We start from the raw sequence: 56,777 nt of genomic DNA, 5'->3' as shown, positions 1-56,777 counted from the left end.
ACGCCTCACGCCGCCCGTACGCCTCACGCCGCCCGTACGCCTCCCTCCTCAGCCACCGCACGACTCCCCTGCCCCCCCTCGGCCGTTTCCCCCACCTCAGCCGTCTCCCCCATCTCAGCCGCTGATTCCCTTCCGCGAGCCGAAGGCCGCACTCCGGACGATGAACTCCTTCACCCGCGCCCCCGTCCTGCCCCCGAGGTGCGCGTCCCGCAGCGAGTCGTCGCGGCGCGTGAACTGCATGACGGCGTCGCGGCGCCCGAGACTCACGCAACGGCCCACGTACCGCAGCGGATACGGCTCCGGCTCGCGGTCCGCGAGGAGCCGGGCGAGGACGTCCACGGCATGCGCGGCCTGGGGGCCCGCCGTCTGGCAGCCGAAGCGCGTGCCGGGCACCGCGGCACAGTCGCCCACGGCGAAGATCCGCCCGTCGGTGACACTGCGGAGGTACGGGTCGACGACGACCCGGCCCGCCGCGTCCACCTCCAGACCGCTGTCGGCGGCGAGGGACGGCACCCCCGAGACGACCGCCCACAACGCGAGATCCGTGGGCAGGGACCCGCCCGAGCGCAGCCGTATCTCCCCGTTCGCCGCTCCGGCGCCGGTCACGACGTCCTCGACGAGGTCGACGCGCAGCCGGTTCAGCGCGGCGAGCGCGCGGTCCCTGGCCCGCCCCGAGAGGCTGTCGGCGAGCCGTTCGCCCACGAGCCGTACCCGCAGGTCCCGGCGGCGCTCGGCGACTTCGGTCGCGGTCTCGACGCCGGTCGCGCCGCCGCCGACGACGGTGACCTGCGCCCCGGCGGGCAGGGCGGCCAGGGCGGCGCGCGCCCGCCCGGCGCCCTCCCACGTACCGACGGGAACGGTCCCCGGCAGGGGCCGCACGCTGCTCCCGACGGCGAGGAAGAGGTGGTCGTAACGGAGCGTGTCACCACCGGCGAGCAAGAGCGTCCCCTCGCTCGCCTTCTCGACCTCCCCCACCCTGATCCCGATGCCGTCGCGCAGCATCGACCGCAAGGGCCTGGCGGCCTCCGCGCTCCCGGCGACGCGCTGGTGCAACCGGACCCGTTCGACGAACTCCGGGCGTGGATTGACGACCGTGACCTCGGCCCCCTTCACCTTCTTGACCAGCCGATTCGCCGCCAGCGTCCCGGCGTAGCCGGCCCCCACCACAAGCACCTTCATCGGGGTCCCCTTCCGCACGGTTCGGTCGTGTTCCCACCTGCTTGACGGATGAGCGCGGTGATTCGTGACAGCTCCCGGGCAGCTCCACTCGTACGAGTGATCTATTCGCTGCGACGAGCACGCTCCGCATTCACTCGATTACTCTGCACGACATACGTTCGATCCGTCTCGCTGGGAAGGAGGGAGCCGTGGGCGGGCTTGTGCTGTGGGCGGCGCCGTGCGTGCCACCGCTGGTGCCCCTCGTGATCGGTATCGGCGCGGTACTCCTGGCCGGTCGGCTCACGGAGTCGCGGGCGGCGCCTCGTCGCGGGCGAGGGCGCGTTCCTCCGGGAAGGGAACGGGCCGCCGCCCCTCACGCCGAGCGCGTACGCGATGCCGCTCGTCGCAGCGCTCGCCGCGCCGTCGGCGGTACGGGGGCACCTGACCCCGGAACAACCGCACGGAGACCGAGCCGCCCCCGCACGGACCAGCCACCTCCGGCCTCCGCGCCCCGGCCCTGGCCCCCTCAGACCCGCCGCTTGCGCCACAACCAGGCGCACCCGGCGGCGACGACGAGGAAGAGAGCGACGACGAGCGACCAGCGCACCGCCTCGGGCGCCGCGACGTCGTCGGGGCTGACGAAGTACGTGTACCAGGCGAGGTGCGCGAGGACCGGGACGATGAGGGTGGCCGTGAGGCCGACCCACTTCTGGCCCCTGTCCCAGTGCCGCGAACGGCAGACCATGACAAGAGCGGTGATGAGGAGAGCGACGGAGATCAGCGACAAGAGCTGCGTACTGCCCACGTACGGCAGCACGTCGGCGAGGAGCAGCAGCGCGATCGGCACCTCGGCGGGCGACCGCCGCCGCCCCCGCGCCGCCGCCTCGGGAGCGCCGCCCCACGCACCCCCGTTCCACGCCGCACCACCCGGCCCGGCACCCCCCGGCGCCCCTGCGCCGAACCCCGCCCCCGCGCCGAACCCCGGCCCCGGGCCGCCCGCCGAGCCCGGCGCCCCGGCCCCCACTCCCGCCGCGCCCCCGAGTTCCTGCATCGCCGTGGCGGCGATGGTCCGAGGATCGCCCACCTCGGCGAGGATCTCGCGCACGCTGCCTGGACGCTGGGCGAGGGCCACCTCGATGTGCTCGCCGAGGTCGGCTATCAACTCCTGGCGGGCGGACGCCGGCAGCAGCGCGCTCTCGCGCGCGACGGCCGCGAGGTAGTCACGCACGAGAGTGTCATCGGTCTTCAAGAGAGTCCCTTTCGGTGTCCGGGTGCAGGCCGCCCGGGGTGAGGAGGTTGTCGACGGCGTCGCGGAAGCGGGGCCAGATCGCGGCGAAGTCCGCGAGGGCGCGGTGGCCGGTGGCGGTGAGTTCGTAGTACCGCCGGGGCGGCCCCGACGTGGACTCCTGCCAGGTCGTGGCGACGAGTTCGTCGCGCCGCAGCCGCGAGAGCAGCGGGTAGACGGTGCCCTGGCTGGTCGCCAGCGCGCCCGTCTCCCGCAAGGCGCCGAGGAGTTCCACCCCGTACTTCGGTCCGTCCCGCAGCAACGCGAGCACGCAGTACTCCAGGATTCCCTTCCGGAGCTGGCTCTCCGCCTTCCCCGGGGCAGGCTCTCCCGCCCTGCCCGGTCCGCTACTTGCCGTGCCAGGTTCCATGCATCGCAAGGTACCAGCCACGGCAAGGTCGCAGCAGCCCGCCGCCGCTCGGCGGCGCGCAACCGGCCCCCCTCCTCGCGCCGCTCCGCCCTTCCCCAAGCCCCGCACGGAGGACGTCCCGCACCTCATCGGCGGCCCGCCACAGGGCGGCCGAGAGCAAGCCGGGGAAGCGGGCGGCGTTTTCGCGACGGACCCCGGCCGGGGTTCCCGCGCCGAGGACCTGTACGCCTTCACGGGCGGCATCGACGATCCGGTCGTTGGAGCGGATACCGGCGAGGAGCGACTCCTACCAGACGCCGTTGTCGATCACGTAGCGCTCACACCTGCCCACGGTCTCGCGACAGACGAGGCCCAGGGCCTCGCGATGCTGGGCCACCTCTGGGCGACCGCGAAATTCCACAACGCCGCGAAGCGACGGAAGGCGCAGGGGCGGTACGGGCACGGGCACGGGCACGGGCACGGGCACCGGCACCGGCACCGGCACCGGGTACGCGGACGGTCGGCGCGCCCGTACGAGCCCCCACCCACGCGCGCCGCCCCCGCGCCACGTCTCCTCGCTCGCCCGCCCCGGCCCCCTCGCCCCCGCATCTCCGCGCCCTCGCGTCCCCGCGCCCTCACGTCCCCGCGCCCCCGAAGGAAGCGCCCGCCCCCTCAGTCCTCCCGCTCCGGGCCGACCCTCACCGAGTCCAGCGGCACCGACCAGTCCCGGTCCTCGGGCCCCGTCTCGACGCTCCAGTGCCCGCCGCCCTCCGGCTTGAGCTTGACGGAGACGACGGTGCCCTTTGCCGCGACGGCCTTCGCTGCGGCGGCCGCGTCCGTGGCCCCGCCCTTGAGCAGCCGCTTTCCGCGTGCCAGGTCGTCATCCTCCCCGCGCTCCCGGTGCGAGGCGAGGACCGCGCCCCCGGCCGGGTTCACGTCGACGGCCTGAAGCGTGCCGTCCTCGGCGAGGATCTCGAACTCCCAGACGAGCCGGTCGTCGGCGTTGTCGTCGATCTCGGCGGAGACGACCTTGCCGGGTGTGTGCGCGAGGGCCCTCCCGATCGCCTCGGGGGCGGGGAGCAGCGCGGCGGCCTTGGCCTCGGCACGGTGCTCGTCCGCGTCGGACCCGGCCCCCTTCCGGGGCGGCAGGGTGGACGCATCCCCGGACGTCGCAGGCGCTCGCGTACCGGCCTCGGAGGAAGAGGCACCCCGCGCGGAGGCATCCCCGGACGCAGGCGAAGGCGCGGACGAAGACGAGGACCCCCCGTCACCGCACCCCGCAACGACCCCACCGGCAAGCACGACGACAGCAACCGCACCAAGAACGGACGACATACGCCCCATAAGAGACACCTCCAAAGGAAGAAGACAAGCCCCGTATCGCCCACCGACACGGACAACCCCCATCCTCCCCACGCACCCTGAAGCAGCCCTGAAGCGACCTGAAGCGACCTTCAGGCCACGGGCCCGCACCCGCGCGCCCCAGGCCCCCACCCCCTCACCCCTCCCCCATGCCCGCCCTCACAGGCACCCAGGGCCGCAACCGTGACGCGTGCGCGACCCGCGCGATGCGCAATCCCCGCGATGCACAGCCCTCACGATCGGGGCCGCCCGTCCCGCCGCACCTCATGACGCCGAGGCAGTACGCACCCACCCGCACGCCGCTCCCCGCCGGAGCCCGTCCCCGCCGGAGCCCCGTACCGCCCCCCCGTGACGCACGTCACGGGAACCCGCTTCGGCGCGCCGGACAGTACCCAGGAGTGACCACTGACGTGAGAACCCGCATCCGGGACGGCGATCCCGATGCTTTCGCCGAGTTGTACGAGACGTACGCGCGCTCCGTGTACAACCACGCCTTTTGCCTGACGGCCGACTGGTCGCTGGCCGAGGACGTGATGGCCGAGACCTTCGCCCTGGCCTGGCGGCTGCGCGCGAAGGTCAGCCCCGAAGGGGGTTCGCTGCGGCCCTGGCTCCTCGGCATCGCGACGAACGCGTCCCGCAACCACCGCCGGACGAACCGCCGTTACCGCGCCGCCGCGTCGGCAGCAGCGGCGGTGGGACCGGCGGCGCTCACCGTCGCCGACCACGCCGAGCACATCGCGGGGCAGGTCGACGACCGCCACCGCATCGCCGCGATGCTCACCGCGCTCGGCGCGCTCAGGCGCGCGGAACGCGAAGTCCTCGTGCTGTGCCTGTGGGAAAACCTGAGCTATACGGAGGCAGCCACCGCACTCGGCATCCCACTGGGCACCGTCCGCTCCCGGCTGGCGCGCGCCCGTAAGCGCCTCGCCGCCCTCACCGACGCCGAACTCGCCTCCCGTACGAGGGAACCCGACCCCCGTACGCGGGAACTCGCGTCGCCCGCCCGACAGACAAGAAGCGACCACACACCCGGGCTCGCACGGAGAGGAACCCGATGAACGCCAGCCCAGATCGGCACCCCGCCCAGTGGCCCCACATCGCGGACCTGTTGCCCCCCGTGGAAAAAGAACTCCCGCCGGGCCGACACGAGTTCCACAAGGAGCGCCTCATGGCCCAGATCCACGCCGACACGAAGCACACCGCCCGGCCCGCGACGCGGACACCCGGGCCCAAGCGCCCGCGCGGCCCCTGGTGGCGCCGCCCGGCGCTCGTACTGCCCCTGGGCGCCTGCGCGTTGGCCGGAGCCCTGGCGGCTGGCGGCACGCTCGCGGGCGGCGACAAGCCGCCGGGACTCGCCACCGGCCCCCTCCTGACCACCCCGGTCGGCGCCGCCACCGCGCACGGCACCGGCTCCCTCCTCCGGCGCGTCTCGCTCGCCGCCGAGCAGGCCCCGGCCCCGGCCCCGCGCCCGGACCAGTACATCTACATCGAGTCGGTCACAGCGACCACGTACGTCCGTACCAGGGACCACCGGAGCGAGGTCGTCAGCGACAAGCCGCACAGGCGGAGGGTCTGGACGTCCCCGGACGGCCACAAGGGGTGGCTCGTCGAGCCGGGCACCACGCCGAAGGACGGGACGACGCTGGACACGGACGTGGACAGCGTCTCGGCCTACGCCGCGCTCGACGCCCTGCCCAGGGACCCCAATGCCCTGCTCCGCCGGATCTACGCGCTGAGCGAGGGCCGGGGCAACAGCCGCGACCAGGCGGCCTTCACGACGATCGGCGACCTCGTCGGCGAGTCCTACCCGCCCGCGGGCCTCGAAGCGGCCCTCTACCGGGCGGCCGCGAAGATCCCCGGGGTCGTCACAGTGGACGACGCGGTGGACGCTGCGGGGCGCCACGGGGTCGCCGTCGCCCGCCTCGACGAGACGTCCGGCGACCGCGAGGAGTGGATCTTCGACCGTGAGTCCCACACGTTCCTCGGTGAACGCACGGTCCACGTCAAGGAGGCGAAGAACGCGAACGCGGAAGACCGCCTCATCAAGCCGGGCACGGTCACCTTCACGAGCGCGGTCACGAGCCGCACCCTGGTGGGCGGGATCAAAGAGACGCCATCACGCAGGAGTTGAGGATACGGGGCGGGGACGGTGCTTCCGCCGTCCCCGCCCGGGACGCCACGGACCGGCCGCGCGCCACCACGGCGTGCCGCGGTCCTCCGCGGCAGGCTTCGGCGTCATGCGTCTCCCAGCGGTTTTTCGATGAACTCCCTTGTTCCGGCGGGCCCGAGAGCCTGCGCCCGCAGGATGCCGTACCGCCGGGAGAGGGCCTGGACCTCTTTCGGGTCCGGGACGACGCGACGCATCATCTGCCCTTCGGCGTACCCGAGCGTCCTGCCGTCCTCAAGGCGCAGGCTCTGCAACTCGCTTCCCAGACAGCCGTGTTCCTCCGACAGGGCCGACATGAGCCGCAATTCGACGTTGGGGCGCTCGCCGACCGTCGGCAAGTGCTCCGGTTGCCGCCGCGGCACAGCCCTGCCGCCGATGGGCCGCTGCGACATGGCCTCTTCCTGAATGAAGGTGGCCGTCGTCATCGGCCGTCGGTCAAAGATCTCCTGGCGTGCATCCGCGCGGCGGCCAGCCGCTCGGGGTGCTCCTCCGGCCCGACCCGCGCATCGCCGTGGCGTACTGCCTGGCCCGGAGGAGGCCGTGGGTGCGGGTGCCGCAATAGGAGTTCACCTCCACCGATTGCCGCTCCAGCTTCGTCAGATGCCACAGCTTCTTCGGATACTGACCTCGGCCACGTCCCGTTTGCATGCCGCGCGTCTCCCGCCCGCCCTCAGGACCTCGCCGGCCTTGCCGAGGAAATCGGGCCTCGGAATATGCTTTCCCGCCTCGACCTTGCAGACCTGCGCCTCGCCGTACCCGATCACGGCCCCGAATGCGGGCTGCGAAAGACCCGCGGCCCTGGCACCGGAGTCTGGTCCGACGGCCCACGGCCTCAAGGACGGCGGCGGATTCCTCCTGCTCGTCGATCCCGTTACCGGAACCCCGCCCGGTCCCGATTCCCCGAACGTCGATCTCTCCATGCACCACGCGTGCCTCTCTCCCGCACGGAGCCGCACAAGGCCGTACACGGCCCGGACCCCACCCGCACGGTCGCCGCCCCGGAAGCACTGCGCCGTTTCTTCCGCGTGCAGTTGCTGAGTACGCGCCGGGGCGCACGCCTGGCGCGCCTCCTGGCGGCCGAGCAACTGCGGGAGCAGGGCAGGGGACTGACAGAACCGCGGCAGATCACGGCGGACCTGGCATCGAACGCGGTACTGCACGGACACACGGACGGGACTTCGCTCTGCCGCTCGGCCTGTCGCCGCGGACGCCGCGTATCGAGCTGGTGGACACACGGGGGGGCAAGGATCAAGAGCCTGCGTCCCCACCGTGGCTATCGGGGCCGGGGCGGAGGCTGCTCCTCATGACGTCGTTCGCGGACGACCGGGGACAGGGGAATGAAATGGGGCCCCGCGCCGAAGAAGACGGTGCGGACGACGGAGGTACGGCTGAGGAGGCGGACCCAGCAGGGCCGGCCCCGGTCGCCCGCGACGTCCCCCCGCGGCGTCGACGGCGTTCCGGCTCAAGGGCCTTCGTGAGGAGGCATGTGGGGCGGTCGCCCTGAGCCGCGCCCTGCGCCCGGTTGCTGTCCTGTACGGCCTCTCCCTGGCGCATCCGAGAAGCACTTGCTCCTCAGCGCCGCGCCCCCGCCTCCGCCCCGTCCTCGCCCTCCGTCCCCGCCCCCGCCCCCGCCTTCACACCTGCCGTACGAGCGGCACCGTCTCGGTCCCGCGACGGGCCGCGTCCTTGCGGGCGGACCCGGCGCTCGGGCCCGTGCCGACGATCTCGCCGTCCACCAGGGCGACCCAGTCTCCCGGCTGTGGCCGCTCGTGGCGGTCGCCCGGGGGCTCGGGCGTGCCGAGGGCGGCGAGCAGGACGGGGGACGGCGCCGTCACCGGCACCGTGGCGACCGCCGCGGCCCGCCACTCCGCCGTCGTGCGTTCGCGCCCCGTACGGCGTATCCAGTAGAGATGCTGGGCCACGATCACCGGGCCCAGCACCACCATCAGCGGGAAGGCCCCCGTCAGGGTGCCGGTCGCGAAGAGGACGCTGATCGCACTGGAGGCGAGGACACCCACCGTGCCTGCGAGCAGGGCGGCCGCGCGCCCATACGCCTTCGCCGCGACGAGCGGAAAGAGCACGATCAGCAGGAGGTCGCCGAGGCCGAGGGCCACGGGCGGGTCGCCGCGCGTGACGGCGAGGAGCGGGGCGAAGGGCAGGCCCATGACCTGCGCGGCGAAGCGGTCCATGACCGGGGTGAGTCCTGTGGCCACGAGGTCGTACACGGCGAGCAGCCCCGCGAACCACGCCGTGTGCACCGACCGGAAACCGCTCTGTGCCCACATCGTCGCGACCCCGACGACCGCGACGGCAAGCAGCACATCGGTCAGAACGAGCACGGCGAGCGTCCGGCCGGCGAGGGCAAGCCCGCCTGTCACAGCGACGGCGAGCACCGCGAGGAACGCTGCCTTGAGACCGCCACCACCGCCACCGCCACCGCCACCGCCACCGCCACCACCGCCACCACCGCCACCACCGCCACCACCGCCACCACCGCCACCGCTACCACTGCCACCGCCACCGCCACCACCGCCGCCGCTACCACCGCCACCGCCACCGCCACCGCCACCGCCACCGCCACCGAACAGTGGCGCCAGCGTGAACTGGAGCGCCGCGCACAGGACGAGGCCGAAGACAACAGCCACGGCGGTACGGGGCAGCTCCAGGTAGAGGAGCGGGGCCGCCATCACCACGGCCATCACCACCAGCACGTCCGGCGCCTCGTACCTCCCGACCGGCGGCCTCGGCATCCGCACCCGCGCGACGTACCCGAGGCCGAGCAGCGTGATCGCGGCCACGCAGACGTTGAGGCCGATCAGCGCGGCGGTCATGCCGGGCTCACGACGCGGTCGGCCGCCGGGCGGACGGTGGCGGGGCGGATCGTCTCGAAGGTGTGCTCGCGCAGGTCGGCGCGGACAGGACCGGTCGGCGGCATGCCGCCAGGGTCGTCGTGCAACACGATGCTCTCCAGCGGGAGGCGCGCCGCGGTCGCCCGGTCCTCCAGCCGCCCGAGCAGGGCGTGCGCGGGCAGAGCGGCGACACGGAGGTGGAGTTCGGGCCCGCGCGGGCCCTCGACGAGCGCGTACCTCGCGGGCAGCGGCACCTCGGGCTCGGCCTCGATCAGGTCCAGCAGGTCTCGTGTCGTGACGGTCCGGCTCAGTTCACCCGACCAGCGCCCGAGAACGGGACTCGTCGCGGGCAGGTGCGCCAGCTCGCAGCCGGGCCGTTCCTCGGGCACGCGTACCAGGTCCCCGGTCGCGTACCGCAGCAGCAGCGTGCACTCGCGGTAGGGGACGTACGGGGTGTGGACGAGAACTCCCACGCCGCCGGGCGGAGTCGGCTCGTACGTCACCGGGTCGCGTATCTCGGTCCAGCCGAACTCCGTGCTGTGGTGGAGGTGTCCGGCCGTGCAGGGCGTGCCGCCCGATGGCAGGGTCTCCGTCATCATGTACCCGGCGGAAATGCGCGCGCCGAAAGCCGCCTCGGCGCGCTCGCGCAGCGGTGCGGAGAGCACTTCGCCGCCCACGGCGAGGTGTTCGAGGCCGAAGTCGCCGGGTCGCCAGCCGTCCCGCTCGGCGATCCTGACGAGGGCGCCGAGGTAGGAGGCGGACACGTTGAGATGGGTGATCTGCGGGGCCTTTCCCGGCAGATTGAGCGGGGCCGCGAGGCGGTCGAGCGCGAGGGCCGGGTCGACGGTGCCGATCTGCACGAAGGCCGCGCCGACCCGGGTCACCGACTCCTCGGTGCTGAGCAGCGGAAGCGTGGCCCGCGAGCAGCCGCCGTACGCCATCGTGTGGTGCGGGCGCAGACCGACGCCGAGCACGGCGGAGACGGTGCTGAGCGCCACCACGATCTCGGTCTCGGCACGCGAGTACCACACGGCGGTGGGGGTGCCGCTCGTGCCCGTGGTGAGCGCCATCAGCGCGGGACGGGCCTTGGCGGAGACGAAGGCCGCGGGCAGCGCGCGCAGCGCGGTCTTCTCCGTGACCGGCACGCTGTCCCACGTCTCGGGAGTCAATGTCCCTGGATCGATGCCGTGCTCGGCGAAGAGGCGGTGGTAGTACGCGGTGTGCCGGGCCGCGGCGCGGGCCGTGGCCCGCAGGCCCCGCATCGCGACGGTGCGGCGCACCTCGGGATCGGACTGCCCCGCCTGCCCGGGCAGGAGTGCCGAGTCCTCGCCCGGCTCGCCGAACTCGGCCAGCGTCGCGACGAGATCCCGGGCGATGCGCTCCAGGTCCCGGGGCCTGATGGGCCGGTTACCGAGGATTGCCGAGGTGTAACGGAGCTGGCTGAACGCGGTGCCGAACACGGAGCCTCCCTGAAAGCCTGGACCGGGTCTTCGTCCCGGTCCAGGCCGGGCCCCGGTCCGCTCAGGCCATGCTGGCGAACATCGCGGCGGCGAGGGTGCTGTAGGCGTACTTGAGGTAGTGCTTGACCATGACGGTTCTCCCTTGCTCGGGCCGTCGCTCAGGACGGCAGGGGCTACCTGTAAACGCGTCGGCACACCCGCTTCCCGTGGGTACACAAGGTCCGGCGCGCGCTCAGATTAAGGGAGTCGGGGCCGGGGCGACACAGGGCGAAGCACTTTCCCCGCCCCCCGAAGCACTTTCCCCACCCGCACGCACCGGCCGGGCGGTCCCACCTGTCACGGGGCTCCCACCGGCCCCACCCGCACCTCGCCTTCCCCCCACCCGCACGTCTCCTTCCCCCACCCGCACCGCCCCTTCCCCCCGGCACGCCTCGCCTCCCCCGCGCACGGCACGGCGGTGTGCCCAACGGGGGTGTCTTCCACCGCCCGCCGGGCACACCGCCGAAGGACAGGAGTCAGTGACTCCCGTGCAGGTGCATCCGCCGCCTCCCGTGGTGACCGGAGGTCTGGAGGGGGCGGGGTTCCTGCTGTCCGGAGCCGGAGGAGCCCGCGGAGGCACCCGTGCTCCCTGTGCGGTGCTCGGAGTCGAGCTGGTGCCGCAGGCGGTCTCGTTCGTCGACCGCCTGGCCACCCTCCTTGCGCTGCACCGCGTGCCGGTGGTGGAGCCCGAGTCCCTCACGCATCAGCCACATCCCGAGGGCGAAGACCAGCGCGAGGCCGAGCCCGCCCGCGAAAGCCCCCAGAGTACTGATGGTGAACGGATCGCTCCCGAAGAGGGACACCGTGTACTCGGGCCCTCCCGACGTGTTGAACGCGATCAGCAGGGCGGTGAACGCCGCTGCCGCCGCTGCCAGCAGAAGGCCGATGACCATCATGGGCAGCACCTCTTCACTGCGCGTCTCGCCGCGCATCGTCGCCCGCCCGGGCCCTTTGCCGCCCGGACACTTCAGGGCCACATCCCACGTTCCTCCCCTTCCCGCAAGCCCGCATCCCGAGAGAGCGACGGGCCGGGCGACGACGCCCGCGCACCGGCGGGAGCGCCGCCGCGTGCGCACGCGAGTGCGACCGCCCATGCCCCGTACAGGCACCCCGCGGACCCGTACGGACACGCCCCGCGCCCTCGGGGCCTCGGCCTGTCCGTACCCCGCGTGTCAGCCGCTCCACGCCCCCCGTACATCGAGCACCCAGCCGCCCTTCATCGGCACGAACCCGGCCTCCTCCCACCCCGCGCCGGAAAGCCCCTGCCGCTCCCCCGGCGCCCGGGTCGCCCACGGCCCCCGCGCGTGGTCCGCGTCCCAGTCCTCAAGGTCCAGCGCCGGGCTGCGGCCCGAGGGCGCGTCGAGCCGCAACCGGTACACCGTCATCGCGCCCATCGTCTCGTGCCCGGCCCGCGCCGTGACGATCCACTCCTCCGCGGTGTCCGCGCCGGGCACCGTGTCGACGAGCGCCGCCGACTGGCGCCAGTCCAGAGCGATACGCGCCGGATCGCCCTCTCCGGCCCCGGGCCGCCCGCTGCCACCGCCCACCCCCTGATCGTCACGCATCCGGCGAACATACGAGGCGGAGGGACGCCGCGGGCGGGCAATGCGCCCCGGCCATCCTCGCCGACGCGAAAGCCCCACCCCAGCGAAAGGGCCCCGCCCACGCGCCCCCGCCCATGCGAGAGGGCCCGTACGACCGAAGTCGTACGGGCCCTCTCAGGTCCGAGTCGCCCGCCCCCCGAAGGGGACACGCCTCAGATCACCGCCCGGAACACGTCCCGGGCATCAACTCACTTGTTGATCTTGGTGACCTGGCCGGCGCCGACGGTCCGGCCACCCTCACGGATGGCGAACTTGAGGCCCTCTTCCATCGCGACGGGCTGGATGAGCTCGACGCTCATCTCGGTGTTGTCGCCCGGCATGACCATCTCGGTGCCCTCGGGGAGGGTCACGACGCCGGTCACGTCCGTGGTGCGGAAGTAGAACTGCGGACGGTAGTTGTTGAAGAAGGGGGTGTGACGGCCACCCTCGTCCTTCGACAGGATGTACGCCTGCGCCTCGAAGGAGGTGTGCGGCGTGACCGAGCCCGGCTTGATGATGACCTGGCCGCGCTCGACGTCCTCGCGCTTGATGCCGCGGAGGAGCAGACCGACGTTCTCGCCCGCCTGGCCCTCGTCGAGCAGCTTGCGGAACATCTCGATGCCGGTGACCGTGGTGGTCGCCTTCTCCTGCTTGATGCCGATGATGTCGACGGTCTCGTTGACCTTCAGGACACCACGCTCGATACGGCCGGTGACGACCGTGCCGCGACCGGTGATCGTGAAGACGTCCTCGATCGGCATGAGGAACGGCTTGTCGATGTCACGCTCGGGCTCGGGGATGGACTCGTCCACGGCCTTCATGAGGTCGAGAACGGACTTGCCCCACTCCGCGTCGCCCTCAAGGGCCTTGAGCGCCGAGACCTTGACGACCGGCAGGTCGTCGCCCGGGAACTCGTACTCGGAGAGCAGCTCGCGGACCTCGAGCTCGACCAGCTCAAGGATCTCCTCGTCGTCCACCATGTCGGCCTTGTTCAGGGCGACAACGATGTAGGGGACGCCGACCTGGCGGGCCAGGAGGACGTGCTCCTTCGTCTGCGGCATCGGACCGTCGGTCGCGGCGACCACGAGGATCGCGCCGTCCATCTGGGCGGCACCGGTGATCATGTTCTTGATGTAGTCCGCGTGACCAGGGCAGTCGACGTGCGCGTAGTGGCGCGTCTCGGTCTGGTACTCGACGTGCGCGATGGAGATGGTGATACCGCGCTGGCGCTCCTCAGGAGCCTTGTCGATCTGGTCGAAGGCCGAGGCCTCGTTCAGCTCGGGGTACGCGTCGTGCAGCACCTTGGTAATGGCGGCCGTGAGGGTCGTCTTACCGTGGTCGATGTGACCGATGGTGCCGATGTTGACGTGCGGCTTAGTCCGCTCGAACTTCGCCTTCGCCACTGGGTTCCTCCTGTGGAGTGGTTCTGTACGCCTTGCTTCATCGGCGCCAGGGATGATCTTTGCTGGGGTGCCGGGTCCCCGGGGGTGCCCCCGCTGGTGAGCGGGGGCACCCCGTTGCGGGGTCCGGTGTCAAGCCTACGGCGTGAACTCGGGTGAGTTACTCGCCCTTGGCCTTCGCGATGATCTCCTCGGCGACGTTCCGCGGAACCTCGGCGTAGGAGTCGAACTGCATCGAGTAGCTTGCGCGACCCGAGGTCTTGCTGCGGAGGTCTCCGACATAGCCGAACATCTCCGACAGCGGCACCAGGCCCGTGACGAGCTTGGCGGCCGAGCGGTCCTCCATCGACTGGATCTGACCGCGACGGGAGTTGATGTCGCCGATGACGTCACCCATGTAGTCCTCGGGCGTCGTCACCTCGACCTTCATCATCGGTTCGAGCAGGGCCGGGCTGGCCTTGCGGGCAGCCTCCTTGAAGGCCATCGAACCGGCGATCTTGAACGCCATCTCCGAGGAGTCGACGTCGTGGTAGGCACCGTCGAGGAGGATGACCCGGACACCCGTGAGCGGGTAGCCGGCGAGCACGCCGAACTCCATTGCCTCCTGCGCGCCCGCGTCCACCGAGGGGATGTACTCCCTGGGGATACGGCCACCGGTGACCTTGTTGACGAACTCGTACCCGTCGCCCTCCAGCGGCTCCAGCGCGATCTGCACCTTCGCGAACTGGCCGGAACCACCGGTCTGCTTCTTGTGCGTGTAGTCGAGGCGCTCGACGGGCTTGCGCAGGGTCTCGCGGTACGCGACCTGCGGCTTGCCGACGTTCGCCTCCACGCGGAACTCGCGGCGCATACGGTCCACGAGCACGTCGAGGTGAAGCTCGCCCATACCGGCGATGATGGTCTGGCCGGTCTCCTCGTCGGTCTTGACGCGGAAGGACGGGTCCTCCTCGGCCAGGCGCTGGATCGCGACGCCCAGCTTCTCCTGGTCGCCCTTGGACTTCGGCTCGATGGCGACCTCGATGACCGGGGCCGGGAAGTCCATCGACTCCAGGATCACCGGGTTCGCCGGGTCGCAGAGGGTCTCACCGGTGGTGGTCTGCTTGAGACCCATGACGGCGACGATGTCACCGGCACCCACCGACTCGATCTCCTCACGCTTGTTGGCGTGCATCCGGTAGATCTTGCCGATGCGCTCCTTCTTGCCCTTCACCGAGTTCTGAACCGAGGAACCCGACTCCAGACGACCGGAGTACACGCGGACGAAGGTCAGCTTCCCGAGGTGCGGGTCGCTGGCGATCTTGAACGCGAGCGCGGCGAGCGGCTCGTCCTCGGAGGGACGACGCTTCACGACCTCCTCGGGGTTGTTGACCGCCTGGCCCTCGATCGCCTCGATGTCGAGCGGCGAGGGGAGGTAGCGGACAACAGCGTCGAGCAGGGGCTGCACGCCCTTGTTCTTGAACGCGGTGCCACAGAAGACGGGGGTGACGGTGGTGCCGTCGCCCTTGCCGGAGGCGATGGTGATACGGCGGATCGCCGCGTACAGCTGCTCCTCGGTGGGCTCGGTGCCCTCCAGGTACAGCTCCATCATCTCTTCGTCGTTCTCGGCGACGCCCTCGACGAGCTTCCCGCGCCACTCGGCGGCGGCCTCGGTGTGGCTCGCCGGGATGTCGACGACGTCGTACGCCTCGCCGAGCTTCGTGTCGGCGGACCAGACGAGCGCCTTCATCTGGACGAGGTCGACGACACCCTGGAAGTCGGCCTCGGCCCCGATGGGCAGCTGCATGACGAGCGGGGTCGCACCGAGGCGGTCGACGATCATGTCGACGCAGCGGTGGAACTCGGCGCCGGTGCGGTCGAGCTTGTTGACGAAGCAGATACGCGGCACGCCGTAGCGGTCCGCCTGACGCCACACAGTCTCGGACTGCGGCTCGACACCGGCGACACCGTCGAACACCGTGACGGCACCGTCGAGGACGCGCAGCGAGCGCTCCACCTCGACGGTGAAGTCGACGTGGCCCGGGGTGTCGATGATGTTGATGGTGTGGTCGACGTCGTTCAGCGGCCAGTGACAGGTGGTGGCAGCAGAGGTGATCGTGATGCCACGCTCCTGCTCCTGCTCCATCCAGTCCATGGTCGCGGCGCCGTCGTGAACTTCACCGATCTTGTACGAAACACCGGTGTAGTACAGGATCCGCTCGGTCGTCGTCGTCTTGCCCGCGTCGATGTGGGCCATGATCCCGATGTTGCGGACCCGGCCCAGGTCAAGCGAAGTGGTAGCCATAAGGCTTCAGTCTTCTCTCGGTCTCGATGGGGTCTGCGACTACCAGCGGTAGTGCGCGAAGGCCTTGTTGGACTCGGCCATCTTGTGCGTGTCCTCGCGCTTCTTCACAGCGGCACCCAGGCCGTTGGACGCGTCGAGAAGCTCGTTCGTGAGGCGCTCGGTCATGGTCTTCTCGCGACGGGCGCGGGAGTACCCGACGAGCCAGCGCAGGGCGAGCGTGTTCGCGCGGCCCGGCTTGACCTCGATCGGCACCTGGTAGGTCGCACCACCGACGCGGCGGGACTTGACCTCCAGGGTCGGCTTGATGTTCTCCAGCGCACGCTTCAGCGTGACGACCGGGTCGGCGTTGGTCTTCTCACGGAGACCCTCCATCGCGCCGTACACGATCCGCTCGGCGGTGGAGCGCTTGCCGTTGAGCAGCACCTTGTTGATGAGGGAGGTCACCAGGGGGGAGCCGTAAACCGGGTCGATGATGACCGGGCGCTTCGGGGCGGGGCCCTTACGAGGCATTCTTACTTCTCCTTCTTGGCGCCGTAGCGGCTGCGGGCCTGCTTGCGGTTCTTGACACCCTGGGTGTCGAGCGAGCCTCGGATGATCTTGTAGCGAACACCCGGCAGGTCCTTCACACGGCCACCACGCACGAGCACGATGGAGTGCTCCTGCAGGTTGTGTCCCTCACCCGGGATGTAGGCCGTGACCTCGATGCCGGAGGTCAGACGCACACGCGCGACCTTCCGCAGGGCCGAGTTCGGCTTCTTCGGGGTGGTCGTGAACACACGCGTGCAGACACCGCGACGCTGGGGCGAGCCGTCCAGTGCGGGCGTCTTGTTCTTCTCGACCTTGTCCTGCCTGCCCTTGCGGACAAGCTGCTGGATCGTAGGCACTACTACTCCGGTTTCTGTGTGCCGAATGGTAAAGCTAACCTGGAACACTCCCGAGCCACGCGGTCGGGTGTGTCGGAACCGGGACTCCGTCGCGAGGCGTGACGCATCGCGCGGAAGGAGCGGATCAGGCGGCCTTTATCGGGTTCCTTGTGTGCGGTGTGTAGGCACGCACACGGACCCGGGCACACCCCAGGCACGAGGTCAGAGCGTACCTACCGTATGGACCTGGGTCAAAACAAATGCGTGGGGGCGCCCTCTCAGCGGTTGACCGACTGGATCTCCCGCACCTGCACGTCCTGCGGCTGCCCGTACGTCCCGTCCGGCAGGTCACCGCCGGCACCGCCCGTGCCTGTCCAGGCCGTGTCCCACGTCACAGCGGTCTGAAGGCGGTACGCGGCGTCCCCGGACGCCTTCAGATACGTCACCCCGCACGGCGGCGTACGGTCCGCCTTGCCCGCGGCGAAGGGCTCCCCGATCGCCCCGCCCCCGCCGACCGGGCAGGTGCCGCCCGCCGGCAGCGTCCGCGCCTCCTCCGTACCGGGCTGTATCGCGAGCCGAACCGGCTTCGCCGTCGTCGTCGCCGACATCGTGAACCCGCCCACCGCGAGGGTCGCCGTCACGGAGACGGGCTCCAGCTGCGCCTTGTCGAGCCACACCCACGTCGGCAGATTCACCTTGCTCGCCCCCGCGGGCGCGAGCTTCGCCTTCAGGCTCGGCACCTTCATCCGCTCGTACGCGAGCCCCGCGAGGATCTCCGGCGAAATGGCGTGCGGCACGTCGGGCGGCTCGGCATTGTCCGCCCAGAACGGCGGCCGGTCGCACTCCATCATCTCGGCGAGCGAGGCGTCATCGCGGTACTGGGCGGTCCAGTACATGCCCTTGCCCTTGTCGTCCTTGTGGTACTCGTCCTTGGCGTACGCCTCGTTCTGCTCGGAGATCTCCCGCACGATGTCGTTCGCGCCCGGATCATGCACAGCGGCCACGTACGTCCCCCGCCGCAACTTCTCGAACTGCTCGGGATCGTACTCAGGCGCATACCAGCACCCGGGCGGCTCCCAATCGGCAACGGCCACGGAACCAGCGGGCCCACCGCCGGAAGCGCCACCACGCTGGCTGTAGGTGATACGGACGGTGGAGGTGATCTGGTGCTTTCCGGAGTCGGAATTGCCTCGCTGCTCGGACTCCAGCTCTCCGAAGCCCTTACCCGGGTCGTCCGCGGCCTGCGCGACAGCGGGCTGAAGGCATAGAACCCCCAGCGCCAGCACCACGACCATCGCTTTACGCCTAATCGGCGATCCCCCGTTCACGTTCGCTCTCCCTTACTGGCACTTAGCCGACGACGTCTCGGCACGGACTTCCCACACACGCCAAGGCGCCTTCGCTCCTGTGGTTCTCATGCCGAATTCGTATGCGGTGTGGTCTTTGGCGCCCGGTTCGGTCCTGTGCACCTCGCCAGTCTTCACGTCCTTGCCGTAGTAGCGGCTGTCATCCACGCAAAACGAAACGACGGCAGTGCTGTGCGGCCGCACAATGTCCACTTCATAACGGTGCAAGCGCTCCGTTCCCGTCACAGACGCCTGATCCTTCACGTGATTTTCGATGTGTTGCTTGGCGAGCGTCGCGGCTCTGCTCTGCGGGTACGTGAAGAAGCCAACCGCCGGATCACTGCTGTCCTGATGCGCAATGCCCACGTCCAGCGCCGTTAGATATCCAACGGCAGCCGCAAGTGCGTCCGCCCTCTCGGAGTCGGCCGGAGCCTTCCAGTCCGTCACCACCTTCAAATCCTTCGGAAGGCTCAGGTCCGGCCCCCCGGCCGGACTCGCCGGTGCCGAAGGGGTCGGGGTCCGGGTCGGCTTGGTCGAGGCCGACTCCCCCGCCCCCGCGATCTTGTCGCCCGCCGCCTTGTCCGACTTCTCGTCGTCACCCCCGCACCCGGCCACCAGAACAGAGGCCGCCACAAGGGCAACACAAGCGGTCAAGGCGCGCTGACGCTTCACAGTCAAACTCCAAAGGGCGGGAACACAACCGGACGGACACAAGCAGACGTATGACGAACCTAGTCAAGCCCCGGCCGACTTCGCCACCTCCCCGGGCTCAACTCCACGCATTCCGCACGCGCTTGCCATCCGTCACTCCCCCAACGCCCCACCCCCGCCCCCGGACACCCCGGCAATCGGGTGCCCTCTGTCGCCCCCGCGAGGGAAAGCGCACCATGAGAAGCCGGACGAGTCCCTGGGGGAACCCGATGCCCTACGACCCCGACTCCACCCCGCCCCCGCGCCCCGACCGCGCGAGCGCGAACCGCCCCGCCAAGAAGAAGACCCCACCCCCGGTGAGCTGGCCCCGCGCCCTCACCCACGGCCTGACCAGCGCCTTCATCCTCGTCCTCGTCCTGACGCTCTTCATGAGCCTCCTCGGCGAGGTCCCTTTCGCCCTGCTCTTCTTCGCCGGCCTCGTACTCCCCCCGGCCCTCACGGCCCACCACTACGCCCGGCACCCCCTCCCCCCGCCCCGCCCCCGGAGCACCCCCACCGCCCCCGAAGTCCTCGACTACGCCCGGGCGATCCAGTCGCTCGACTACCAACCGGGCCCCGGCTCCACGGAGGACGACCTCGCCGACTACCAACTCGCCCTGGACATCTACGACCGGAGCCTCACCGCCGACAGCGAGGACCTCGACCACGTCCTCGCCGACGGCTGGTCCGCGCTCACCCGCCTGCGCACCCCCAACGCCGAGTGGAACCACGGCGAGGGCGACGCCGTGCTGCGCCTGCCGCGCCCCGAGCCCGGCACCGTGGCCGTCCTCGCCCTCACGAGCCCGGCGCTCGGCCTCGTACGGGTGCGGACGAGGGGCGGACGCGGCCCCTGGTCGCGGCTGTACGAGGCCGGAGGCCCTGTCTGCGCCCACCTCCCGCTCCCCGCCCGCGAGGACGACTCCGTACAGCTCGAACTCCGCGTCGAAGGCGCCTGGCGCCTCGCCGTGCTCGGCGCCCACGTGATCCGCCGGCTCACCGGGAAGGCCCCCCGCCTGAGCGGCCACGGCGGCGACGTCCTCGCCCTGGAGACACCGAAGGCGGCGCGCCTCTCCTTCCACCACACCGGCCACGGCCCGTACCAGCTGCGGCGCCTCACCCCCACCCTGCGCCCGGCCGAGGTCCTGGCCGAGGGCATGGGCCAGGCCCGCCTCACGCTCCCGCCCACGACCGGCCACCTCCAGATCCAGACCCGCGGCGACTGGACGCTCGACGCCGGGGAGAGCCCCCTCCGGCCGGATACGCGTTAAGTATTGGCAAACACGTTCAGCGTGCCTAAACTCGCCGCAGATCAGCCACAGATCAGCCACGGGCCTGCCGCAGACCAGGCGCAGACCTGCCGCAGACCTGCCGCAGACCAGGCGGAGATCACCCGGACCGAGGGAGGCACCCCGTGGCGGAGCAGCCGCACCAGGAGGCGGGTCAGCGCGTCGCCGCCACGATCAAGCGCCTGCGCACCGCCCGCGGCCTCACCCTGCGTGCGCTCGCCGAGCGCAGCGGCCTGACCCCCGGCTTCCTCTCGATGGCCGAGCGGGGCGGCACCTCCCTCTCGCTCACCTCCCTCTTCACGCTCGCCGAGGCCCTGGAGACGGACCCCGCCGCACTGCTCGGCACCACGCCCGCGCACCGCGCGGCCCCGACCCCGTACACCGTCACCCGCGCCACCGACCCCGCCCCCGAGATCACCTCCGGCGCCCGCGCCTACCGCGTCCTGACCGGTTCCCTGCCCGATCAGGGACTGGAAGGGCTCGTCCTGACCGTCCGCCCCACCCCCGAGCCCTCGCCGGTCACCCAGCACGACGGCGAGGAGTTCTGCTACGTCCTCACCGGCGAACTCGTCCTCCATCTCCCCGAAGGACCCCACTCCCTGCACCCGGGCGACGCCCTGCACCTGAAATCCCAGGTCCCGCACGCCCTGCACAACCCCGGCCCCACGGACGCCACCGCCCTGTGGGTCGTCGACCACCCCATGCTCGCCCCCGGCCACCACGGCTGAACCCCGGCAAGACGGCACACGGCCCGCCCGAGGCCCGTCCTTGGCATGCCCCTGACACTTCGTCATGCCCGCGCACGCACCTCCCGCCCCGCTCCCCGCCCGCACCTCCCGCCCCGCTCCCCACCCGCACCGCCCCTTTGCCCCCGCTCGCAGAGAGGTCCCCCCATGCCCCCGAAGGACCCCACGCACGACGCCCCCCGCACTCCCTCGCCCGCTCCCGCGGCCCCCCGCTCCCACAAGCTCCTCCACCAGCCCCGCGGCCTCGCCACCCTCTTCCTGACCGAGATGTGGGAACGCTTCTCGTACTACGGGATGTCGGCGATCCTCCTGTACTACCTCTACGACAGCGTCGGGGCGGGCGGCCTCGGCATGGAGAAGTCCTCCGCCACCGCGCTCGTCTCGGTGTACGGCTCCCTCGTCTACATGTCGGGCGTGCTCGGCGGCTGGCTCTCGGACCGCCTCATCGGGCAGCGCGGAGCGGTCCTGTACGGCGGCATCCTCATCATGGGCGGGCATCTCGCGCTCGCCGTGCCCGGCGGGCTGCCCGCGCTGCTCGTCTCGATGGTGCTCATCGTCCTGGGCACGGGCCTGCTCAAGTCCAACGCGTCGAGCCTCGTCGGCGAGCTGTACGCGGCGGACGACAACCGCCGCGACGCCGGCTTCAGCGTCTTCTACATGGGCATCAACCTGGGCGCCTTCCTCGCCCCCTTCGCCGTCGGCACCACGGGGCAGCGCGTCGACTACCACCTCGGCTTCGGCCTCGCCGCCGTCGGCATGGCCTTCGGCCTCGCGCAGTACGTACTGGGCGGGCGCCACCTCGGCACGGCCGGCCTGCGCCCCACGAACCCCCTCGCCCCCGGCGAGCGCGGCCGGGTCATCGGCCGCGCCGTGCTCGTCGTCCTGCTCGTGGCGGTGCTCGGCCTCGCCCTCGTCGGCGTCGAGGGCGAGCCGCTCGACGGACTCGTGGACCTCACGACCGTGCTCGCCGTCGCGCTGCCCGCCGGATACGTGCTCACGATGCTGCGCAGCCCGCGCACGACACCCGTCGAACGCGCGCGCGTCCTCTCCTACATCCCACTCTTCCTCGCGGCCGTCGTCTACTGGGTCGTCAACGAGCAGTCCAGCTCGGTCCTCGCGCGCTTCGCCGACACCAGGACCGACCTCGACGCCTTCGGCTTCACGATCCCGTCTTCCTGGCTCCAGTCCCTCAACCCCGTGTGCACCCTGGTGTGCGCGCCCGCCTTCGCGTGGCTGTGGCTGCGCCTGGGCGACCGCCAGCCGAGCACCCCGCGCAAGTTCGCCGCCGGGCTGCTCCTGGGCGGCGCCTCCTTCGTCCTGATGGCCGGGCCGGGGCTCCTGCACGGCACCGAGCGACCGGCGAGCCCGCTGTGGCTCCTCGCCAGCTACGCCGTCGTCATCTGCGGTTCCATGTGCCTGTCCCCCGTGGGCCTCTCCGCGACGACGAAGCTCGCGCCCCGCGCCTTCCTGGCCCAGATGATGAGCCTCTGGTTCCTCGCCTCCGCGGCGGCACAGGGCGTCAACGCACAGCTCGTCCAGCTCTACCGGCCCGCCACCGAGGTGCGGTACTTCGCCGTCGTCGGGGCGGTCGTCATGGCCGCCGGGGTGGTCATGCACCGCCTGTCGCCGTGGGTCCAGCGCCGGATGGGCGGGGTCGGCTGACCCCCGCGAGGCGGCCGCGCCACCCGTACCCCCTCACCACCCACTCAGGAGTTGATCACCATGCGCGTCATCGTCATCGGAGCAGGAATCGCCGGAGCCGCCACCGGGCACCGGCTGGCCCGCGCGGGCGCGGACACCGTGCTCGTGGACGCGGGGCACGAGGGCCGCGCCACATCGGCGGGCGCCGGCATCGTCTGCCCCTGGACGAGCCGCGTCAGCGACGAGCACCTCTACCGGCTGCTCCTCGCGGGCGCCGAGCACTACCCCCGGCTCCTCGCCGAACTCGCCGAGGACGGTGAGCACGAGGTCGGCCACCGCAGGGTCGGCTCGCTGCGGCTCCTGGGCCCCGGGGGCGAAGGGACGCCGGAGGCCGACGCGGTACGGGCCACGATCGCCGCCCGCGCCGAGAACTCCCCGCTCGCGGGCGAGATCTCCCTCATCGACGGCGCCGCCGCACAGGCGCTCTTCCCCGCCCTCGACGGCACGCAGTCCGCCGTGCACGTGCCGGGCGCCGCCCGGGTCGACGGGCGGCTGCTGCGCGACGCCCTGTGCCGCGCGGCGGCCCGCCACGGGGCGCGGCTCGCGCAGGGCCCGGCGAGCCTGCTCGTACGGGACGGGCGGGTGCGGGGCGCGGTCGTGGACGGCGAGCGCCTGGACGCGGACGCCGTGGTCGTCGCGGCGGGCGCCTGGGCGCCCGCCGTACTCGAACCCGTCGGCGTGCACGTCCCCGTGGCCCCGCAGCGCGGCCAGATCGTCCACCTCGCGCTGCCGGGCACCGACACCTCCGCCTGGCCCGTGGTGCTCCCGAACGGTGCCCACTACCTCCTCGCCTTCGACGGCTCCCGCGTCGTCGTCGGCGCGACCCGCGAGACCGGCAGCGGCTACGACCCGCGCCTGACGGCGGCGGGCCTCGCCGAGGTGCTCACGAGCGCGCTCGCCGTCGCCCCGGGGCTCGCGGGGGCGACGATCCTGGAGACCCGTGTGGGGCTGCGCCCCATGTCGCCGGACGGCCGCCCCCAGCTCGGCACCGTCCCGCGCCTGCCCGGCCTCGTCGTCCTGGACGGGCTCGGCCCCTCGGGGCTCACCATCGGCCCGTACGCGGGCACGGTCGCCGCCCGCCTCGCCCTCGGCGAGGACCCCGGCCTCGGCCTCTCCCCGTACGACCCGGAGCGCTGAGCCTCCGCGGGGGAGCGCTCCGAAGGCCCCCGCACACGCCGAACGGCCGCCCCGCCCCCGAGGGGAGCGAGACGGCCGTTCGTCATACCACCTGCCGGTTCCTACTGGTTGTAGGGCCCGTAGTCGTAGTCCTCCAGCGGGACGGCCTGGCCGGAGCCCGTGCCGAAGGGCGAGTAGTCGATGTCGTCGTAGCCGACGGCCGAGTACATCGCGGCCTTGGCCTCCTCGGTCGGCTCGACCCGGATGTTGCGGTAGCGGGACAGGCCCGTACCGGCCGGGATGAGCTTACCGATGATGACGTTCTCCTTGAGGCCGATCAGGGAGTCCGACTTGGCGTTGATCGCCGCGTCGGTGAGGACCCTGGTCGTCTCCTGGAAGGACGCCGCCGACAGCCACGACTCGGTCGCGAGCGAGGCCTTGGTGATACCCATGAGCTGCGGACGGCCGGAGGCGGGGTGACCGCCCTCGGTGACGACCCGGCGGTTCTCCGTCTCGAACTTCGAGCGCTCGACCAGCTCACCGGGCAGCAGCTCGGCGTCTCCCGACTCGATGATCGTCACGCGGCGGAGCATCTGCCGGATGATGATCTCGATGTGCTTGTCGTGGATCGACACACCCTGCGAGTTGTAGACCTTCTGGACCTCGCCCACGAGGTGCACCTGCACCGCGCGCTGACCGAGGATGCGGAGCACGTCGTGCGGGTTGGTGGCACCCACGGTGAGCTTCTGGCCCACCTCGACGTGGTCGCCCTCGGCGACCTCCAGACGGGCGCGCTTGGAGATCGGGTAAGGAGTCTCCTCGCTGCCGTCGTCCGGGGTGACGACGATCTTCTTGGTCTTCTCGGTCTCCTCGATGCGGACCCGGCCCGCGGCCTCGGAGATCGGGGCGACACCCTTCGGGGTACGGGCCTCGAACAGCTCGACGACACGCGGCAGACCCTGCGTGATGTCGTCACCGGCCACACCACCGGTGTGGAAGGTACGCATCGTGAGCTGGGTGCCCGGCTCACCGATGGACTGGGCGGCGATGATGCCGACCGCCTCACCGATGTCGACGAGCTTGCCGGTGGCGAGCGAACGCCCGTAGCACATCGCGCAGGTGCCGACGGCGGACTCGCAGGTCAGGACCGAACGGGTCTTGACCTCCTCGATGCCGTGGCGGACCAGCTCGTCGATGAGCACGTCACCGAGGTCGGTACCGGCCGGGGCCAGTACGACGTCCCCGACGACGACGTCCTCGGCGAGGCAGCGCGCGTACACGCTGGTCTCGACGTCGTCCGTCTTGCGCAGGACACCGTCGGCGCCGCGCTCGGCGATCTTGAGGCGCAGACCGCGGTCGGTGCCGCAGTCCTCCTCGCGAATGATGACGTCCTGCGAGACGTCGACGAGTCGACGCGTGAGGTAGCCGGAGTCGGCGGTACGCAGGGCGGTGTCGGCGAGACCCTTACGGGCACCGTGCGTGGAGATGAAGTACTCCAGCACGGACAGGCCCTCGCGGAAGGACGCCTTGATGGGACGGGGAATCGTCTCGTTCTTGGCGTTCGACACCAGACCACGCATACCGGCGATCTGACGGAGCTGCATCATGTTCCCTCGGGCGCCCGAGTTCACCATCATGGCGATCGGGTTCGTCTTCGGGAAGTTCTCGTTCATCGCCTCGGCGACCTCGTTGGTCGCGCGGGTCCAGATCCGGATCAGCTCACCGGTGCGCTCGTCCTTGGTGATGAGACCGCGCTCGTACTGCTTCTGGACCTTCTCGTCCTCGGCCTCGTACTGGGCGACGATGCCCTTCTTCGCCTCGGGGACGACGACGTCCGAGATGGCGACGGTGACACCGGAACGGGTCGCCCAGAAGAAGCCGGACGCCTTGAGGTTGTCCAGCGTCGCGGCGACGATCACCTTGGGGTAGCGCTCGGCGAGGTCGTTGACGATCTCCGAGAGCTGCTTCTTGCCGACCGAGTAGTCGACGAAGGGGTAGTCCTCGGGCAGCAGCTCGTTGAAGAGCGCCCGGCCCAGCGTCGTCCGCAGCCGGAAGGAGTCACCCGGCTGGTACTCGGCGGTGCCGAAGTCGTCCTCGCCCTCGGCGGGCTCCGGCGGGGTCCAGCCGCGCGGCGGCATGGTGCCGACCGGGAAGCGGATGTCCACCTTCGCCTGGAGCGACAGCTCCCCGGCGTCGAAGGCCATGATCGCCTCGGCGGTCGAGCCGAAGGACCGGCCCTCACCGATGACCTTGCGCTCCTCCTCGTCCGTGGTGAGGAAGAAGAGGCCGAGCACCATGTCCTGGGTCGGCATGGTGACCGGACGGCCGTCGGCCGGCTTGAGGATGTTGTTCGAGGACAGCATCAGGATGCGGGCCTCGGCCTGCGCCTCCGCGGAGAGCGGCAGGTGCACGGCCATCTGGTCACCGTCGAAGTCCGCGTTGAAGGCGGTGCAGACGAGCGGGTGGATCTGGATGGCCTTGCCCTCGACGAGCTGCGGCTCGAAGGCCTGGATGCCCAGGCGGTGCAGGGTCGGGGCACGGTTGAGCAGCACCGGGTGCTCGGCGATGACCTCTTCGAGGACGTCGTACACGACGGTGCGGCCGCGCTCGACCATGCGCTTGGCCGACTTGATGTTCTGCGCGTGGTTCAGGTCCACCAGGCGCTTCATCACGAACGGCTTGAACAGCTCCAGCGCCATCGCCTTCGGCAGACCGCACTGGTGCAGCTTGAGCTGCGGACCGACGACGATCACGGAACGCGCGGAGTAGTCCACGCGCTTGCCGAGGAGGTTCTGGCGGAAGCGGCCCTGCTTGCCCTTGAGCATGTCGGAGAGCGACTTCAGCGGACGGTTGCCGGGGCCCGTGACGGGGCGGCCGCGGCGGCCGTTGTCGAAGAGCGCGTCGACGGCCTCCTGGAGCATGCGCTTCTCGTTGTTCACGATGATCTCGGGCGCGCCGAGGTCGAGAAGCCGCTTCAGGCGGTTGTTGCGGTTGATGACGCGGCGGTACAGGTCGTTGAGGTCGGAGGTCGCGAAGCGGCCACCGTCGAGCTGCACCATCGGACGCAGGTCCGGCGGGATGACAGGGACGCAGTCCAGGACCATGCCCTTGGGGCTGTTGGCGGTCTGGAGGAACGGCGAGACGACCTTGAGCCGCTTGAGGGCACGGGTCTTCTTCTGGCCCTTGCCGGTGCGGATGATCTCGCGGAGGCGCTCGGCCTCCTCCTCCAGGTCGAAGGACTCCAGGCGCTTCTGGAGCGCGGCAGCGCCCATCGAGCCGTCGAAGTACGTGCCGAAGCGATCGCGCAGCTCGCGGTAGAGCAGCTCGTCGCCCTCCAGGTCCTGGACCTTGAGGTTCTTGAAGCGGCTCCACACCTCGTCGAGGCGGTCGATCTCGCGCTGGGCGCGGTCACGGAGCTGCTTCATCTCGCGCTCGGCACCCTCGCGCACCTTGCGGCGCGCGTCGGCCTTGGCGCCCTCTGCCTCCAGCTCGGCGAGGTCGTTCTCCAGCTTCTTGGCGCGGTTCTCCAGGTCGGAGTCGCGCCGGTTCTCGACCTGCTGGCGCTCGACCTGCACCTGCGCCTCCAGGGAGGGCAGGTCGCGGGTACGGCGCTCCTCGTCCACGTACGTGATCATGTACGCGGCGAAGTAGATGACCTTCTCCAGGTCCTTCGGCGCCAGGTCGAGGAGGTACCCGAGGCGCGAGGGCACGCCTTTGAAGTACCAGATGTGCGTGACCGGAGCGGCGAGCTCGATGTGGCCCATGCGCTCGCGGCGCACCTTGGCGCGAGTGACCTCGACGCCGCAGCGCTCACAGATGATGCCCTTGAAGCGGACACGCTTGTACTTGCCGCAGTAGCACTCCCAGTCCCGGGTGGGGCCGAAGATCTTCTCGCAGAAGAGCCCGTCCTTTTCCGGCTTGAGGGTGCGGTAGTTGATGGTCTCCGGCTTCTTGACCTCGCCGTGCGACCAGGTCCGGATGTCGTCCGCGGTGGCAAGGCCGATCCGCAGCTCGTCGAAGAAGTTGACGTCGAGCACTATGCGTCAATCCCTCTCAGGGTTGTGTCAAAGGTGGTCTGTACGGGGTCCTGCGCCCCGGTCGTACGGGGCTGGGGTCACCACCCGGCCCGCCGGCGCCGCCCCCTGCGGGGGTGGGCGGCCGGCGGGACCGGGTGGGCCCGTCAGACCTCTTCGACGCTGCTCGGCTCGCGCCGGGACAGGTCGATACCGAGCTCTTCCGCGGCACGGAAGACGTCCTCGTCCGTGTCACGCATCTCGATGGACATGCCGTCCGAGGACAGCACCTCCACGTTCAGGCAGAGCGACTGCATTTCCTTGATGAGCACCTTGAAGGACTCGGGAATGCCGGGCTCGGGGATGTTCTCGCCCTTGACGATGGCCTCGTAGACCTTCACGCGGCCGGTCACGTCGTCGGACTTGATCGTCAGCAGCTCCTGGAGGGCGTAGGCGGCGCCGTACGCTTCCAGCGCCCACACCTCCATCTCACCGAAGCGCTGGCCACCGAACTGCGCCTTACCACCCAGCGGCTGCTGCGTGATCATCGAGTACGGGCCGGTCGAGCGCGCGTGGAGCTTGTCGTCCACGAGGTGGTGGAGCTTGAGGATGTACATGTAGCCGACCGAGATCGGGTCCGGGAACGGCTCGCCGGAGCGGCCGTCGAAGAGCCGGGCCTTACCCGTGGGCTGCACCATCCGGTCCCCGTCGCGGTTGGGGATGGTGTGCTCAAGGAGACCGGCCAGCTCGTCCTCGCGGGCACCGTCGAAGACCGGGGTCGCGACGTTGGTGCGCGGGGCGACCTGGTCGGCGCTGATCGCCTGGAGGCGGCGCGCCCAGTCCTCGGGCACCTGCGAGACGTCCCAGCCCTGGCTGGCGAGCCAGCCGAGGTGGATCTCCATGACCTGGCCCGGGTTCATGCGCGAGGGCACGCCGAGCGGGTTCAGGATGATGTCGACCGGGGTGCCGTCCTCAAGGAAGGGCATGTCCTCGACCGGCAGGATCTTGGAGATGACGCCCTTGTTGCCGTGTCGGCCTGCGAGCTTGTCACCGTCGGTGATCTTGCGCTTCTGGGCGACGTAGACGCGGACCAGCTGGTTCACGCCCGGGGGAAGCTCGTCACCCTCCTCGCGGTCGAAGACGCGGACGCCGATGACCTTGCCGATCTCGCCGTGCGGGACCTTGAGCGAGGTGTCACGGACCTCACGGGCCTTCTCGCCGAAGATCGCGCGCAGCAGGCGCTCCTCGGGCGTCAGCTCGGTCTCGCCCTTGGGCGTGACCTTGCCGACGAGGATGTCACCGGCGATGACCTCGGCACCGATACGGATGATGCCGCGCTCGTCGAGGTCGGCGAGGACCTCCTCGGAGACGTTCGGGATGTCCCGGGTGATCTCCTCGGGACCGAGCTTGGTGTCACGGGCGTCGACCTCGTGCTCCTCGATGTGGATCGAGGAGAGGACGTCGTCCTGCACGAGGCGCTGCGACAGGATGATCGCGTCCTCGTAGTTGTGACCCTCCCACGGCATGAAGGCGACAAGAAGGTTCTTGCCGAGCGCCATCTCGCCGTTCTCGGTCGCGGGACCGTCCGCGAGGACCTGGCCGACGATGACCCGGTCGTTCTCGTTGACGATGACCTTCTGGTTGACCGAGGTGCCCTGGTTGGAGCGCGAGAACTTCGCGAGGCGGTACGTGGTGTACGTGCCGTCGTCGTTCGTCGTGGTGATGTAGTCGGCGGAGACCTCCGTGACCACACCGTCCTTGTCGGCCTTGAGCACGTCACCGGCGTCGGTCGCGGAGCGGTACTCCATACCGGTGCCGACGATGGGCGCCTCGGACTTGATCAGGGGCACGGCCTGGCGCATCATGTTCGCGCCCATGAGGGCACGGTTGGCGTCGTCGTGCTCCAGGAAGGGGATCATCGCGGTCGCGACGGACACCATCTGGCGCGGCGAGACGTCCATGTAGTCGACGTCGTCCCCGGGGACGTAGTCGACCTCGCCGCCACGGCGGCGCACCAGGACACGGGCCTCCTCGAAGTGGAGGTCGTCGGTGAGGGGCGCGTTCGCCTGGGCGATGACGAAGCGGTCCTCCTCGTCGGCCGTCAGGTAGTCGACGTCGTCGGTGACGATGCCGTCGACGACCTTGCGGTACGGGGTCTCGACGAAGCCGAAGGCGTTGACGCGGCCGTACGAGGCGAGCGAACCGATCAGGCCGATGTTCGGGCCTTCCGGGGTCTCGATCGGGCACATGCGTCCGTAGTGGGACGGGTGCACGTCGCGGACCTCGAAGCCGGCCCGCTCACGGGAGAGACCACCCGGGCCGAGCGCGGACAGACGACGCTTGTGCGTCAGCCCGGACAGCGGGTTGTTCTGGTCCATGAACTGGGACAGCTGGCTGGTGCCGAAGAACTCCTTGATGGAGGCGACGACCGGCCGGATGTTGATGAGGGTCTGCGGGGTGATCGCCTCGACGTCCTGGGTCGTCATGCGCTCGCGCACGACGCGCTCCATACGGGCGAGACCCGTGCGGACCTGGTTCTGGATCAGCTCGCCGACGTTGCGCAGGCGGCGGTTGCCGAAGTGGTCGATGTCGTCGGTCTCGACGACGATCGTCTTGCCCTCGTCACCGACGGTCGCCTCGGTCTCGCCCGCGTGCAGCTGCACGAGGTACTTGATCGTGGCGAGGATGTCGTCGGTGGTGAGGACACCGGCGTCGAGCGGCGCGTCCGAACCGAGCTTCTTGTTGACCTTGTAGCGGCCGACCTTCGCGAGGTCGTAGCGCTTCGGGTTGAAGTAGAGGTTCTCCAGAAGGTTCTGGGCGGCCTCACGGGTGGGCGGCTCGCCCGGGCGCAGCTTGCGGTAGATGTCGAGGAGCGCGTCGTCCTGGCCCTGGGTGTGGTCCTTCTCCAGGGTGGCGCGCATCGACTCGTACTGGCCGAACTCCTCAAGGATCTGCTCGGTCGTCCAGCCGAGCGCCTTGAGCAGTACGGTCACCGACTGCTTGCGCTTGCGGTCGATGCGGACACCGACCATGTCGCGCTTGTCGATCTCCATCTCCAGCCAGGCACCCCGTGAGGGGATGATCTTGGCGGAGTAGATGTCCTTGTCGGAGGTCTTGTCGATCGAGGAATCGAAGTAGACGCCCGGCGAGCGGACCAGCTGGGAGACCACGACACGCTCGGTGCCGTTGATGACGAAGGTGCCCTTGTTGGTCATGAGCGGGAAGTCGCCCATGAAGACCGTCTGGGACTTGATCTCGCCGGTCTCGTTGTTGGTGAACTCGGCCGTGACGAAGAGCGGGGCCGCGTACGTGAAGTCACGGTCCTTGCACTCGTCGATGGAGTTCTTCGGCGGCTCGAAGCGGTGGTCGCGGAACGTCAGCGACATCGACCCGGAGAAGTCCTCGATCGGGGAGATCTCCTCGAAGATCTCCTCCAGACCGGACTTGGTGGGGACGGACATGCCGCCCGCGAGGGCCGCCTCGACGCGGGACTTCCAGGCGTCGTTGCCGAGCAGCCAGTCGAAGCTCTCGGTCTGAAGGGCGAGCAGGTTGGGAACCTCAAGGGGCTCCCGGATCTTTGCGAAAGAAATGCGCAGCGGGGCGGTGCTGGCACCGTTGTTCGTTTGTGCGGTCGAGGCAGTGCGCGAGGCGGCCAAGAGGGGGTCCTTCCGAGGGCTCGGACTCACTACGCGCGTACCGGTCCCGGGCTGGACGCACCGAGTGAAAGCCCTGGTCAGGGCCTGTTTCTTCGATCGGTGCTCGGCTCGGGGATGCCCCTGGTGACGGGCAGGAGGCAGCTAACAGGCAGCGCAAAGGGACAGTGTAGCCATATGGCCCACTGATGTCCAGTCCGGGTGTTCTCCCGGATATGCGAGACCCTCGCTGATCACAACTCCTGCGCGTTCCGTGCGCCTGGCGACGCACTCCGATACTGCCCTCTTCGCCACCGATCCATGCCTCGGATTCGAGGATCGTTGTGACGACGCGTCCTGAGAATTGCGCGCTGCGTGCCGTTCGTCAAGGCCCCGTGTCCCCGCCGGGCTCCGGCCGCTCGGCCGCCGTACGGGCCACAGGGGCCCGGGTCCGGGACCCGGGCGCACAACGAAGATCACCCTACCCGCAGGGGCGGAACGCCCGCAGCACCCGCCACGGCAACGCCGAAGGGCGACCACCCGGTTGGGTGATCGCCCTTCGGCCCCTCGGCGTTACACCCCAGGGTGAAAACGTCGTGGAGCGGTTGCCACGGCCGTCATCCGGCCGGGGCAGCCTTCGTACGTACGTGCCCGTACGGACCCCTCACAGGGCCGCGCACCGGACGCGTGCGAAAGGTCCTCGCGGACCTTGACTCACTTGACCTCGACGGAGGCGCCGGCGCCCTTGAGGGACTCGGCGGCCTTGTCGGCGGCGGCCTTGTCGACCTTCTCCAGGACGGGCTTCGGGGTGCCGTCCACGAGGTCCTTGGCCTCCTTCAGACCCAGCGAGGTCAGCTCACGCACGACCTTGATGACCTGGATCTTCTTGTCGCCGGCACCCGTGAGGATGACGTCGAACTCGTCCTGCTCCTCGGCGGCGGCCTCGCCACCACCCTGGCCCGGGGCGGCCACGGCCACGGCGGCCGGCGCGGCAGCGGTGACGTCGAACTTCTCCTCGAAGGCCTTCACGAACTCGGAGAGCTCGATGAGGGTCAGCTCCTCGAACTGGGCGAGGAGTTCTTCCTGGCTGAGCTTCGCCATGATGGCGGTCCTTCCACTCTTCGGCTGGTGCCGGATGTACATGTCGGCGGGCGTACGTACGGCCCGCGTCGACCTCCGCCCGCGTTCAGCGGGCTCGGGTCAGAAAACGAGCCGAATTACTCGGCACCGCCCTGCTCGGCCTTCTTGGCACGAAGCGCCTCCGCGGTGCGGACGAACTTCGAGGGAAGCGCCTGGAAGAGCGCGGCAGCCTGCGACTGCTTGCCCTTCATGGCGCCCGCCAGCTTGGCCAGCAGAACCTCGCGGGACTCGAGGTCCGCAAGCTTCTTGATCTCGTCGGCGGAGAGCGCCTTGCCGTCGAGAACACCGCCCTTGATGACAAGCGCGGGGTTTTCCTTGGCGAAGTCACGGAGACCCTTCGCCGCCTCGACCGGGTCACCGGTGACGAAAGCGACGGCCGTCGAGCCCTTGAGGTGCTCGTCCAGCTCCGAGAACCCGGCCTCCTTGGCCGCGATCTTGGTCAGCGTGTTCTTCACCACACGGTACTGAGCGTTCTCGCCGAGAGAACGGCGCAGCTGCTTGAGCTGCGCGACGGACAGACCCGTGTACGCGGTAACGACGGCAGCGTTGGAGTTACGGAGCTTCTCCGTGATCTCCTCAACGGCATCGACCTTGTCAGCGGTCGCCATGTGCCTCGGCCTCCTTCCGGGGTGATGAGCTTCGACTGACCTCGCGATCAGCCGCAGACGAGCCGTGGACCACCGGGCTCGGAAGGAGAGTGGAGAACAAACGAAACGCCCCGGCGCAGGGCGCTCGGGGCGTGGCTCGACCGGACTGGACGTCCGGGAGCTGCGGTCCTCATTCGCACCTGCGCGGGTCGCTCGCGTATCTGCGAGTCCTTCGGCCTCCGCGCCTTTCGACACAGGGGCGACCAGCGGTCTTCGGCTACGAGAGTGAGAGTACGGGAGCGGGCCCGCCCGGAGCAAATCGCCCCCGAGCGGGCCCGGCACCGCACGACGGTCACTCGCCGCCGAGCGCGTCCTCAAGCTCCTTCATGTCGGCGTCGCTCGGACCGCCGTCCTTCGTGAGGTCGCCGATGCTCTGGAGCATCTTCATGAGGTCCATCGTCTGCCCGGCGGGCGGAGCGGTCACCTTGAGCGGGCCACTGAAGTCCGAGTACGTGGCCGTCGTGGTGACCTTGCCCTTCTTGGAGTTCGCCACGCTGTCCGCGCGCACGAGGAGGTCGTCCGGGCCGATCCACAGATCGATCCGCTGGGACGTCACGCCCGTCTTCTTGAAGTTGTCCTGCACCTGCTTCCGCGTCTTCGCGTCGAGGCTCTTGAGCGCGTCGGCCGTGTTGAGCAGGGAGTCGGCCGACACCGTGCCGCGGAAGTGCTTCGTCTCGCTCCCACCGGTCTTCTCGGCACCGACGTACTTCACGTCATCGGCGGTGCTCAGCATGTCGATCTGCGTCGCCGGGCCCTGTCCGAAGGAGCCCATGAGCTGGTCGAACTGCTTCATCGCCTCCTGGCTCTCGGCGCCCCCGGCCTTGGCCGCCGCGGCGAGGTCGATCTTCATCCAGCGCTTGCCGTCCAGCTCGGCCGCGCCTTCCTCACCCACGTCCATGTACATGACCGAGCCGGTCCACTTCATGGCCATCTCGGCCGGCATCCCCGGCTGGGCGTCCTCGGTCCTCACGGCCATGTCCATCGCCACCGGGTCCCAGCCGAGCTTGCCCTTCATGTGGCTCGGAGCGGCCGTCTCGGTGAGCCCCTCCGGGGTCTTCGTCGTCATCTCCACCGAGGCGGACTTGAAGGAGGCGGCCTTCTCCGAGGCGGCCTTCAGCGCCTCCTGCGGGTCCACATCCTCGGCGGGAGCCGCCGAGGACTTCTCCGCCGCCGGCTTCGCGTCGCTCTTCTTGTCCCCCGAGTCGTCGCTGTTGCACGCCGTCGCCGCTCCGCCGAGGAGCGCCACCGCGATCGCCGCGCCCACGACGCGACCCGTCCGCCCCCGGCCCCAAGCTGTCCTACTCATTGCCCCACCCCATGTGTTCACTGTGCGTCCCCCGATTTTTCCCGCACATTACCTGAGGGGTACGACACCACTGAAGTCGATTCAGTTCCGCCCGCCCGGCACTCGCGGCACCTCCACCCCCACCCCGAACCCGCTCCAGTACGTCGTGACCCGCACCAGCCCCGCCTTCCCCCGCCCCGACTCGACCCGCTTCACGAGCCGCCCCCGCCCGTCGAGCCACACGTCCACGCTCTGCGCCGCGACCCCCGCCTCCCGCACCCGCGCCGACTCCGCGGCCCGTACGCGCCCCGCCCAGTGCGTCGTGACGACGCCCCGCACCCGCGCCCGCCCCGCCCGGTGCGCGTCGGCGGCCGCGAGGAGCAGCCGCAGCGAGGCGGCCGGTACGAGGTCGTCGCCCTCGCCCTTCTGCCGCACCCACCGCTCCCCGTGCACCGCCCGCGCGAGCCGCACCCACAACTGGCCGTCCCTGAGTACGAGTTCGCCGCCCTCGCCGACCCGCAGGCGCCCGTACGGTCTCCCCTTCGCCGACCAGTCGAGGGCGCCCTCGGTCCGGGTCCGCTCCCCGTCGATCTCGCTGACGGACTCCGTACGCGCCGAGCCGGCCCCCTCCGTCGCCCGCACCGCGTCCCGCAGTACCCGCGCGGCCTCGCCGCTCGCCCCCGTACCGCCACCGGAACCGCCGGAGCCCCCGCACCCCGCGAGCAGCACGCACGCCGCGAGCACCGCCACCGCACCCCGACCCCATCCGCGCACGCGCGCCTCCCTCACCCCGGCCGGGGTCCACCCAAGCACGCCCGCCCGCCCCCGGAACAGAGCGCGCGAAGGCCCCGCACCCATGACGGGTACGGGGCCTTCGCACAGCTACGCGTCCGTGAACGCGGTCACCGGCTGGAGCCAGGGGCTCAGACGGCGGCCGGGTCCTCCTCGGTGAGGAGGTTGCGGGTGCGGTTGGGGTCGACGGGGACGCCGGGGCCCATCGTGGTGCTCACGACGGCCTTCTTGATGTAGCGGCCCTTCGCGGCGGACGGCTTGAGACGAAGGATCTCGTCCAGCGCGGCGCCGTAGTTCTCGACGAGCTGCTCGTCCGTGAAGGACGACTTGCCGACGATGAAGTGAAGGTTCGAGTGCTTGTCGACGCGGAACTCGATCTTGCCGCCCTTGATCTCCTTGACGGCCTTGGCCGCGTCGGGGGTCACGGTGCCGGTCTTCGGGTTCGGCATGAGGCTGCGCGGGCCGAGCACGCGGCCGAGGCGGCCGACCTTGCCCATGAGGTCCGGCGTCGCGACGACGGCGTCGAAGTCCAGACGCCCCTTCGCGACCTCGTCGATCAGCTCGTCGGCGCCGACGATGTCGGCGCCCGCGGCACGCGCGGCCTCGGCACGGTCACCGGTCGCGAAGACCAGGACCCGGGCGGTCTTGCCGGTGCCGTGCGGGAGGTTCACGGTGCCACGGACCATCTGGTCGGCCTTGCGCGGGTCGACACCCAGGCGGAAGGCGATCTCGACGGTCGAGTCGAACTTGGTGCTGGCGGTCTCCTTGGCCAGCCGGATCGCCTCCAGGGGCGCGTACAGGCGCTCCCGGTCGATCTTGGCGTCGGCAGCCCGGAGGGACTTGCTGCGCTTCACTACTGCTCCTGGTGTTCTGTTGCGGAGTTGTGGTCCGGACGGCGCTCGTCCTGCCACAAAAGGTCTACGGGGCCCGGTGGGGCCTGCCGCGGGCTCAGCCCTCGACGGTGACGCCCATCGAACGCGCGGTACCGGCGATGATCTTCGCGGCGGCGTCGATGTCGTTGGCGTTGAGGTCTTCCATCTTGGTCTGGGCGATCTCGCGGACCTGGGCGTCCGTGATCTTGGCGACCTTGGTCTTGTGCGGCTCGCCCGAGCCCTTCTCGACACCGGCGGCGCGGAGGATCATCTTCGCGGCGGGCGGGGTCTTCGTGATGAAGGTGAAGGAGCGGTCCTCGTAGACCGTGATCTCGACCGGGATGACCCAGCCGCGCTGCGACTCGGTCGCGGCGTTGTAGGCCTTGCAGAACTCCATGATGTTGACGCCGTGCTGACCCAGCGCGGGGCCGACCGGCGGGGCCGGGTTGGCGGCACCGGCCTGGATCTGGAGCTTGATCAGCCCCGTGACCTTCTTCTTCTTGGGAGGCATTGCTCTCTCCGGGTCCTGGTGAGAAGTGTTCCGCCTTCACCCGCTGGAACCGGATTCACTCGGTTCATCCGGATGGAGGCATACCGCACAACGGTAACGGGTACCGCCGCGCGCTCAAAAACCAGCAGGCCACAGGGGGTGCCCGGGAATCCCCGTACCCCCTGCGACCTGCCGGAAGACGTGGTTCAGTTCTTCTGGATCTGGTCGAAGCTCAGCTCGACCGGGGTCTCGCGACCGAAGATCTCCACGAGGCCCTTGACCTTCTTGGAGTCGGCGTTGATCTCGTTGATCGTCGCCTGGAGGGTCGCGAAGGGGCCGTCGGTGACGGTGACCGAGTCGCCGACCTCGAAGTCGAGCACCTGGACCTCGACCTTGCGCTGCGGCGCGGGCTTGCCCTCGGCCTCGGCGGCCTCGCGGGCCGCCTTCTCCTCGGCCTCGGGGGCGAGCATCTTGACGATCTCGTCGAGGGTCAGCGGGTACGGGTCGTAGGCGTTGCCGACGAAGCCGGTGACACCGGGGGTGTTGCGGACGACGCCCCAGGACTCGTTGGTGAGGTCCATGCGGACGAGGACGTAACCGGGGAGCTTGTTCTGCCGGATCGTCTTGCGGTCGCCGTTCTTGATCTGGACGACCTCTTCCTGCGGCACCTCGGCCTGGAAGATGAACTCCTCGACGTTGAGCGAGACGGCGCGCTGCTCCAGGTTGGTCTTCACGCGGTTCTCGTAACCGGCGTACGTGTGGATGACGTACCACTCGCCGGGCAGCGTGCGCAGTTCCTCGCGCAGGGCGGCGACGGGGTCGACGGCCTCTTCCTCGGCGTCCTCTTCGTCCGCCGCCTCTTCGTCGGCGGCGTCCTCCGCCGCGTCCTCGGCGTCCTGCGCGGCCTCGTCGGCTGCCACGTCGGCGAGTTCGCCCTCGCCGACCGCGGCCTCCTCCGCCTCAGCGGCTTCCTCGCCGACCACGGCGGACTCGGTCTCGGCCTGGGCTTCCGCAGCCGCGGCCTGCTCCGGCTCCACGGCGCCATCGGCCTCGGCGCCGAGAACGTCCTCGGCGGAGGCCGGGCCCTCGTGCGCGGGCTGGTCGGCGCCGTTCAGGTTCGGGTCAGACACGTCGCTGCTTCTTCCTGATACATAGGGGTGGAACACGCGAAAGGGGCGCCGAGTACGGCGCCCTCCGCATTGTGCATGCCGGCTCAGCCAAAAACGTACTTGGCGGCCTGCGAGAATCCGTAGTCGACCACGGTGACCAGGCCAATCATGATCACCACGAAGACGATGACGACGGTCGTGTACGTCGAGAGCTGCCCGCGCGTGGGCCAGACGACCTTGCGAAGCTCCGCGATGACCTGTCGGTAGAAGAGCGCGAGCCGACCCAGGGGGCCCTTCTTGCCGCGCTTGCCGCCCTTCTTCTTGGGGCGGGGTGCCTCGTCCTGGGCATCAGGCGTATCGATGGAGCCCACGGCGTCCGTCACGTGTCCTCACCTGAATTCCCGGTCGGGTGCCGTACCGCACCCAGAGGAGCCGCACGGCGGTGCAATAGCTGTACGTACACATGCGCACACAAACCCGAAGGTGTGTGAAGCAGGGCCGGAGGGACTTGAACCCCCAACCGCTGGTTTTGGAGACCAGTGCTCTACCAATTGAGCTACGACCCTTTGCCTGCCCCAACGTACCGCATCCGTCCGCCGACACTAAGTGCCTGCGCGAAACCGGTCCGCCGTGGGCCAACGAGGAGAGAGCATACGTGGTCCGGGCTCCCAGGTCGAACGCGTAGTTCCGCGAGCCCGCCCCGTACCGCCCGGGCACGGGCCCGGCGCCGCCCCGTGGCGCCGCCCGTCCCCGCCGCGTACCGCCGCCCGTCTCATCCGCGTACCGCCCCCCGTCTCGATCCGCAAACCCCGGTGCCCGGGATGTTCCCTGTCTGAAACGATGGGGACATGAGCGCTGCAACCCCTCCCACCGAGCGCCGGGTATCCGCGCGCATCGCCGCCATCTCCGAGTCCGCGACCCTCGCCGTCGACGCCAAGGCCAAGGCCCTCAAGGCCGCCGGGCGTCCGGTGATCGGCTTCGGCGCGGGTGAGCCCGACTTCCCCACGCCCGGATACATCGTCGACGCCGCCGTCGCGGCCTGCCGCGAGCCGCGCAACCACCGCTACACGCCGGCCGGCGGGCTGCCCGAGCTGAAGGCCGCGATCGCCGCGAAGACGCTGCGCGACTCGGGCTACGAGATCGACGCCTCGCAGGTGCTCGTGACCAACGGCGGCAAGCAGGCCATCTACGAGGCGTTCGCCGCGATCCTCGACCCGGGCGACGAGGTCATCGTCCCCGCCCCGTACTGGACCACGTACCCCGAGTCGATCCGCCTCGCGGGCGGCGTGCCCGTCGAGGTCGTCGCCGACGAGACGACCGGCTACCGGGTCACCCTGGAGCAGCTGGAGGCCGCCCGCACCGAGCGCACCAAGGTACTGCTCTTCGTCTCCCCGTCGAACCCGACAGGCGCGGTCTACCCGGAGGCGCAGGCCGAGGCGATCGGCAAGTGGGCCGTCGAGCACGGTCTGTGGGTGCTCACGGACGAGATCTACGAGCACCTCGTGTACGGGGACGCGACGTTCACCTCGCTGCCGGCGATCGTGCCCGAGCTGCGCGACCGCTGCGTCGTGGTGAACGGCGTGGCGAAGACGTACGCGATGACGGGCTGGCGGGTGGGCTGGGTCATCGGCCCGAAGGACGTCATCAAGGCCGCGACGAACCTCCAGTCGCACGCCACGTCGAACGTCGGCAACGTCTCGCAGGCCGCCGCGCTCGCCGCCGTGTCCGGCAGCCTCGACGCGGTCGCCGAGATGCGCGAGGCCTTCGACCGGCGCCGCCGCACCATCGTGCGGATGCTCAACGAGATCGACGGCGTGTTCTGCCCCGAGCCCGAGGGCGCCTTCTACGCGTACCCCTCGGTCAAGGAGCTGCTCGGCAAGGAGATCCGGGGGCAGCGCCCGCAGGACACGGTCGAGCTGGCCGCGCTCATCCTCGACGAGGTCGAGGTCGCCGTGGTCCCGGGCGAGGCCTTCGGCACGCCGGGTTACCTGCGGCTCTCGTACGCGCTCGGGGACGAGGACCTCATCGAGGGCGTCGGGCGCGTCCAGAAGCTCCTCGCGGAGGCGAAGGACTGAGACGCCCGACGAGCGGGCCCCCGTCCTTCACCGGGCGGGGGCCCGCCGTCGTGTCCGGCCAGGCGTTCGGGCAAGTACTCGAAGGGGTAACCGGCTACCAGGTGGCCGCCCGCGTGCGGCAGGATTCATGAATGGAGCGTATGCACGTGAACCCCCGCGCCGGGGTGGTCAGGGACGGGACCAGGGACCTCACCGAACTGCCGAAGGCGCATCTGCACCTGCACTTCACCGGCTCGATGCGTTCCTCGACGCTGCTCGAACTGGCCGACAAGTACGGGGTACGCCTCCCCGACGCCCTCACCTCGGGCGAGCCGCCGCGGCTGCGTGCGACCGACGAGCGCGGCTGGTTCCGCTTCCAGCGCCTGTACGACGCCGCCCGCGCCTGCCTGCGCGCGCCCGAGGACATCCAGCGCCTGGTCCGCGAGGCGGCCGAGGAGGACGTACGGGACGGCTCGGGATGGCTGGAGATCCAGGTCGACCCGACCTCGTACGCGCCCGCGCTCGGCGGGCTGATCCCGGCCCTGGAGATCATCCTCGACGCGGTCGACAGCGCCTCGCGCGACACCGGGCTCGGGATGCGCGTCCTCGTGGCCGCGAACCGCATGAAGCACCCGCTCGACGCGCGCACCCTCGCGCGCCTCGCGGTGCGCTTCGCCGACCGGGGCGTCGTCGGCTTCGGGCTCTCGAACGACGAGCGGCGCGGGATGGCCCGCGACTTCGACCGCGCCTTCGCGATCGCGCGCGAGGGCGGGCTGCTCGCCGCTCCGCACGGGGGCGAGCTGTCGGGGCCCTCCTCGGTGCGGGACTGCCTGGACGACCTGCACGCGGCGCGCGTGGGGCACGGGGTGCGCGCGGCCGAGGACCCGGCCCTGCTGCGCCGCCTCGCCGATTCCGGCGTGACGTGCGAGGTGTGCCCCGCGTCGAACGTGGCGCTCGGCGTCTACCCGAAGCAGGCGGACGTCCCGCTGCGCACCCTCTTCGACGCCGGGGTCCCGATGGCGCTCGGCGCCGACGACCCGCTCCTGTTCGGCTCGCGGCTCGCGGCGCAGTACGAGATCGCCCGCGCGGACCACGGTTTCACCGACGCCGAACTGGCGGAGCTGGCCCGGCAGTCGGTGCGTGCCTCGGCGGCCCCGGCGGATGTGCGCGAGAAGCTGCTGGCGCGGGTGGACGACTGGCTGGCGGTCTAGTCAGCGGCGTCGGGAGTCCGTACAGAGCGCGCCGGGTTCAGGAGTCCGTACGGCGTCCGCCGCTCGCCGTGCCGAGGGTGAGGGCCATTCCCGTGCCCGAAGTGACCTTCTCGCTCGTGCCGTTGGCGACGAGCCTGCCGTCGAGGACGAAGCCGGGCGTGCCCTGGATGCCGTCGCGCTCCATGTCCGCCTCGGAGGCGGCGACGAAGTCCGCGTACCGCATCGTGCGGACCGCCTTGTCGAACGCGGGGCCGCGCAGGCCCTTCACCTTCGAGGCGAGCGTGAGGAGCCGCGCCGTCGTGAAGCCGTCGACGCTCTCCTCGGGCTGGTGGGTGTAGAGGACGTCGTGGTACGCGGCGAAATGCCCCTCCTCCAGGGCGGCGCGGAGCGCGTTGACCGCGCGCTTCGAACCGCCGCCGCCGAGGCTTTCGTCGAGGAACGAGGCGAGCGTGTAGTCGGTGCGCACCTCACCGGCCTCGGTGCTCGCGCGCAGCACCCGGGCTCCCTCCGAGTCCTCGAAGTCCTTGCAGACGGGGCAGCGCGGGTCCTCGTAGAGGTGCATCGTGCTCGCCGCGCCCTTCCGCCCGACGTGGATCGTGGTGCCGTCCGCGTCCAGTTCCTCGGGCACGGGCGTGGCGGCGGACGGCCGCTCGGTGGCCGCGTCCTTCCCGGCCGGCTCGGCGTCCCCGCAGGCGGCCGCACCGTTCATCACGAGCAAGGCACAGAGAACGGACAGCACAGCGCGTCGCGATCGCAGCCGCATCAGGTTCCCCCCAAGGAACGCGTGGAAGCCCGGCCCCCCGGCCGCGCCCGGCGAGCGTACCCGGCCCCGTGCGCGGTGCCGGGCCGGACCCCGTGCGCGGTGCCGGGCCGGACCCCGTGCGCGGTGCCGGGCCGGGCCGAGCCCCGGCCGGGACGAGTGTATTGGGCATACTGTCCGCTGATCGGCTTGACCGCCGCGCACAGGAGTGGGGGAATCGTTGTGGGGCTGATGGACCGTATCCGCGGTGAGTTCATCGACGTCATCGAGTGGACCGACGACAGCCGGGACACCCTCGTGTGGCGTTTCCCGCGCCACGGCAACGAGATCAAGATGGGCGCGAAGCTCGTCGTACGCGAGTCGCAGGTCGCCGTCTTCGTCAACGAGGGGCGGCTCGCGGACGTCTACGAGCCGGGGACGTACACCCTCACGACGCAGAACATGCCGGTGCTGTCGACGCTCAAGGGCTGGAAGTACGGCTTCGAATCGCCGTTCAAGGCCGAGGTCTACTTCGTCACGACCCGGCAGTTCACCGACTTCAAGTGGGGCACCCAGAACCCGGTGATCCTGCGGGACGCCGAGTTCGGCATGGTCCGGGTCCGCGCTTTCGGGACCTTCGCGGCGAAGGTCGTGGACGCCGCCGCGCTCCTGCGCGAACTCGCGGGCACCGACCCGCGGTTCCGCACCGAGGAGGTCGGCGAGCACCTGCGGCAGCTCATCGTCTCGAAGCTCGGCTCCGCGCTCGGCCAGGCCGGGGTGCCGCTCCTCGACCTGGCCTCGCGGCAGGACGGCATCGGGCAGCAGCTCGCGAAGGCGCTGACCCGGGAGCTGGCCCCGACCGGCATCGCGATCCCCCGCTTCTCCATCGAGAACCTGAGCGTCCCGCCGGAGGTCGAGCGGGCGATCGACACGCGCTCGCGGATGTCGATCACCGGGAACCTCGACGACTACGCCAAGCTCCAGTCCGCCGACGCGATCCCGCTCGCCGCCGCCAACCCCGGCACGGGCGGCGAGGCCCTCGGCCTCGGCGTGGGCATGGCGCTCGGCCGGCGGATCGTGCAGAGCACCTCCGGTACGGGAGCACCCTCGGCCCCCGCGCCGCAGGCCCCCGCGCAGCCCGCCCCCGCCGACGTCCCCCCGCCGCTGCCCACCGCGCCCCGCTGGTTCCTCGCGGTCGGCGGGCAGCAGCAGGGCCCGTACGAGGAGAGCGCGCTCCCCGCCCAGGTCGCCGCCGGGCACCTGGGCCGCACCACGCTGGTCTGGCGCAGCGGGCAGGCGGCCTGGCAGCCGGCCGAGCAGGTCGCGGAGCTGGCGCCGCTCTTCGCCGACGTGCCCCCGCCGCTGCCGCCGCAGGGCTGAGCCCACCCGACCGTCCGTCGAACAGTCCCCGAGGAGAGTCGAGTTGACGGAACAGGACCTCGCGCCCGACCGGGCGTTCCAGTGCGAGGCGTGCGGCGGGGTCAGCGAGTACGCGCCCGGCACGTACGCGCTGCGGTGCTCGTACTGCACGCACGAGCAGGGCATCGTGCCGGTGCCGCGGCAGGTGACCGAGCACCCCTTCGATGAGCTGGCCTCGCTCCCCCGCCGCGAGGCCGTGCCCGACCGGGTCCGGGTGTACACGTGCCCGGGCTGCCACGCGGTGACCGAGAGCGACACGCTCAGCGACACGTGCCCGTTCTGCGCGACGCCGCTCGTCGCGGACGTCTCGGGCAGCGAGCGGGTGGTGCCCGAGGCGGTCCTGCCCTTCGGGATCGACCGCGCGCGGGCCAGGGACGCGCTCGCCGAGTGGGCCTCCTCGCGCTGGTTCGCGCCGGGCGAGCTGAAGAAGGTCACGGAGGCGGAGTCGTTCCGCGGCAGCTACCTGCCCCACTGGACGTACGACGCGGACACCCACACCTCGTACACGGGTCAGCGCGGCGAGCACTACTGGGAAGAGGAGGAGGACTCCGAGGGCAACACCCGGCGCGTGCAGCGCACGAACTGGTACCCCGCGGCCGGGACCGTCGGCCGGTTCTTCGACGACGTGCTCGTGCCCGGCACGGGGCAGGTGCCGGTGAAGCAGCTGGACAAGCTGACGCCGTGGCCGCTGGAGGAGACGGTCCCGTACCAGGAGGAGTACCTCGCGGGCTTCCGCACGGTCCGCTACGACATCGAGCCGGAAGCGGGCCTGGAGACGGCGAAGGAGCGGATGGCGTCGGTCATCAAGGCCGACTGCCGCCGGGACATCGGCGGGGACGTGCAGCGCGTGCACTCCCTGTCGACGAGTTACCAGGGCCTCACGTACAAGCTCGTGCTGCTGCCGGTCTGGTTCCTCACCTACATCCACGCGGGCAAGGCGTGGCCGGTCATGGTCAACGCCCGTACCGGCGAGGTCATCGGCAAGCGGCCGTGGAGCGCGCTGAAGATCACGCTGGCCTCGGTGGGCGGCGCGCTGCTGATCGCGCTGATCGTGCTCCTTGTGATGGTGCTACGCCGCTGAGCGGACCGCCCGCCGGTCACCCCCGCCCGCCGAGATCCCGCCCCGCCACGTCCCGCGCCCGCGCCAGTTCGGCCGCCACGCGCTGCTCGCGCTCCGCGCCTGCCCGTACGAGCCCCGGCTGCGCGGGCCCCGCGAACAGCGCCTCGCGGCGCAGGTGGGTCGGGGGGTGGGCGCTGTCGACGCGGTGCCCGTGGCGCACGGCGAGGCGCCGCTGCCGCGCGTACTCCGTCTCCGGCACCGACGCCGCGTACTGCGCCAGGCGCTCCCGCACGGACCGCTCGGCAACCTCCCCGGCCCGCTGCCCGCGCCCGGCCCGCGAACCGATGACGACGCGCTCCGCCTCGGCGCTCTCCAGGCGGACCGCCGCGAGCCCCGCCTCCGCGAGGAGGAACCGGTCGAGCAGCTCCGTCGCGGCCCGCGCGGACGCGACGCGCGCGGCCGAGCGGTCGGCGAGGTACTCGGCGCGCAACGACGAGCGCAGGGACAGGCGCGTGAGCCCCGAGCGCAGCGCGCGGACGAGCCACCACGGCGGGTGCAGGGCGAGGGCGAGGAACCACGCGCGCACCGAGTGGTGCGCGGCGGGGGCGAGGTAGTACTCCCAGGTCGTGAGGGAACGCGTGGCGGTCCCGGCGGCCGTCCCGTGCCGCGTGTCGCCGTGCGCGTGGTGCGCGAGTTCGTGGCCGGGGAGGGCGAGCCGCTGGGCCGGTTCGAGGGTTTCCCAGAGCGGGAGCCCGGGGGTGAGCAGCATCCGGCCGCGTACGCCCTACCGCATCGTGCACGCGTTCGCCTCGCCGTCGATCGCGATGAGGTCGACACCGCGCACGCCGACCACCGCCGCGACCTCGTCGACGAGCCCGTACAGCGCGGGCGCCTCGGCGCGCCGCAGCACCACCGCGTCCTTCGGCACCCGCGCGAACCGGGACCGCCGCCCCCACGCGAGCGCGAGGAGCAGCACGCCGACCACGGGCAGCGCGCTCGGCCATCCGGCCGTGAAGCACCAGACGGCGGGGGCGAGCAGGAGCGCGAGGCGGGCGCTGGGGGCGCGGAGGGGCGCGGCCCGCTCCGTGCGGCCGAGTTCGGCGAGCAGTTCCTCGCCGAAGCGTGGCGCGCCTGTCGTCCAGCGGCTTACAGCCCCACGCCCACCATGACCGGCTCGTTGACCAGCTCGACGCCGAAGGCCTCCCGTACGCCCGCGACGACCTCGCGGGCGAGCGCGAGGAGGTCCTCCGTGCTCGCCGCGCCCCGGTTGGTGAGGGCGAGCGTGTGCTTCGTCGAGATACGGGCAGCGCCGCTCCCGTAGCCCTTCGTGAAGCCGGCCTTGTCGATGAGCCAGGCCGCCGACGTCTTCGTGAGCCCTTCGCCCGCCGGGAAGGCGGGGGGCGTGACGTCCTCGCCGAGGCGGGCGTGGGCCTTGGCGAGGAAGGCGGCGAACTCGGCCTCGGTGAGCAGGGGGTTGGTGAAGAAGGAGCCCGCCGACCACGTGTCGTGGTCCTCCGGGTCGAGCACCATGCCCTTGCCCGCACGCAGCTTCAGCACGGTGTCGCGCGCGGTCGCGAGCGGCACGCGGTCGCCGACCTCGACGCCGAGCGCCCGCGCCGTCTCCGCGTACCGTACGGGCGCCGAGAGCCCCCCGGCGTCCTCCAGCGCGAACCGCACCCGCAGCACGATCCACCGCTCCGGCTCCGCCTTGAAGCGGCTCCAGCGGTACGCGAACCCGCACTCGGCGGCGGGAACGGTGACCGTCTCGCCGCTCGCGCGGTCGTAGGCGAGGACTTCGGTGACGGTCTGCGCGACCTCCTGGCCGTACGCGCCGACGTTCTGGATCGGTGTGGCCCCGGCCGAGCCGGGGATGCCCGCGAGGCACTCGATCCCGGCGAGCCCGGCGGCGACCGAGGCGGCGACGGTCTCGCTCCAGGTCTCCCCGGCGGCGACTTCGAGCCGGGTGCCGTCCAGGGTGCGGCCGCTCGTCGCGACGCGCAGCGCCGTACCGTCGAAGCCCTTGTCACCGATGACGAGATTGCTGCCGCCGCCGATCACGAGCAGCGGTTCACCGGCCATGTCGGCGGCGCGGACGGTCTCGACCAGCTCGGCATCGGTGTGCGCCGTGACGAGCCGGCGCGCGGGACCGCCGAGGCGGAGCGTGGTGAGGGGGGCGAGGGGAGCGTCGTGGAGTTCCTGCACGGCTTCAGCGTACGTGGAAGCTTTCTGCCACGGCTGAAAGCTTCCACCCGTGGCAGAAAGCCGGCACACACTCGCCTCAAACCGCGACGCGCTCGGCGCTCTCCACGCTCGCCGTCTCCCCCACCCCCGTCTTCGCCCCGCCCCCGCGCGGAATGAGCAGCGCGATCACCGCCCCGAGCAGCACCCCGCCCGTCCCCGCCCACAGGGCGGGGGTGAGCCCGTCCACGAAGTCCCCGACGCTCCCGTACCCGCCCCGCGCGGTGAACACGGCGCTCAGGACGGCGATGCCGAGCGCTCCGCCGATCTCGCGGACAGCGTTGTTGACGCCGGAGGCGATCCCGGCCTCCGCCGGGCGCACGCTGTCCATGACGAGGGCGGCGGCGGGCGCGAAGTAGAGCGCCATCCCGATCCCGCCGAGGATCATCCCCGGCAGCAGGTCCGCGTACGAGACCCCGGCGTCGAAGAGGTACGCGAACCAGCCGAGCGCGATCCCCTGGAGGAACAGCCCCGCCGCGACCACGCGCCGCCCGCCGAAGCGGTCGCTGAGCAGGCCGGCGACCGGGGCGACGAGCATCGGCATCCCGGTCCACGGCAGCATCCGCAGTCCCGCCTCGGTCGGCGACCAGCCCCGTACCAGCTGGAGTGCCTGGCTGAGCAGGAAGATCGAGCCGAACATGCCGAGGAACATCAGCAGGCTGACGCCGTTGATGGCGCTGAAGGCCCGGCCGCGGAAGAGCCGCATCGGCACCATCGGCCGCCGCGAGCGCAGTTCCCAGACGACGAACCCGGCGAGCAGCGCGGTCCCCGCGAGGAGCCCGCCGAGCACGGGCGCGCTGGCCCAGCCGTCCCCGTTGCCGTTGATGAGCGCGTACACGATCCCGAAGAGCCCGCCGCTGACCAGGAGCGTGCCCGGCAGGTCCAGGCGTGCCCCCGGCGCGGTCGACTCGCCGAGCCGCAGCGGGGCGAGGACCAGGAGCAGCGCGCCGAGCGGCACGTTGAGCCAGAAGATCCAGTGCCACGAGATGTGCTCGGTGAGGGTGCCTCCGATGAGCGGCCCGGTCGCGACGGCGAGTCCGTTGACCGCCCCGGTGATGCCGTAGGCCATCCCGCGCCGCCCGGCGGGCACGGCCGCGGCGATGAGCGTGAGGATGAGCGGCATCATGACGGCGGCGCCGACGCCCTGCACGGCGCGCGCGGCGATGAGCTGGCCTATGGACTGCGAGAAGCCGGCGAGCCCGGAGGCGAGCGTGAACACGGCGACGCCCGCCATGAACATCCGCCGCCGCCCGAAGCGGTCCCCGAGCGCGGCCCCGAAGAGCATGAGCACGGCGAAGGTCAGCGTGTACGCGCTCACCGTCCACTCCAGGTCCCCGGCGCCGCCGCCGAGGTCGGCGCGGATCGAGGGCAGTGCGTTGGTGACGACGAGGTTGTCGAGCGCGGCCATGAAGCCCGCGATCCCGGTGATGAGCAGCACCCAGAAGACGGGCCGCTTGCTCGGTGTGCGTGTCATGTCCTGTGTCCCCCAGACACTTCGACTTTAGTTATTGATCACTAACTTTCGCGGGCACACGGAACCGCATGCGCCGCGTACGAGGACGAGGGCACCGCTCCCCCGCGCCCTCACCCCCCGCATCCCCGGAACTCCTTCGGCACGGGCGTGTCCTTCTGCCCGATCCCCGCCCAGACCCGGTGCCCGGGCGGAAAGCCGAGCGCGACCAGGTTGTTGATGAGCATGCCGAGCGCGAGGAAGTCGGCCGCCGCCTCGGCATCCCCGCCCACCCGCGGGAGCAACTGGTCCCACAGCTCGATCCAGTACCTCCGCAGCTGCTCGGCGAAGGCGCTGTCCCCCGCGCCCCGGGCGGCCGCGGCCTCTCCGTAGACCCGCAGGAACATGAGCGGGAACTCGGGCCGCTCCTCGATGAGGCGCTTGTACGCCTCCCCCATCGCCTGCCGCACGTCGACCTCACCGCGGTCGTCCGCGGCCTCTTCGAGCACCCGCACCGTCTCGCGCACGGAATGCGCGACGGCGGCGAGGAACAGCTCCCGCTTGTTCTTGAACAACCGGAAGAGATACGGCTGCGAGACCCCGACCCGCTGAGCGATCGACTCGGTCGACGTCCCCTCGTACCCCCGCTCGGCGAACTCGACGACAGCGGCACGGACGGCGCTCACGCGCCGCTCCTCAGCACTCATTCTGACCACGGGAAGTAAGTTAGTACCCAATCACTAACTTCGCAAGCGCGGGGCCGGGGTGGGGGCGAGGAGGAGACGGGCGAGGCCGGGGCGGAGGCCGGGCGGAGGCCGGGGCCGGGGCGGAGGCCGGGGCCGGGGCGGAGGCCGGACGGAGGCCGGGGCCGGGGCGGAGGCCGGGGCCGGGGCGGAGGCCGGGGCCGGGGCGGAGGCCGGGGCCGCGGCGGAGGCCAGGGCCGCGGCGGAGGCCAGGGCCGCGGCGGAGGCCAGGGCCGCGGCGGAGGCCAGGGCCGCGGCGGAGGCCAGGGCCGGGCTCACCCGCTCCCCACCGGGGGAACTCACCGCCCACCGGAGCGGGACCCACCGGGCACCGCCCCGTCCTCCACCCCACCCCACCCGGCCGCACGCCGGCCGGCCTCACGCCAGCCGGACGACCGCTCTGCTCATCCCGAGCACCTTCTGTCCCGCGCTCCTCGCCAGCAGATCGACCCGCACCAGCCCGTCGTCGAGCTTCGCCGCGACCTTGCCGCTCACCTCGATGACGGCCCCCTCGTCGTCGTCGGGCACGACGACCGGCTTCGTGAACCGCACCCCGTACTCGACGACGGCCCCCGGGTCGCCCACCCAGTCCGTCACGACCCGTACGGCCTCGGCCATCGTGAACATGCCGTGCGCGATGACGTCCGGAAGGCCCACGGACTTCGCGAAGCGCTCGTTCCAGTGGATGGGGTTGAAGTCCCCGGAGGCTCCGGCGTACGCGACGAGCGTGGCGCGGGTCACGGGGAAGGAGGCCGCCGGGAGTTCGGTGCCCACCTCGACGTCCGCGTAAGCGACCGTGGCACTCATCACTTCTCCCCTTCCTCGGCCGCGCGGGCCACGAGCTTGGTGACCGCGGTCACGACGAGCGCGCCCCCGGCGTCGTGGACCTCGCCGCGGATGTCGATGACGTCGTTGCCCGCGAGCGACTTGATGGTGTCGATCGTGGACGTGACACGCAGCACGTCCCCGGCCCGAACGGGTCGCACGTAGGTGAACTTCTGGTCACCGTGCACGACGCGGCTGTAGTCGAGCCCGAGCGCGGGGTCCTGCACGACCTGCGCCGCGGCACGGTAGGTGACGGCGAAGACGAAGGTCGGCGGGGCGATCACGTCCTCGTGCCCGAGCTTCCTGGCGGCCTCGGGGTCGGTGTACGCGGGGTTCTCGTCGCCGATCGCGCGCGCGAACTCGCGGATCTTCTCCCGTCCCACCTCGTAGGAATCGGCGGGCGGATAACTCCGCCCCACGAAGGACTGGTCGAGCGCCATGCGCCGTCCCACCTCCCGGTCTCGGCTGTACGTGTGGTCTGCGCGCACGCGGCGGTACGTGGCGTACCGCGGCGGCGCCCCAGCGTCTCACGAGGGCGCGGGCGCCCCGAAACGCCGAAAGGCCGCTCCCCGAAGGGAGCGGCCTCGCGAACGAGCCTGATGCGAAAGGTCCGTGACCGGAAGGTCAGCGGGTCTCGCGGTGCGCCGTGTGCTTGTTGCAGCGCGGGCAGTGCTTCTTGAGTTCAAGACGATCCGGGTCATTACGCCGGTTCTTCTTGGTGATGTAGTTCCGCTCCTTGCACTCCACGCAGGCCAGCGTGATCTTCGGGCGGACGTCGGTGGCAGCCACGTGAGTGCTCCTTGACGAACGGATAGAAAACGATTAACGCAGGAAAGAGTAGCCGACCGAAGGACCGACCCCACAATCGGCTACTGTCAGTAGCGGTGACCGGACTTGAACCGGTGACACAGCGATTATGAGCCGCTTGCTCTACCGACTGAGCTACACCGCCTCGGTGTGAGTGCGGCCCCCGTCCCACAAGGACGGGGATCTCTTCACACCAGAGCCCCAAAACGGAATCGAACCGTTGACCTTCTCCTTACCATGGAGACGCTCTGCCGACTGAGCTATTGGGGCGAGCGAGGAAGACATTACACGCTCGCGGGCTGTTCGCCCAAATCCTTATCGCGGCCGGTCGCGGCCGCGAGCGGTGGTGCGCGCCCGCGCCGCTCCACCGCGCGTACCGCCCCTCGTACGCCTGTGACCTGCGCGACCGCCCGGGGCGCCCGGGGCGGCGCGAGTACGCGGCCCGGGGACATTTCGCCGGTACGACTATTGCCCTCCTGCTCGTCGCCGCGCGGAGGGAGCCCTAGGCTCGTGCCCACTCTGGGTGATCACGGGGTGATCACATTCCGCGAGTACCCGACCCACGGGAGCGAGTACCCGACCACGGGAGCACGATGCCCGACAGCCCCCCGCCCCCCTCTCGCCTCCCCGGCGGCAGCGGCGGCCCCGGCGCCGGCCTGCTGCTCAGCGGTGCACGGCTGAGCGACGGGCGGACCGTGGACGTCCGCCTCGCCCGCGGCCGTATCGAGGCCGTGGGCACCGTCGGCAGCCTGACCACGGGCGGAACGCACACCATCGACCTCGGCGGCTGGCTCCTCCTCCCGGCCCCCGCCGAGCCGCACGCGCACGCGGACTCGGCGCTCACCGCGCTCGTGGCGGGGCCGCCCGACGACAGCCCCGGCGCGGTGCGCGCCCGCGCCACCGAGGCGGCGCTCCTCCAGCTCGGCCACGGCGCCACGGCCCAGCGCGCCCACGTCAGGGTCGGCGACGTGCAGGGCCTCACCGCGCTCGAAGCGGTACTCCAGGCCCGTACCGCGCTGCACGGCCTCGCCGAGCTGTCCGTCGTCGCCGTGCCCCGGCTGCTCACGGGGATCGCGGGCGCCGAGGGACGGGCGCAGCTGCGCGACGCGGTGAAGATGGGCGCGGCCGTCGTGGGCGGCTGCCCCGACCTCGATCCCGATCCCACGGGCTACACCGAGACGCTGCTCGCCGTCGCCGCCGAGCACGGCTGCCCCGTCGACCTGCACACCGCGGCGGAGGACCCCGTGCGCCTCGCGCGGCTCGCCGCGATGGCGGGCGGGCTGCGCCCCGGCGTGACCCTCGGGCCCTGCGGGGGCCTCGCACGGCTGCCGGACATGGTGGCCGGGCGCGCGGCCGACTCGCTCGCCGCCGCCGGGATCGCGGTCGTCGCGCTGCCGCAGGGCGACTGCCGCGGGACCGAGCGGCGCGGGGCGACGAGTGCGCCCGTACGGCTCCTGCGCGCGGCCGGGGTCGCGGTGGCCGCGGGCAGCGGGGCGCTGCGCGACCAGGCGAACCCGGTGGGCCGCGGCGACCCCCTGGAGGCCGCCTACCTCCTGGCCTCGCAGCACGGGCTGCGCACGGACGAGGCGTACGCGGCGGTGTCGGCGAAGGCCCGGGCGCTGCTCGGGCTGCCCGAGGTACGGGTCGAGGCGGGCTTTCCCGCGGAGCTGCTCGCCGTGCGCGGCGAGCAGCTCGCGGGCGCGCTCTCGCTCGCGTACGGGCGACTCGTCGTGCACCGGGGGCGCGTGGTGGCGCGTACGAGCGCGGTACGGGAGTACTGCGACTCCGCGGCGGGCCTCGACCTGCCGCGCCAGAGCCGGACCTCGCGGCGTACGCCCTGACACCCCGGCCCTTCCGAGCGGCGCCCGGCACCGTACGGGCGTACCGTCGGACACATGCGCATGGTGATCGCAGGTGGACATGGTCAGATCGCGTTGCGGCTGGAGCGACTGCTCGCCGGGCGCGGTGACGAGGCGGTCGGCCTGATCCGGAACCCGGAGCAGGCGGGCGACCTGGAACTCGCGGGTGCCCAGGCGGTGGTGTGCGACCTGGAGTCGGCGACGGTCGACGAGGTGGCGCACGCGCTGGAGGGCGCGGACGTGGCGGTGTTCGCGGCCGGGGCGGGCCCCGACAGCGGGCGGGACCGCAAGGACACGATGGACCGCGACGGGGCGGTGCTCCTCGCGGACGCCGCCGAACGCGCGGGCGTGCGGCGCTTCCTGATGGTCTCGTCGATGGGCGCGGACGCGGCGCACGAGGGCGACGAGGTCTTCGACGTGTACCTGCGCGCGAAGGGCGCGGCCGACGACGCGATCCGCGCCCGTACGGGCCTGGACTGGACGATCCTGCGCCCGGGCCGTCTCACGGACGCCCCCGGCACGGGCGAGGTCGCCCTCTCCACGAGCACGGGCCGCGGCGAGGTCCCGCGCGACGACGTGGCGGCGGTCCTCCACGCCCTGGCCCACTCTCCGGCCTCCGCGGGCCTGACCCTGGAACTCATCACGGGCCCGACCCCGGTCGAGACGGCGGTCCGCCTGGCCAAGACCCCCTGACCGCCCCTCACCACAACGTCATCTGCCCCGGGAACTCCGGTACGGCGAACCCCTCCAGCGCGTCCTGCCCGCCCCCGCCCCCCACCCACCGCCGCGACCCCCGGCACGACTCCAGCCCCCCGACGGCCCGCGTCCCCGGCGCGTCATGCCGAGCCACCCGCCCGGCAACAACAGCGATCTCACGACGGCACTCGGGACAGGAACGGCGCTGAGTCATGGGCACCAGTGTGGGGGGCGGGACCGACAGTGAAACCCCGTGGGGACGCCCGACACCGCTCACTCCCGGATCGACCCCGGGCAACTGATCGATCCGGGGCGGCGTTCGTGGCACCTGCTTTCCCGGAAGACACTCCGATCCTTCTCGACCGGTTCTGTCTTCACTTTCTTCAACTGCTGACGAGGACAGCCTTTTGCTCGGCGGGGGCTGTTTCGGCCTCCGCGTCCGGCCTCTTCCACAATTCCAGGCGTTCGAGTTCATCCTGCGTCGGAGGACCCCAGCCGAACGCCGCTTTGAGAATGTACAGAGCAAGTCGCGGCGGCACCGCATTGCCGATCTGTTGCCCGACGTCGCGGCCCGACCACGGGTAATTCCCGGGAAATGTCTGGAGGCGACCCGCCTCGGAGTAGTCGAATCGCGCCAATTCGTCGCCCTCGGGGGAGACGACACGGTTACGGAAGATCTTTCCCGTAACGGTGGCCGAGGGCTGGCCGGAGGTTCGCCGCCCTCGCAATTTCGGGTCCCCGCCCGTTCCGTAGTTCGAGATGACCTCGAACGGCGTTTCCCGACCGAGGACTTCCCTCATGGTCCGCCACGGATGGAGGTTCTTTTCCCCCGCGTCGCGAGGCACGCCTTTGCGATAGGTCCGGTGCGTCGGGGACGGCAGTCCGATGTCGTACTCGCCCCGTCTGGCGACGAGCACGGCTCTCCGGCGGGTCTGGGGAACTCCGTACGCCTCCGTCTGCATGATGCCGCAGTCCGCGGAATAGCCCTCCTCGCGGAGCACCTCGACATATGCCTCCCACACAGGGAGTACGGCTGGGACCTGCTCCAGCACAATCGCCTCGTAGGGCTGCTGCTCGCGGCGATCGATCGCCTCAAGAATCCAGCGCAACGGTTCCAGGACAAGGCCGGTACGCTCGTCGTCCAGCTTCCTGAGATCGGCTGCGACGGCCCTCCGGTCCTCCCGCGCAACCATCCTTTTCACATAGCGCAGAACGTCGTCGAGAGCCTCTCTGCCGGCCCCGCTGCCTGCGACTGTGAACGTCTGGCACGGTGGGCCGCCCGCCAGGACGTCGGCATCCGGGAAGTCGCCCGGTCCGAAGTCGCGCACATCCCCCTCGCGGGTCGAAAGGCCCGCAGCGCGCCTGGTCGCGCAGGCGTCCACGTCCCATTCGATCCCGATCACGGGAACGTCGAGCGTCACGGCCGCCACGTCGAGGCCACCCGGTCCGGCGAACAAGTCGACGATCCTGACTGGTTGCACACGATCTCCACTGACGTCGCCGAAAAGCTGATGCACGGCCCAGTACCGGCCCGCTCCCCGAGACTACCTGCGGCTCCGGCGCGGCGGCGGGCACCGTCCTCGCCCCTACTCTGGCGCCAGATCGGCCTCGTACTCCGGATGAAGAAGTTCGTCCTTCGCGGCACCGGCCATCAGCGAGTGCCTCCCGCCGTGGCACTGCGAGCAGAGGGTCACGAGGTTGCTTTCCTCGTTGTTTCCCCCCTTGTGGACAGGCAGGATGTGGTGGATCTGGAGCTTCGCACCCTGCGCGGGCCCGCTGCCGCAATCCCTGCACACCCGTTCGTCGCGGTCGAGGATTCTGTAGCGGAGCTTGATCGCTTCACGTACTCGCGGCGGTCGCTTGGTCAGCGTGTGCAGACGGTACGACCCCGGGGCGAGCGAGGGGTCGTCCACGTTGGAGTGGATCTGCCACCCCTCTTCCTCCAACTCTCGCAGCCTTCGCGGCCACTCCTGGATGTTCGCCACGTGGGCCAGCTGTTCCTTGGTCGCCACAAGCGGCGTGATCTCCTTCAGGTAGAAGAGCAGTTTTTCCCTCGCCGAGGCGCCCTTCCCGTCGCTCCTCTTGAGCGTTCGGGCCTCCTGCGCCACTCGCCAAGCGGCCGCACCGTCGCGGTCCGGCTCATCGGCGGTGAGACGGTAGTGGTCGTGCAGAAGGTCACGGCGGCCCACACCCGATTCGATGGGCCATCCTTCTTCGACGCGAAGTTCCCGCACCCGTCTCGCCCACTCGGAGATCCCCGAGACACCGGCCAGTGCATGGCCCGGAACGGGCACGCCCACGTGCCGACGCAGATAACGCAATATGGCTTCACGTCCAGAACCGATGCCGGTTCTCTTCCGCACCTCGCCGAGGTGTTCCCTCAGCTCGGCGGACCATCGCCCCAATTGCGCAGCCGACTCCAACCAGGAGTCGTGGTCGACCTGTGACGCCTCGGCCTGCTCCAGCACCGCAAGGTACTCGGCCGCGGCCCGCCGGGCCTTCGCCAGAGCCTCCGCGATCTCCGCGCCCTCCGTCTTCGAGAGCGCCCGCGCGGCCGCAACGTCCTGTGCCCTTCGCTCTCCTGCCGACGCTCCCACAACTTCTGAAACCATCAACCCCTCCCGCCCCCTATCCATCCCGGAAGGGTAGCTCCCCGGCATCCGAGGCGGCGAGGCTGTTTCCCCGATGCTCGCCCGACTTCCGTGGTCACCATCCCCGGTCCGGACCCGGACCCGGCCGCCGAGGCCGGACCGCGAACCGGAGCCGGTCCCAGGACGGAAGGGTGCCTCGGCTCCTCATGCCTTCGACCCCACGAATGCTCATCACATCCGACCGAGAACGTCTTGCCCTCTCGTCCCGCCTCCGTGCCGGACCGCAAGCGCTCCGGTGCCACACACGAAGATCCTTCACTCAGCACAACGACGAGGGGCCCGGTGACCAGCCGTTTCGGCTGATTACCGGGCCCCTCGTTCCCGTGTGGCGGCGCCAGGATTCGAACCTGGGAAGGCTGAGCCGGCAGATTTACAGTCTGCTCCCTTTGGCCGCTCGGGCACACCGCCTGGGATCGCTGGTCGGGCTTCCGGCGCGGGGCCGGGGGTGTCCTTCCAACGGGGAAAACAATACCTGATGGTGGGGGGTGCTTCGCCACCCGGTTGTCCGGGGCCCGCGCGGGGTGGGGTGGCTAGGCTTTGGGGCTGCGGCCCGCTGGGGTCGCCGCCCGTCATCCGAGCAATCCGAGCCAAGGAGCCACAGGAACATGGCCGACTCCAGTTTCGACATCGTCTCGAAGGTCGAGCGGCAGGAGGTCGACAACGCCCTCAACCAGGCCGCCAAGGAGATCTCGCAGCGCTACGACTTCAAGGGCGTGGGTGCGTCCATCGCGTGGTCGGGCGAGAAGATCCTCATGGAGGCGAACTCCGAGGAGCGCGTGAAGGCGATCCTGGACGTCTTCCAGTCGAAGCTCGTCAAGCGGGGCATCTCGCTCAAGGCGCTGGACGCGGGTGAGCCGCAGATCTCCGGCAAGGAGTACAAGCTGTTCGCCTCCATCGAGGAGGGCATCTCGCAGGACAACGCCAAGAAGGTCGCGAAGATCATCCGCGACGAGGGCCCGAAGGGCGTCAAGGCCCAGGTCCAGGGCGATGAGCTGCGGGTCTCGTCGAAGAGCCGCGACGACCTCCAGTCCGTCATCGCGCTGCTGAAGGGCAAGGACTTCGACTTCGCGCTCCAGTTCGTCAACTACCGGTAGGCGAAGGGCGTGGGTGGTACGGGTGAGGGGCGGCGCCCCGTGTGCGCGCCGCCCCTCACCCGTACCGGCCGCCGCTTCCGGCCGCCGGTTCAGTCCCGCGAGTTGCCGAAGATCAGCCGGTAGCCGATGAGCAGGACGAGCGAGCCGCCGACCGCCGAGATCCACGTGGGCAGGTCGTAGAAGTCCTTCGAGATCGGGTGATCCAGGAAGCGGGACGAGATCCAGCCGCCGAGGAAGGCACCGACGATGCCGATGAGGGTCGTGCCGACG

Annotated in this window: 51 protein-coding genes and 4 tRNA genes (1 of these 55 only partly in view); 13 read left to right on the top strand and 42 right to left on the bottom strand. The window is 70.9% G+C overall.

Annotated elements, in window-relative coordinates:
• Positions 1-114: 114 nt before the first annotated feature.
• From ACQYWQ_RS18895 to ACQYWQ_RS18880, 4 genes are all read right to left on the bottom strand, one after another.
• On the bottom strand, positions 115-1,179 hold the full coding sequence (locus ACQYWQ_RS18895; protein WP_431036058.1) for an NAD(P)/FAD-dependent oxidoreductase: 1,065 nt from the start codon (positions 1,177-1,179) through the stop codon (positions 115-117).
• A 505-nt stretch (positions 1,180-1,684) separates the two neighbouring features.
• On the bottom strand, positions 1,685-2,407 hold the full coding sequence (locus ACQYWQ_RS18890; protein ID WP_431036057.1) for an HAAS signaling domain-containing protein: 723 nt from the start codon (positions 2,405-2,407) through the stop codon (positions 1,685-1,687).
• A complete protein-coding gene (locus ACQYWQ_RS18885) occupies positions 2,394-2,813 on the bottom strand; it encodes a PadR family transcriptional regulator (RefSeq protein WP_431036056.1) in 420 nt (139 codons plus the stop codon). Before ACQYWQ_RS18885 ends, ACQYWQ_RS18890 begins: the two co-directional genes overlap by 14 nt.
• Positions 2,814-3,464: 651 nt before the next feature.
• Entirely contained in the window at positions 3,465-4,127 is a 663-nt protein-coding gene (locus tag ACQYWQ_RS18880; protein ID WP_431036054.1) for a PepSY domain-containing protein, read from the bottom strand.
• Between the two features lie 425 nt (positions 4,128-4,552).
• On the opposite strand from ACQYWQ_RS18880, the gene ACQYWQ_RS18875 reads away from it, so the two are divergent.
• Both ACQYWQ_RS18875 and ACQYWQ_RS18870 read left to right on the top strand, forming a co-directional pair.
• Positions 4,553-5,212, top strand: a complete 660-nt coding sequence (locus ACQYWQ_RS18875; RefSeq protein ID WP_431036052.1) for an RNA polymerase sigma factor — start codon at positions 4,553-4,555, stop codon at positions 5,210-5,212.
• Positions 5,209-6,285: a CU044_5270 family protein gene (locus ACQYWQ_RS18870; protein ID WP_431036051.1), complete on the top strand. Its 1,077-nt coding sequence runs from the start codon at positions 5,209-5,211 to the stop codon at positions 6,283-6,285. The genes ACQYWQ_RS18875 and ACQYWQ_RS18870 overlap by 4 nt, the downstream gene beginning before the upstream one ends.
• Positions 6,286-6,389: 104 nt before the next feature.
• On the opposite strand, the gene ACQYWQ_RS18865 is transcribed toward ACQYWQ_RS18870, so the two are convergent.
• From ACQYWQ_RS18865 to ACQYWQ_RS18815, 11 genes are all read right to left on the bottom strand, one after another.
• Positions 6,390-6,746, bottom strand: a complete 357-nt coding sequence (locus ACQYWQ_RS18865) for a Scr1 family TA system antitoxin-like transcriptional regulator (RefSeq protein WP_431036050.1) — start codon at positions 6,744-6,746, stop codon at positions 6,390-6,392.
• A 1,209-nt stretch (positions 6,747-7,955) separates the two neighbouring features.
• Positions 7,956-9,152 (bottom strand): hypothetical protein, encoded by a 1,197-nt coding sequence (locus ACQYWQ_RS18860; protein WP_431036049.1) that lies wholly within the window; start codon positions 9,150-9,152, stop codon positions 7,956-7,958.
• Positions 9,149-10,630, bottom strand: coding sequence for a phenylacetate--CoA ligase family protein (locus ACQYWQ_RS18855; RefSeq protein ID WP_431036048.1), 1,482 nt, complete (start codon positions 10,628-10,630; stop codon positions 9,149-9,151). The genes ACQYWQ_RS18860 and ACQYWQ_RS18855 overlap by 4 nt, the downstream gene beginning before the upstream one ends.
• Before the next feature lie 515 nt (positions 10,631-11,145).
• Positions 11,146-11,646, bottom strand: a complete 501-nt coding sequence (locus tag ACQYWQ_RS18850) for a hypothetical protein (RefSeq protein WP_431036047.1) — start codon at positions 11,644-11,646, stop codon at positions 11,146-11,148.
• A 195-nt stretch (positions 11,647-11,841) separates the two neighbouring features.
• Positions 11,842-12,234, bottom strand: a complete 393-nt coding sequence (locus tag ACQYWQ_RS18845) for a hypothetical protein (protein WP_431036045.1) — start codon at positions 12,232-12,234, stop codon at positions 11,842-11,844.
• A gap of 227 nt (positions 12,235-12,461) precedes the next feature.
• Entirely contained in the window at positions 12,462-13,655 is a 1,194-nt protein-coding gene (gene tuf / locus ACQYWQ_RS18840) for an elongation factor Tu (protein WP_431036043.1), read from the bottom strand.
• Positions 13,656-13,812: 157 nt separating this feature from the next.
• Positions 13,813-15,933 carry an elongation factor G gene (gene fusA, locus ACQYWQ_RS18835; RefSeq protein ID WP_431036042.1) on the bottom strand — a complete coding sequence of 707 codons (2,121 nt, stop codon included), beginning with the start codon at positions 15,931-15,933 and terminating at the stop codon, positions 13,813-13,815.
• A 39-nt stretch (positions 15,934-15,972) separates the two neighbouring features.
• Positions 15,973-16,443: a 30S ribosomal protein S7 gene (rpsG, locus tag ACQYWQ_RS18830; protein ID WP_008746138.1), complete on the bottom strand. Its 471-nt coding sequence runs from the start codon at positions 16,441-16,443 to the stop codon at positions 15,973-15,975.
• Positions 16,444-16,445: 2 nt separating this feature from the next.
• Positions 16,446-16,817, bottom strand: coding sequence for a 30S ribosomal protein S12 (gene rpsL / locus ACQYWQ_RS18825; protein WP_007823146.1), 372 nt, complete (start codon positions 16,815-16,817; stop codon positions 16,446-16,448).
• Positions 16,818-17,074: 257 nt separating this feature from the next.
• A complete protein-coding gene (locus ACQYWQ_RS18820; RefSeq protein ID WP_431036041.1) occupies positions 17,075-17,800 on the bottom strand; it encodes a hypothetical protein in 726 nt (241 codons plus the stop codon).
• A 336-nt stretch (positions 17,801-18,136) separates the two neighbouring features.
• Positions 18,137-18,814, bottom strand: a complete 678-nt coding sequence (locus ACQYWQ_RS18815) for a hypothetical protein (RefSeq protein WP_431036040.1) — start codon at positions 18,812-18,814, stop codon at positions 18,137-18,139.
• 215 nt (positions 18,815-19,029) lie between these two features.
• Between ACQYWQ_RS18815 and ACQYWQ_RS18810 the strand changes: the two genes are divergently transcribed.
• The 4 genes from ACQYWQ_RS18810 (at position 19,030) to ACQYWQ_RS18795 (ending at position 23,702) form a co-directional block, all read left to right on the top strand.
• Positions 19,030-20,100 (top strand): cell wall protein, encoded by a 1,071-nt coding sequence (locus ACQYWQ_RS18810; protein ID WP_431036038.1) that lies wholly within the window; start codon positions 19,030-19,032, stop codon positions 20,098-20,100.
• A 143-nt stretch (positions 20,101-20,243) separates the two neighbouring features.
• Entirely contained in the window at positions 20,244-20,846 is a 603-nt protein-coding gene (locus ACQYWQ_RS18805; protein WP_431036037.1) for a helix-turn-helix domain-containing protein, read from the top strand.
• A gap of 165 nt (positions 20,847-21,011) precedes the next feature.
• Positions 21,012-22,526 (top strand): peptide MFS transporter, encoded by a 1,515-nt coding sequence (locus ACQYWQ_RS18800; protein WP_431036035.1) that lies wholly within the window; start codon positions 21,012-21,014, stop codon positions 22,524-22,526.
• A 60-nt stretch (positions 22,527-22,586) separates the two neighbouring features.
• Entirely contained in the window at positions 22,587-23,702 is a 1,116-nt protein-coding gene (locus tag ACQYWQ_RS18795) for an NAD(P)/FAD-dependent oxidoreductase (protein ID WP_431036033.1), read from the top strand.
• Between the two features lie 101 nt (positions 23,703-23,803).
• Here the strand turns inward: ACQYWQ_RS18795 and ACQYWQ_RS18790 are convergent, their stop codons facing one another.
• From ACQYWQ_RS18790 to ACQYWQ_RS18740, 11 genes are all read right to left on the bottom strand, one after another.
• Positions 23,804-27,718: a DNA-directed RNA polymerase subunit beta' gene (locus ACQYWQ_RS18790; RefSeq protein ID WP_431036031.1), complete on the bottom strand. Its 3,915-nt coding sequence runs from the start codon at positions 27,716-27,718 to the stop codon at positions 23,804-23,806.
• A gap of 143 nt (positions 27,719-27,861) precedes the next feature.
• Positions 27,862-31,350: a DNA-directed RNA polymerase subunit beta gene (gene rpoB / locus ACQYWQ_RS18785; RefSeq protein WP_431036029.1), complete on the bottom strand. Its 3,489-nt coding sequence runs from the start codon at positions 31,348-31,350 to the stop codon at positions 27,862-27,864.
• Between the two features lie 690 nt (positions 31,351-32,040).
• Complete coding sequence (rplL, locus tag ACQYWQ_RS18780; RefSeq protein WP_431036028.1) at positions 32,041-32,427, bottom strand: 50S ribosomal protein L7/L12; 387 nt, start codon at positions 32,425-32,427, stop codon at positions 32,041-32,043.
• Between the two features lie 116 nt (positions 32,428-32,543).
• A complete protein-coding gene (gene rplJ, locus ACQYWQ_RS18775; RefSeq protein WP_030996515.1) occupies positions 32,544-33,074 on the bottom strand; it encodes a 50S ribosomal protein L10 in 531 nt (176 codons plus the stop codon).
• A 331-nt stretch (positions 33,075-33,405) separates the two neighbouring features.
• Positions 33,406-34,419, bottom strand: coding sequence for a hypothetical protein (locus tag ACQYWQ_RS18770; RefSeq protein ID WP_431036027.1), 1,014 nt, complete (start codon positions 34,417-34,419; stop codon positions 33,406-33,408).
• Between the two features lie 81 nt (positions 34,420-34,500).
• Positions 34,501-35,172 (bottom strand): hypothetical protein, encoded by a 672-nt coding sequence (locus ACQYWQ_RS18765; protein WP_431036025.1) that lies wholly within the window; start codon positions 35,170-35,172, stop codon positions 34,501-34,503.
• 149 nt (positions 35,173-35,321) lie between these two features.
• Positions 35,322-36,044, bottom strand: a complete 723-nt coding sequence (gene rplA, locus ACQYWQ_RS18760; RefSeq protein ID WP_431036023.1) for a 50S ribosomal protein L1 — start codon at positions 36,042-36,044, stop codon at positions 35,322-35,324.
• Between the two features lie 94 nt (positions 36,045-36,138).
• A complete protein-coding gene (gene rplK / locus ACQYWQ_RS18755) occupies positions 36,139-36,573 on the bottom strand; it encodes a 50S ribosomal protein L11 (protein ID WP_007823169.1) in 435 nt (144 codons plus the stop codon).
• A gap of 185 nt (positions 36,574-36,758) precedes the next feature.
• On the bottom strand, positions 36,759-37,682 hold the full coding sequence (gene nusG / locus ACQYWQ_RS18750; protein ID WP_431036022.1) for a transcription termination/antitermination protein NusG: 924 nt from the start codon (positions 37,680-37,682) through the stop codon (positions 36,759-36,761).
• Positions 37,683-37,765: 83 nt separating this feature from the next.
• The gene (secE, locus tag ACQYWQ_RS18745; RefSeq protein WP_008746154.1) at positions 37,766-38,044 is read right to left on the bottom strand and encodes a preprotein translocase subunit SecE; all 279 of its coding nucleotides are present in this window, start codon (positions 38,042-38,044) and stop codon (positions 37,766-37,768) included.
• Positions 38,045-38,154: 110 nt separating this feature from the next.
• A tRNA-Trp gene (locus ACQYWQ_RS18740) sits at positions 38,155-38,227 on the bottom strand.
• Between the two features lie 282 nt (positions 38,228-38,509).
• On the opposite strand from ACQYWQ_RS18740, the gene ACQYWQ_RS18735 reads away from it, so the two are divergent.
• Together ACQYWQ_RS18735 and ACQYWQ_RS18730 are read left to right on the top strand one after the other, a co-directional pair.
• A complete protein-coding gene (locus tag ACQYWQ_RS18735) occupies positions 38,510-39,736 on the top strand; it encodes a pyridoxal phosphate-dependent aminotransferase (RefSeq protein ID WP_431036020.1) in 1,227 nt (408 codons plus the stop codon).
• Positions 39,737-39,867: 131 nt separating this feature from the next.
• Positions 39,868-40,926 carry an adenosine deaminase gene (locus ACQYWQ_RS18730; RefSeq protein ID WP_431036018.1) on the top strand — a complete coding sequence of 353 codons (1,059 nt, stop codon included), beginning with the start codon at positions 39,868-39,870 and terminating at the stop codon, positions 40,924-40,926.
• Between the two features lie 37 nt (positions 40,927-40,963).
• On the opposite strand, the gene ACQYWQ_RS18725 is transcribed toward ACQYWQ_RS18730, so the two are convergent.
• Positions 40,964-41,635, bottom strand: a complete 672-nt coding sequence (locus ACQYWQ_RS18725) for a DsbA family protein (protein WP_431036017.1) — start codon at positions 41,633-41,635, stop codon at positions 40,964-40,966.
• 282 nt (positions 41,636-41,917) lie between these two features.
• On the opposite strand from ACQYWQ_RS18725, the gene ACQYWQ_RS18720 reads away from it, so the two are divergent.
• Positions 41,918-43,045, top strand: coding sequence for an SPFH domain-containing protein (locus tag ACQYWQ_RS18720; protein WP_431036015.1), 1,128 nt, complete (start codon positions 41,918-41,920; stop codon positions 43,043-43,045).
• A 43-nt stretch (positions 43,046-43,088) separates the two neighbouring features.
• Positions 43,089-44,165, top strand: coding sequence for a hypothetical protein (locus ACQYWQ_RS18715; RefSeq protein ID WP_431036013.1), 1,077 nt, complete (start codon positions 43,089-43,091; stop codon positions 44,163-44,165).
• Between the two features lie 16 nt (positions 44,166-44,181).
• On the opposite strand, the gene ACQYWQ_RS18710 is transcribed toward ACQYWQ_RS18715, so the two are convergent.
• From ACQYWQ_RS18710 to ACQYWQ_RS18665, 10 genes are all read right to left on the bottom strand, one after another.
• Positions 44,182-44,913, bottom strand: a complete 732-nt coding sequence (locus tag ACQYWQ_RS18710) for a M48 family metalloprotease (RefSeq protein WP_431036012.1) — start codon at positions 44,911-44,913, stop codon at positions 44,182-44,184.
• Positions 44,914-44,928: 15 nt separating this feature from the next.
• The gene (locus tag ACQYWQ_RS18705; protein WP_431036010.1) at positions 44,929-45,129 is read right to left on the bottom strand and encodes a hypothetical protein; all 201 of its coding nucleotides are present in this window, start codon (positions 45,127-45,129) and stop codon (positions 44,929-44,931) included.
• Between the two features lie 161 nt (positions 45,130-45,290).
• Entirely contained in the window at positions 45,291-46,415 is a 1,125-nt protein-coding gene (locus ACQYWQ_RS18700; protein WP_431036009.1) for a UDP-N-acetylmuramate dehydrogenase, read from the bottom strand.
• A gap of 7 nt (positions 46,416-46,422) precedes the next feature.
• Positions 46,423-47,856 (bottom strand): MFS transporter, encoded by a 1,434-nt coding sequence (locus tag ACQYWQ_RS18695; RefSeq protein WP_431036007.1) that lies wholly within the window; start codon positions 47,854-47,856, stop codon positions 46,423-46,425.
• 110 nt (positions 47,857-47,966) lie between these two features.
• Complete coding sequence (locus ACQYWQ_RS18690) at positions 47,967-48,518, bottom strand: TetR/AcrR family transcriptional regulator (protein ID WP_431036006.1); 552 nt, start codon at positions 48,516-48,518, stop codon at positions 47,967-47,969.
• A gap of 435 nt (positions 48,519-48,953) precedes the next feature.
• A complete protein-coding gene (locus ACQYWQ_RS18685; RefSeq protein WP_431036004.1) occupies positions 48,954-49,382 on the bottom strand; it encodes a MaoC family dehydratase in 429 nt (142 codons plus the stop codon).
• Positions 49,382-49,840, bottom strand: a complete 459-nt coding sequence (locus ACQYWQ_RS18680) for an FAS1-like dehydratase domain-containing protein (RefSeq protein ID WP_431036003.1) — start codon at positions 49,838-49,840, stop codon at positions 49,382-49,384. The genes ACQYWQ_RS18685 and ACQYWQ_RS18680 overlap by 1 nt, the downstream gene beginning before the upstream one ends.
• A gap of 184 nt (positions 49,841-50,024) precedes the next feature.
• Entirely contained in the window at positions 50,025-50,189 is a 165-nt protein-coding gene (gene rpmG, locus ACQYWQ_RS18675; RefSeq protein WP_007823188.1) for a 50S ribosomal protein L33, read from the bottom strand.
• A gap of 90 nt (positions 50,190-50,279) precedes the next feature.
• Positions 50,280-50,352 (bottom strand) — tRNA-Met (locus ACQYWQ_RS18670).
• Positions 50,353-50,404: 52 nt separating this feature from the next.
• A tRNA-Thr gene (locus ACQYWQ_RS18665) sits at positions 50,405-50,477 on the bottom strand.
• A gap of 323 nt (positions 50,478-50,800) precedes the next feature.
• Here ACQYWQ_RS18665 and ACQYWQ_RS18660 point away from each other — a divergent pair.
• Together ACQYWQ_RS18660 and ACQYWQ_RS18655 are read left to right on the top strand one after the other, a co-directional pair.
• Positions 50,801-52,048, top strand: a complete 1,248-nt coding sequence (locus ACQYWQ_RS18660) for an amidohydrolase family protein (protein ID WP_431036001.1) — start codon at positions 50,801-50,803, stop codon at positions 52,046-52,048.
• 54 nt (positions 52,049-52,102) lie between these two features.
• A complete protein-coding gene (locus ACQYWQ_RS18655) occupies positions 52,103-52,759 on the top strand; it encodes an SDR family oxidoreductase (RefSeq protein ID WP_431036000.1) in 657 nt (218 codons plus the stop codon).
• A gap of 7 nt (positions 52,760-52,766) precedes the next feature.
• Here ACQYWQ_RS18655 and ACQYWQ_RS18650 read toward each other — a convergent pair whose 3' ends face one another.
• The 4 genes from ACQYWQ_RS18650 to ACQYWQ_RS18635 form a co-directional block, all read right to left on the bottom strand.
• The gene (locus tag ACQYWQ_RS18650) at positions 52,767-52,976 is read right to left on the bottom strand and encodes a hypothetical protein (protein WP_431035999.1); all 210 of its coding nucleotides are present in this window, start codon (positions 52,974-52,976) and stop codon (positions 52,767-52,769) included.
• 169 nt (positions 52,977-53,145) lie between these two features.
• Entirely contained in the window at positions 53,146-54,243 is a 1,098-nt protein-coding gene (locus ACQYWQ_RS18645) for a DNA cytosine methyltransferase (protein WP_431035997.1), read from the bottom strand.
• A gap of 105 nt (positions 54,244-54,348) precedes the next feature.
• Positions 54,349-55,374 carry an HNH endonuclease gene (locus tag ACQYWQ_RS18640; protein ID WP_431035995.1) on the bottom strand — a complete coding sequence of 342 codons (1,026 nt, stop codon included), beginning with the start codon at positions 55,372-55,374 and terminating at the stop codon, positions 54,349-54,351.
• Positions 55,375-55,739: 365 nt separating this feature from the next.
• Positions 55,740-55,821 (bottom strand) — tRNA-Tyr (locus tag ACQYWQ_RS18635).
• A 197-nt stretch (positions 55,822-56,018) separates the two neighbouring features.
• Here ACQYWQ_RS18635 and ACQYWQ_RS18630 point away from each other — a divergent pair.
• Positions 56,019-56,507 carry a YajQ family cyclic di-GMP-binding protein gene (locus ACQYWQ_RS18630; protein WP_431035993.1) on the top strand — a complete coding sequence of 163 codons (489 nt, stop codon included), beginning with the start codon at positions 56,019-56,021 and terminating at the stop codon, positions 56,505-56,507.
• 89 nt (positions 56,508-56,596) lie between these two features.
• Here the strand turns inward: ACQYWQ_RS18630 and ACQYWQ_RS18625 are convergent, their stop codons facing one another.
• Positions 56,597-56,777, bottom strand: partial view of a GlsB/YeaQ/YmgE family stress response membrane protein gene (locus tag ACQYWQ_RS18625; RefSeq protein ID WP_007823195.1) — the 3' portion only. 86 nt of this gene lie beyond the right edge of the window; 181 of the gene's 267 nt are visible here — the last part of the coding sequence; its start codon lies off the right edge, out of view — the gene reads right to left on this strand; its stop codon occupies positions 56,597-56,599.

The organism is Streptomyces sp. P6-2-1 (genome assembly GCF_050613165.1).
Taxonomy (GTDB): Bacteria; Actinomycetota; Actinomycetes; order Streptomycetales; family Streptomycetaceae; genus Streptomyces.
This window is presented reverse-complemented; position numbering and strand designations above follow the sequence as displayed.

What these genes read in the sequence shown, in the direction of transcription:
- ACQYWQ_RS18895 (WP_431036058.1), bottom strand. Translation starts at nt 1,179, where the DNA reads ATGAAGGTGCTTGTGGTGGGGGCCGGCTACGCCGGGACGCTGGCGGCG.
- ACQYWQ_RS18885 (WP_431036056.1), bottom strand. Translation starts at nt 2,813, where the DNA reads ATGGAACCTGGCACGGCAAGTAGCGGACCGGGCAGGGCGGGAGAGCCT.
- ACQYWQ_RS18880 (WP_431036054.1), bottom strand. Translation starts at nt 4,127, where the DNA reads ATGTCGTCCGTTCTTGGTGCGGTTGCTGTCGTCGTGCTTGCCGGTGGG.
- ACQYWQ_RS18870 (WP_431036051.1), top strand. Translation starts at nt 5,209, where the DNA reads ATGAACGCCAGCCCAGATCGGCACCCCGCCCAGTGGCCCCACATCGCG.
- ACQYWQ_RS18865 (WP_431036050.1), bottom strand. Translation starts at nt 6,746, where the DNA reads ATGACGACGGCCACCTTCATTCAGGAAGAGGCCATGTCGCAGCGGCCC.
- ACQYWQ_RS18860 (WP_431036049.1), bottom strand. Translation starts at nt 9,152, where the DNA reads ATGACCGCCGCGCTGATCGGCCTCAACGTCTGCGTGGCCGCGATCACG.
- ACQYWQ_RS18845 (WP_431036045.1), bottom strand. Translation starts at nt 12,234, where the DNA reads ATGCGTGACGATCAGGGGGTGGGCGGTGGCAGCGGGCGGCCCGGGGCC.
- fusA (WP_431036042.1), bottom strand. Translation starts at nt 15,933, where the DNA reads ATGGCTACCACTTCGCTTGACCTGGGCCGGGTCCGCAACATCGGGATC.
- rpsG (WP_008746138.1), bottom strand. Translation starts at nt 16,443, where the DNA reads ATGCCTCGTAAGGGCCCCGCCCCGAAGCGCCCGGTCATCATCGACCCG.
- ACQYWQ_RS18810 (WP_431036038.1), top strand. Translation starts at nt 19,030, where the DNA reads ATGAGAAGCCGGACGAGTCCCTGGGGGAACCCGATGCCCTACGACCCC.
- ACQYWQ_RS18800 (WP_431036035.1), top strand. Translation starts at nt 21,012, where the DNA reads ATGCCCCCGAAGGACCCCACGCACGACGCCCCCCGCACTCCCTCGCCC.
- ACQYWQ_RS18795 (WP_431036033.1), top strand. Translation starts at nt 22,587, where the DNA reads ATGCGCGTCATCGTCATCGGAGCAGGAATCGCCGGAGCCGCCACCGGG.
- rplL (WP_431036028.1), bottom strand. Translation starts at nt 32,427, where the DNA reads ATGGCGAAGCTCAGCCAGGAAGAACTCCTCGCCCAGTTCGAGGAGCTG.
- rplJ (WP_030996515.1), bottom strand. Translation starts at nt 33,074, where the DNA reads ATGGCGACCGCTGACAAGGTCGATGCCGTTGAGGAGATCACGGAGAAG.
- ACQYWQ_RS18770 (WP_431036027.1), bottom strand. Translation starts at nt 34,419, where the DNA reads ATGAGTAGGACAGCTTGGGGCCGGGGGCGGACGGGTCGCGTCGTGGGC.
- rplK (WP_007823169.1), bottom strand. Translation starts at nt 36,573, where the DNA reads ATGCCTCCCAAGAAGAAGAAGGTCACGGGGCTGATCAAGCTCCAGATC.
- ACQYWQ_RS18735 (WP_431036020.1), top strand. Translation starts at nt 38,510, where the DNA reads ATGAGCGCTGCAACCCCTCCCACCGAGCGCCGGGTATCCGCGCGCATC.
- ACQYWQ_RS18730 (WP_431036018.1), top strand. Translation starts at nt 39,868, where the DNA reads ATGGAGCGTATGCACGTGAACCCCCGCGCCGGGGTGGTCAGGGACGGG.
- ACQYWQ_RS18725 (WP_431036017.1), bottom strand. Translation starts at nt 41,635, where the DNA reads ATGAACGGTGCGGCCGCCTGCGGGGACGCCGAGCCGGCCGGGAAGGAC.
- ACQYWQ_RS18720 (WP_431036015.1), top strand. Translation starts at nt 41,918, where the DNA reads ATGGACCGTATCCGCGGTGAGTTCATCGACGTCATCGAGTGGACCGAC.
- ACQYWQ_RS18710 (WP_431036012.1), bottom strand. Translation starts at nt 44,913, where the DNA reads ATGCTGCTCACCCCCGGGCTCCCGCTCTGGGAAACCCTCGAACCGGCC.
- ACQYWQ_RS18695 (WP_431036007.1), bottom strand. Translation starts at nt 47,856, where the DNA reads ATGACACGCACACCGAGCAAGCGGCCCGTCTTCTGGGTGCTGCTCATC.
- ACQYWQ_RS18685 (WP_431036004.1), bottom strand. Translation starts at nt 49,382, where the DNA reads ATGAGTGCCACGGTCGCTTACGCGGACGTCGAGGTGGGCACCGAACTC.
- ACQYWQ_RS18680 (WP_431036003.1), bottom strand. Translation starts at nt 49,840, where the DNA reads ATGGCGCTCGACCAGTCCTTCGTGGGGCGGAGTTATCCGCCCGCCGAT.
- ACQYWQ_RS18660 (WP_431036001.1), top strand. Translation starts at nt 50,801, where the DNA reads ATGCCCGACAGCCCCCCGCCCCCCTCTCGCCTCCCCGGCGGCAGCGGC.
- ACQYWQ_RS18655 (WP_431036000.1), top strand. Translation starts at nt 52,103, where the DNA reads ATGCGCATGGTGATCGCAGGTGGACATGGTCAGATCGCGTTGCGGCTG.
- ACQYWQ_RS18650 (WP_431035999.1), bottom strand. Translation starts at nt 52,976, where the DNA reads ATGACTCAGCGCCGTTCCTGTCCCGAGTGCCGTCGTGAGATCGCTGTT.
- ACQYWQ_RS18640 (WP_431035995.1), bottom strand. Translation starts at nt 55,374, where the DNA reads ATGGTTTCAGAAGTTGTGGGAGCGTCGGCAGGAGAGCGAAGGGCACAG.
- ACQYWQ_RS18630 (WP_431035993.1), top strand. Translation starts at nt 56,019, where the DNA reads ATGGCCGACTCCAGTTTCGACATCGTCTCGAAGGTCGAGCGGCAGGAG.